The organism is Ruminococcus gauvreauii (assembly GCF_025151995.1).
GTDB classification, from domain to species: Bacteria; Bacillota; Clostridia; order Lachnospirales; family Lachnospiraceae; genus Ruminococcus_G; species Ruminococcus_G gauvreauii.
This window is the reverse complement of sequence record NZ_CP102290.1, coordinates 2,882,972-2,940,642: the sequence shown is the minus strand read 5'-3', so window position 1 is coordinate 2,940,642 and position 57,671 is coordinate 2,882,972. Positions and strand designations below refer to the sequence as shown.

The 57,671-nt window shown below is 49.4% G+C and carries 46 protein-coding genes and 2 tRNA genes (2 of these 48 running past the window's edge); 10 read left to right on the top strand and 38 right to left on the bottom strand.

Features of this window, described 5'->3' with window-relative positions; translation table 11 throughout:
* Positions 1-1,051 carry the 3' portion of a PucR family transcriptional regulator gene (locus NQ502_RS13980; protein ID WP_028528801.1) on the top strand. The gene continues 479 nt to the left of window position 1, outside the view, so only the last 1,051 of its 1,530 coding nucleotides appear in the window; its start codon lies beyond the left edge, outside the window; its stop codon occupies positions 1,049-1,051.
* A 448-nt stretch (positions 1,052-1,499) separates the two neighbouring features.
* Positions 1,500-2,402, top strand: a complete 903-nt coding sequence (locus NQ502_RS13975; RefSeq protein WP_028528800.1) for an AraC family transcriptional regulator — start codon at positions 1,500-1,502, stop codon at positions 2,400-2,402.
* Here NQ502_RS13975 and NQ502_RS13970 read toward each other — a convergent pair.
* The 11 genes from NQ502_RS13970 to NQ502_RS13925 form a co-directional block, all read right to left on the bottom strand.
* The gene (locus NQ502_RS13970; protein WP_028528799.1) at positions 2,390-3,472 is read right to left on the bottom strand and encodes a uroporphyrinogen decarboxylase family protein; all 1,083 of its coding nucleotides are present in this window, start codon (positions 3,470-3,472) and stop codon (positions 2,390-2,392) included. The genes NQ502_RS13975 and NQ502_RS13970 overlap by 13 nt on opposite strands.
* Positions 3,473-3,588: 116 nt before the next feature.
* Complete coding sequence (locus NQ502_RS13965) at positions 3,589-4,785, bottom strand: acetyl-CoA C-acetyltransferase (RefSeq protein ID WP_028528798.1); 1,197 nt, start codon at positions 4,783-4,785, stop codon at positions 3,589-3,591.
* 26 nt (positions 4,786-4,811) lie between these two features.
* Positions 4,812-5,048 (bottom strand): NifU family protein, encoded by a 237-nt coding sequence (locus NQ502_RS13960; protein WP_169579923.1) that lies wholly within the window; start codon positions 5,046-5,048, stop codon positions 4,812-4,814.
* Between the two features lie 36 nt (positions 5,049-5,084).
* Complete coding sequence (locus tag NQ502_RS13955) at positions 5,085-6,533, bottom strand: 4-hydroxyphenylacetate 3-hydroxylase family protein (RefSeq protein WP_044983287.1); 1,449 nt, start codon at positions 6,531-6,533, stop codon at positions 5,085-5,087.
* 118 nt (positions 6,534-6,651) lie between these two features.
* On the bottom strand, positions 6,652-7,377 hold the full coding sequence (locus NQ502_RS13950) for an AraC family transcriptional regulator (protein ID WP_187374520.1): 726 nt from the start codon (positions 7,375-7,377) through the stop codon (positions 6,652-6,654).
* A gap of 26 nt (positions 7,378-7,403) precedes the next feature.
* The gene (locus NQ502_RS13945) at positions 7,404-8,201 is read right to left on the bottom strand and encodes a glycyl-radical enzyme activating protein (protein WP_028528795.1); all 798 of its coding nucleotides are present in this window, start codon (positions 8,199-8,201) and stop codon (positions 7,404-7,406) included.
* The gene (locus NQ502_RS13940) at positions 8,201-10,237 is read right to left on the bottom strand and encodes a glycyl radical protein (protein ID WP_327240947.1); all 2,037 of its coding nucleotides are present in this window, start codon (positions 10,235-10,237) and stop codon (positions 8,201-8,203) included. The genes NQ502_RS13945 and NQ502_RS13940 overlap by 1 nt, the downstream gene beginning before the upstream one ends.
* Positions 10,204-10,590 carry a pyruvate formate lyase family protein gene (locus tag NQ502_RS19430; protein WP_327240945.1) on the bottom strand — a complete coding sequence of 129 codons (387 nt, stop codon included), beginning with the start codon at positions 10,588-10,590 and terminating at the stop codon, positions 10,204-10,206. Before NQ502_RS19430 ends, NQ502_RS13940 begins: the two co-directional genes overlap by 34 nt.
* A 109-nt stretch (positions 10,591-10,699) precedes the next feature.
* A complete protein-coding gene (locus NQ502_RS13935) occupies positions 10,700-11,923 on the bottom strand; it encodes an NAD/NADP-dependent octopine/nopaline dehydrogenase family protein (RefSeq protein ID WP_028528794.1) in 1,224 nt (407 codons plus the stop codon).
* Positions 11,924-12,361: 438 nt separating this feature from the next.
* Positions 12,362-13,198 carry a 3-hydroxyacyl-CoA dehydrogenase family protein gene (locus NQ502_RS13930; protein ID WP_028528793.1) on the bottom strand — a complete coding sequence of 279 codons (837 nt, stop codon included), beginning with the start codon at positions 13,196-13,198 and terminating at the stop codon, positions 12,362-12,364.
* 137 nt (positions 13,199-13,335) lie between these two features.
* Positions 13,336-14,694, bottom strand: coding sequence for an MATE family efflux transporter (locus tag NQ502_RS13925; RefSeq protein WP_044983285.1), 1,359 nt, complete (start codon positions 14,692-14,694; stop codon positions 13,336-13,338).
* Positions 14,695-15,042: 348 nt separating this feature from the next.
* Between NQ502_RS13925 and NQ502_RS13920 the strand changes: the two genes are divergently transcribed.
* The 3 genes from NQ502_RS13920 to NQ502_RS13910 all read left to right on the top strand — a co-directional run bounded on the left by NQ502_RS13920 (position 15,043) and on the right by NQ502_RS13910 (position 19,387).
* Positions 15,043-17,436 carry a glycyl radical protein gene (locus NQ502_RS13920; protein ID WP_028528791.1) on the top strand — a complete coding sequence of 798 codons (2,394 nt, stop codon included), beginning with the start codon at positions 15,043-15,045 and terminating at the stop codon, positions 17,434-17,436.
* Between the two features lie 183 nt (positions 17,437-17,619).
* On the top strand, positions 17,620-18,798 hold the full coding sequence (locus NQ502_RS13915; RefSeq protein ID WP_028528790.1) for an iron-containing alcohol dehydrogenase: 1,179 nt from the start codon (positions 17,620-17,622) through the stop codon (positions 18,796-18,798).
* Between the two features lie 4 nt (positions 18,799-18,802).
* On the top strand, positions 18,803-19,387 hold the full coding sequence (locus NQ502_RS13910) for an XRE family transcriptional regulator (protein WP_028528789.1): 585 nt from the start codon (positions 18,803-18,805) through the stop codon (positions 19,385-19,387).
* Positions 19,388-19,447: 60 nt separating this feature from the next.
* Here NQ502_RS13910 and NQ502_RS13905 read toward each other — a convergent pair whose 3' ends face one another.
* The 14 genes from NQ502_RS13905 to nifJ form a co-directional block, all read right to left on the bottom strand.
* Positions 19,448-20,029 carry a helix-turn-helix domain-containing protein gene (locus NQ502_RS13905; protein WP_028528788.1) on the bottom strand — a complete coding sequence of 194 codons (582 nt, stop codon included), beginning with the start codon at positions 20,027-20,029 and terminating at the stop codon, positions 19,448-19,450.
* 131 nt (positions 20,030-20,160) lie between these two features.
* On the bottom strand, positions 20,161-21,063 hold the full coding sequence (locus NQ502_RS13900) for a cupin domain-containing protein (protein WP_044983284.1): 903 nt from the start codon (positions 21,061-21,063) through the stop codon (positions 20,161-20,163).
* A gap of 21 nt (positions 21,064-21,084) precedes the next feature.
* Positions 21,085-21,993 (bottom strand): DMT family transporter, encoded by a 909-nt coding sequence (locus NQ502_RS13895; protein WP_044983283.1) that lies wholly within the window; start codon positions 21,991-21,993, stop codon positions 21,085-21,087.
* On the bottom strand, positions 21,980-23,407 hold the full coding sequence (locus tag NQ502_RS13890; protein WP_028528787.1) for a trimethylamine methyltransferase family protein: 1,428 nt from the start codon (positions 23,405-23,407) through the stop codon (positions 21,980-21,982). The genes NQ502_RS13895 and NQ502_RS13890 overlap by 14 nt, the downstream gene beginning before the upstream one ends.
* Before the next feature lie 103 nt (positions 23,408-23,510).
* Entirely contained in the window at positions 23,511-24,428 is a 918-nt protein-coding gene (locus NQ502_RS13885; RefSeq protein WP_044983282.1) for a glycyl-radical enzyme activating protein, read from the bottom strand.
* A 10-nt stretch (positions 24,429-24,438) separates the two neighbouring features.
* The gene (locus NQ502_RS13880) at positions 24,439-26,823 is read right to left on the bottom strand and encodes a glycyl radical protein (RefSeq protein ID WP_028528785.1); all 2,385 of its coding nucleotides are present in this window, start codon (positions 26,821-26,823) and stop codon (positions 24,439-24,441) included.
* A gap of 103 nt (positions 26,824-26,926) precedes the next feature.
* Entirely contained in the window at positions 26,927-27,166 is a 240-nt protein-coding gene (locus NQ502_RS13875) for a hypothetical protein (protein WP_028528784.1), read from the bottom strand.
* Positions 27,167-27,189: 23 nt separating this feature from the next.
* Entirely contained in the window at positions 27,190-27,903 is a 714-nt protein-coding gene (locus NQ502_RS13870; RefSeq protein WP_327240944.1) for an ABC transporter ATP-binding protein, read from the bottom strand.
* A 23-nt stretch (positions 27,904-27,926) separates the two neighbouring features.
* Positions 27,927-28,646 carry an ABC transporter ATP-binding protein gene (locus NQ502_RS13865; protein ID WP_044983281.1) on the bottom strand — a complete coding sequence of 240 codons (720 nt, stop codon included), beginning with the start codon at positions 28,644-28,646 and terminating at the stop codon, positions 27,927-27,929.
* 27 nt (positions 28,647-28,673) lie between these two features.
* A complete protein-coding gene (locus NQ502_RS13860; RefSeq protein ID WP_028528781.1) occupies positions 28,674-29,960 on the bottom strand; it encodes an ABC transporter substrate-binding protein in 1,287 nt (428 codons plus the stop codon).
* 53 nt (positions 29,961-30,013) lie between these two features.
* Positions 30,014-31,003 carry a branched-chain amino acid ABC transporter permease gene (locus NQ502_RS13855; RefSeq protein WP_028528780.1) on the bottom strand — a complete coding sequence of 330 codons (990 nt, stop codon included), beginning with the start codon at positions 31,001-31,003 and terminating at the stop codon, positions 30,014-30,016.
* Between the two features lie 23 nt (positions 31,004-31,026).
* Positions 31,027-31,896, bottom strand: a complete 870-nt coding sequence (locus NQ502_RS13850) for a branched-chain amino acid ABC transporter permease (protein ID WP_028528779.1) — start codon at positions 31,894-31,896, stop codon at positions 31,027-31,029.
* A 204-nt stretch (positions 31,897-32,100) separates the two neighbouring features.
* Positions 32,101-33,336 (bottom strand): NAD/NADP octopine/nopaline dehydrogenase family protein, encoded by a 1,236-nt coding sequence (locus NQ502_RS13845; protein ID WP_028528778.1) that lies wholly within the window; start codon positions 33,334-33,336, stop codon positions 32,101-32,103.
* A gap of 176 nt (positions 33,337-33,512) precedes the next feature.
* A complete protein-coding gene (gene nifJ / locus NQ502_RS13840; RefSeq protein WP_028528777.1) occupies positions 33,513-37,019 on the bottom strand; it encodes a pyruvate:ferredoxin (flavodoxin) oxidoreductase in 3,507 nt (1,168 codons plus the stop codon).
* Positions 37,020-37,283: 264 nt separating this feature from the next.
* On the opposite strand from nifJ, the gene NQ502_RS13835 reads away from it, so the two are divergent.
* Genes NQ502_RS13835 through NQ502_RS13825 form a run of 3 tightly spaced genes read left to right on the top strand, consistent with a single transcriptional unit; the run spans position 37,284 to position 39,197 of the window.
* Positions 37,284-37,934, top strand: coding sequence for a GntR family transcriptional regulator (locus NQ502_RS13835; RefSeq protein ID WP_028528776.1), 651 nt, complete (start codon positions 37,284-37,286; stop codon positions 37,932-37,934).
* 29 nt (positions 37,935-37,963) lie between these two features.
* Positions 37,964-38,572, top strand: a complete 609-nt coding sequence (locus NQ502_RS13830; RefSeq protein ID WP_049898162.1) for a TetR/AcrR family transcriptional regulator — start codon at positions 37,964-37,966, stop codon at positions 38,570-38,572.
* 40 nt (positions 38,573-38,612) lie between these two features.
* Positions 38,613-39,197 carry a TetR/AcrR family transcriptional regulator gene (locus NQ502_RS13825; RefSeq protein WP_028528775.1) on the top strand — a complete coding sequence of 195 codons (585 nt, stop codon included), beginning with the start codon at positions 38,613-38,615 and terminating at the stop codon, positions 39,195-39,197.
* A gap of 65 nt (positions 39,198-39,262) precedes the next feature.
* Here NQ502_RS13825 and NQ502_RS13820 read toward each other — a convergent pair whose 3' ends face one another.
* The 6 genes from NQ502_RS13820 to NQ502_RS13795 all read right to left on the bottom strand — a co-directional run bounded on the left by NQ502_RS13820 (position 39,263) and on the right by NQ502_RS13795 (position 49,850).
* Positions 39,263-42,706 (bottom strand): pyruvate carboxylase, encoded by a 3,444-nt coding sequence (locus NQ502_RS13820; protein WP_044983280.1) that lies wholly within the window; start codon positions 42,704-42,706, stop codon positions 39,263-39,265.
* A gap of 186 nt (positions 42,707-42,892) precedes the next feature.
* Positions 42,893-43,519: an FMN-dependent NADH-azoreductase gene (locus NQ502_RS13815; RefSeq protein WP_044983279.1), complete on the bottom strand. Its 627-nt coding sequence runs from the start codon at positions 43,517-43,519 to the stop codon at positions 42,893-42,895.
* Positions 43,520-43,590: 71 nt separating this feature from the next.
* Positions 43,591-44,520: a carbamate kinase gene (gene arcC / locus NQ502_RS13810; RefSeq protein ID WP_028528773.1), complete on the bottom strand. Its 930-nt coding sequence runs from the start codon at positions 44,518-44,520 to the stop codon at positions 43,591-43,593.
* Positions 44,521-44,606: 86 nt separating this feature from the next.
* Positions 44,607-45,530: an undecaprenyl-diphosphate phosphatase gene (locus tag NQ502_RS13805; protein WP_407691143.1), complete on the bottom strand. Its 924-nt coding sequence runs from the start codon at positions 45,528-45,530 to the stop codon at positions 44,607-44,609.
* 46 nt (positions 45,531-45,576) lie between these two features.
* The gene (gene carB, locus NQ502_RS13800; protein ID WP_028528771.1) at positions 45,577-48,777 is read right to left on the bottom strand and encodes a carbamoyl-phosphate synthase large subunit; all 3,201 of its coding nucleotides are present in this window, start codon (positions 48,775-48,777) and stop codon (positions 45,577-45,579) included.
* Positions 48,777-49,850 (bottom strand): carbamoyl phosphate synthase small subunit, encoded by a 1,074-nt coding sequence (locus NQ502_RS13795; protein ID WP_028528770.1) that lies wholly within the window; start codon positions 49,848-49,850, stop codon positions 48,777-48,779. Before NQ502_RS13795 ends, carB begins: the two co-directional genes overlap by 1 nt.
* 263 nt (positions 49,851-50,113) lie before the next feature.
* Here NQ502_RS13795 and NQ502_RS13790 point away from each other — a divergent pair.
* A tRNA-Leu gene (locus NQ502_RS13790) sits at positions 50,114-50,197 on the top strand.
* A gap of 354 nt (positions 50,198-50,551) precedes the next feature.
* Positions 50,552-50,635: transfer RNA gene (locus NQ502_RS13785), tRNA-Leu, on the top strand.
* A 125-nt stretch (positions 50,636-50,760) separates the two neighbouring features.
* Here NQ502_RS13785 and NQ502_RS13780 read toward each other — a convergent pair.
* The 7 genes from NQ502_RS13780 to NQ502_RS13750 form a co-directional block, all read right to left on the bottom strand.
* Positions 50,761-51,219 (bottom strand): signal peptidase II, encoded by a 459-nt coding sequence (locus tag NQ502_RS13780; protein WP_049898092.1) that lies wholly within the window; start codon positions 51,217-51,219, stop codon positions 50,761-50,763.
* Positions 51,220-51,243: 24 nt separating this feature from the next.
* Positions 51,244-51,741 (bottom strand): zinc ribbon domain-containing protein, encoded by a 498-nt coding sequence (locus NQ502_RS13775; protein WP_049898091.1) that lies wholly within the window; start codon positions 51,739-51,741, stop codon positions 51,244-51,246.
* 38 nt (positions 51,742-51,779) lie between these two features.
* Complete coding sequence (gene clpX, locus NQ502_RS13770; RefSeq protein WP_028528232.1) at positions 51,780-53,228, bottom strand: ATP-dependent Clp protease ATP-binding subunit ClpX; 1,449 nt, start codon at positions 53,226-53,228, stop codon at positions 51,780-51,782.
* Positions 53,229-53,376: 148 nt separating this feature from the next.
* Entirely contained in the window at positions 53,377-54,984 is a 1,608-nt protein-coding gene (locus tag NQ502_RS13765; protein WP_044983157.1) for a S1C family serine protease, read from the bottom strand.
* A gap of 107 nt (positions 54,985-55,091) precedes the next feature.
* Positions 55,092-56,018, bottom strand: a complete 927-nt coding sequence (locus NQ502_RS13760; protein WP_028528231.1) for a glycosyltransferase family 2 protein — start codon at positions 56,016-56,018, stop codon at positions 55,092-55,094.
* A gap of 74 nt (positions 56,019-56,092) precedes the next feature.
* Positions 56,093-57,241, bottom strand: a complete 1,149-nt coding sequence (locus NQ502_RS13755) for an LCP family protein (RefSeq protein ID WP_028528230.1) — start codon at positions 57,239-57,241, stop codon at positions 56,093-56,095.
* 24 nt (positions 57,242-57,265) lie between these two features.
* Positions 57,266-57,671, bottom strand: partial view of an undecaprenyl-phosphate glucose phosphotransferase gene (locus NQ502_RS13750; RefSeq protein ID WP_028528229.1) — the 3' portion only. 998 nt of this gene lie beyond the right edge of the window; only the last 406 of its 1,404 coding nucleotides appear in the window; its start codon lies off the right edge, out of view; it ends in the stop codon at positions 57,266-57,268.

Here is a 57,671-nt window from a genome sequence, read left to right as displayed (position 1 = left end):
AAACTGGAACTATCAGATCAAATACGGTTACATGCCGATGAATATCGTCCGGAAATTGATCGACACCGGGGAACTTGCTTATATGAATAAAACCCGGGAAGCATTTACCTATCCGACAGAAACCTTCAATCTTCCCTACACCTGCAAAAATATTTTTCACGGCTGCCAGCTGCTGGCACATCTGTTCATTGTCGGAGTCTATTCACCCCCCACCCGCACACATCTTGAAATCGCAGAAGTGCTGGGGCGGATGCTTTCTATCTATCTCGAAAAGAATCCCGGCAATGTTACGCTGTTCGGCACCTTCCACGAAGGTTTTTTACGTGATATATTAAACAGACGGTTATGCAACCGGGACTTAATACAGAATCAGCTTTCCTATTTTGACTGGAAAATTGACGATATTTTCGCGCTTCTGCTGATTGACTGTGCAGAAGATTCGCAATACAAAAAGCAGTTGATCATCAATCATCTAAGCCAGAACCCAAATCTGGACTGCAGTGTTTTCGAAGCGGAACATTATCTGGCTGCTATCTATCACGCTCCGGATACCACGGACATTCGCAGAGACTTATACAGCTTCGCCGATAAATTTCAGATTCGCGGAGCTCTCAGCAAAAGCTTTCATGACCTGACCAACCTGCATATTTATTTTGAGCAGGCCAAAAAAACCTTGACGATCGGACAAAAGCTGTCACCGGATAATCACATTTTCGTCAATGATGACTACGGTATTTACAGCATTATTTCGAGAATCGTAGAGGGGCATTCCATCTTCGAACTGTGTCACGAAGGCGTTCTTCGACTATATGAAACGGACCAGGAAAATGGTACAGACTATATCAACACGCTGTTCCAGTACCTGTCCAATGACCGCAATCTGCTGAGGACCTCAAAATCCCTGTTCATACATCGCAATACCCTGAGTTATCGTCTGGACAAAATCTCAGCTGTGGTCGATCTGGAATACGATAACCCGGAAAACCGTCATTATATTTTAATGTCCCTCTATATTCTGAGATACTGCATTCTAAACAGGAATGACCCGTGACGTTCTGCGTATTTTTTACTTCTTCTTAAGAATATTTCGATTTATTTTAGAATTTATCCATAGTTTTATCACAATTATGCTGTATAGTATGTATTAGATAGTTGATTAACCACTCACTATCTCCCCCCTCATTAAAAACAGAGACCCGCGAGAGCGGGTCTTTGTTTTTGTGTCATCAGATCTGTCTCCTCAGTTTTTATTTCGGCTTAAGATTTTTATGTTTTATTTTAGATTTTCTCCACACTTTCGACACACTTATCCTGTATACTACGTATCAGATAGTTGATTAACCACTCACTATCTCCCCCCTCATTAAAACAAAAGACCCGCATAAGCGGGTCTTTTGTTTTGTGTTTCTTTTGAAAATATAGATCTGATAATTCTTGAATTCCCGTATTTTTTCCCTTATGATAAAGTTACGATAACACTCATGTCTGTGGAGGATCCCATGAAAACAAATGAAAAAGGTGTCTATCCGGAGTCGGAGGTATTTTTTCTGACACCGTCCGAGACGGCACGCGAACTGTTATATTATATCACTCGCTGCGGCCATTACCTGTGCAGTTCACAGTATGAGTTCAGCGGCAGCACTTCTCTGGGCCGTCATCCGTCACGCCAGACGATGCTGATGATGTATGTGCAGAGCGGCTCAATGTCCCTCACCTTAAACGGTGTACCAATGCAGGCAGTTCAGAATCAGGTGATTCTGGTGGACTGCCTGCTGCCGCATGAGTACCATGCGCAGGAAAAAACCGAGTTTTACTGGATGCACATCGACGGAGTCAATTCCCGTGCATTCTGTGAGCGCATTCTCACCGAACACGGAAATGTCTTCAATGTCGTCCAGACAGGCGCATTCCACCATAAATTCCGGGAAATCATCAGCTCCTGTCAGCCTACAGTCGGCACCGGAGAAGTTTCCCGTTCCCTGATGGTATACCAGCTGCTCTGCACCGCTTACCACTCGAGCGCACAGCCCGAGGCTGCTTCCGACGCGGAAATGGCAGGGGAGGCCACTCCCATCGGCCGGGCACTCCGTTATATGAGCGAACACCTTTCCGAAGATCTGAATGTCACAGACATTGCCGCCCGCGCCGGCATGAGCAGCTCTCACTTTTCAAGGCAATTCCGTGAAGCGACCACGTACTCCCCTCACGAGTACCTCGTGATGAAACGCATAGACTATGCCCAGTGGCTGCTCTATGCAACCGATCTGCCCATCCGGGAGATCGCGGAACAGACCGGTTACAACAGCGAGACCAATTTCATCGTCTCCTTTAAAAAGAAGATGGGCATCTCACCGTCCCGTTTTCGAAAACTGACACAGCCGCATCAGCGTCAGAACGTATAGCGCTTTGCAATTTCAATCATTTTGTAGAGTTTCTGCGGTTCAACACGCGGAGGCAGACTGTCGCCGTTCGCCAGCACGAATCGTTTTTTGTGATCCCCCAGGCTCTCGATCGTCTCAACCGTTCTCTGTTCCAGTTCCTCCATCGTGCAGCGGATCAGGAAAGTGGGATCAAGTCCGCCAATGACTGCAAACTTGTCATCCCATGCATCATAACAGTCTCTGATCTGAATATCGCCCACCGGTGCAGGCGTCACGGATTCAAATGCCGCAACGCTCTCCCGCTCCATGATCGGCAGCAGATTTTTAATCTTTCCGCAGGAATGATGGATCAGTCTTTTTCCGTTCGCAGCCAGAATATCCGTAAACTCATTAAATTCCGGAAGCACATACTCTTCAAACCACGTCGGGGAGAGCAGTGTGGTCGAGGAGTCTTCCCACACGTTGAAGTAAGTCGTCGGGCAACCGGCTGCGACACGGCACGCCCGCATATTGGCAGCTTTCAGCGCCTGCATGAATTCTTCTACGATTTCCGGTTCCTCAGACAGGTCAATGATGGTACGCTGCAGATTATCTTCCAGCAGATATTCCAGCGAAGACCGAAACTCCGTCGCCTGCGGCACGACGATGCCGTGATCGCCGATCAGTTCCATCCGCTCTTCATACCAGCTGTAATCCGGTTCAAAATCCATATGTTCAAAGACATACTGCAAAACTTTATAATCTTCCAATTTCTTGACGAAGCTCGTCTTGCGCGCGGAGATCGATCCCCAGAGCATCGGGCCTGCAAATGACTCATATATGGTCCCGACAGGTGTGGTGTATGTACGGACTGTCTCACCGTTTTCATACACATCCGTGTATTCCACGCCCCCCGAGAGCACGATCTTATAAGGCAGCGGACCATCACGATCAATAATATCTGCTCCTAGTTCTTTCATGAACTCGATCGGGTCCGGCTTGCCTGGCAGACTGTTCGTATAATATGGATTGATCAGGAATGAACTTGCCAGGCGATCCGGCGTTTCCCCCTCCAATACACAGTTTAAGCGTTCTTTTGATGTCATTTCCATCGTTCATACCCCTTTCAAAATGTGAATCCTGCGTTGTTGATACCACGATTGTAGCATCTGCAAGATGCGTCCACAATTTGAAAAACGCTTAGAAAATTTATATTTTCTGCTTTCTATTACCGGCACATGGAATCTCTTTCGAACAATACCGCCTCTCCCATGCCGCCGCCGATACACAGGCTCGCAACACCAAAACGTTTATCGGATCTTCTCATTTCGTATAATAAAGTCGCGGCTATGCGGGCGCCTGATGCACCGATCGGATGTCCCAGAGCGATGGCTCCTCCGTTTACGTTGACCTTGTGGGCCGGGATCTTAAGATCTCTTAAGACACCGATCGACTGTGACGCGAACGCCTCATTTACTTCAAATAAATCAATGTCATCTATCTTCAGTTCCGATTTTTTCAGCAGTTTCTTTATCGTCGGTACAGGACCCAGACCCATGATCTTCGGATCTATTCCGCATGAGGCGCTGCAAGCCACCTTAGCCAGAGGTTTCAGCTGATTTTCCTTTACAAATTTTTCAGAAACCACCAGCATAATACAAGCGGCATCGTTGATCCCGGATGCATTGCCCGCCGTTACGGTACCGCCCGGTTTAAATGCAGGTCTCAGCCTGGCCAGCTGTTCAGCGGATGTATTCGGGCGTATATGCTCATCCTGTTGGAAGACAATATCATCTCCTTTTCTCTGCGGAATGCTGATCGGAACTATTTCCTCCCTGAATTTTCCGCTCTCTGATGCTGCTTTTGCTTTCATCTGGGAATCCAAAGCAAATGCATCCTGTTCTTCCCTGGTTATCTGATATTGTTCTGCAACATTTTCTGCTGTGACACCCATATGATAGTCGTTGAAAGCATCCCATAACCCTTCGTGAACCATACTGTCCACCGTGATGCCGTCTCCCATGCGCTGCCCTTCTCTCAGCCCTGGCAGCAGATACGGCGCGCCGGACATGCTTTCCATTCCGCCTGCGGCAATGCAGTCTGCCTCACCGGCTTTTATAAGTGCGGCCGAAAGGGCGATGGTGTTTAATCCCGATCCGCATACTTTATTGACCGTCAGAGCAGGAACTTCAATCGGCAGTCCCGCGCTGACAGTCACCTGCCTTGCCGGATTCTGTCCCTGCCCGGCCTGCAGTACGTTGCCAAGGATCACCTGGTCTATCTGATCCGGTGAAATCCCCGCTCTTTTTATTGCCTCCTTTAACACATGGGTTCCCAGCTCTACAGCTGTCACCCCTTTCAGTGTTCCTAAAAACGAACCAATCGCCGTACGGCATGCCCCGATTACATATACGTTATCTGTCATTTTATCAGTGTCCTCCTTATACTCCTTCAGTTCTTCAGCAGCTTTTTAGCAAATGACAGCAGATCATCGCTCACTGATGTGTCAAGAATCACGTCTTCCACAGACGGATACTCTTTTATAATCGCTGTCTTTATCGATTCCTTTACGGTCAGCTGCGCGGACGGACATCCGCTGCAGGCGCCAAGCAGCCTTACAATTACTTTGTTCTCTTCTACACCCTGAACTTTTATTACAGATCCGGCACATAATGATTGTTTGTCCAATAAACTTTGGATCTCCCGAATCATCCCATTCATCCTTCAGTCCTCAATCTTGGCAAGCTTTTTCGCAAGCTCTTTCTTTCTCTCGATATTTCCCTGTCTCGAAATCATAATCCGCTGTGCCTGCGGTGATCCAGCCCCGTGCATGGACTCTGTCCTGTATCCGACCGCCGCAGTCCCAAGCGTAATATTTTCTATGAGCCGCAGAACACGCATACGGTTTTCCGTTGGGATTTTCGCGTCACCTTTAAAATATTTTTCTATGTACGGACCAATCTTTTCGTTTCTGAAGTCCTGTTCAGAGGGCAGAGTTACCATCAGTCCTCCCGCTATGTCTTCCGCCAGGCGGGCAATCTCATAGGGAAGTCTTGTAATGTTCTGTTTACAGACATTTGCAAGCAGTGCGTTAACATAGTAATTTCCTGACTGTGTCCGCGCTCCTTCCGCCGAGCAGGCAATCCCGCATGCATAGAGTGTTTCGTTCAGGTGTGTCATCTCGATCAATTTGTCTTTGATATGCGATACCTTCGGAACTCCGTTATAGTCAGCCGCAAGTGCAGCCGCTCCTATCAACACGTCACCCACTCCCACCTTACATCCGCCGTAACTCTGCCTGTGATAGGAGGCAAAGCGCTCTACCAGCATTCCGGAAAATTCCGTTTCTCCGTTCATGAAGATCCTCTCATTCGGAACAAACACATTGTCAAAAATGATCAGAGCCTCATGCCCGCCATACTGACTGTTGCCAAGATCAATATCCGCGCCTTCCTCCATTTTTCTCGTATCGCATGACTGGCGTCCGTAGATCATGAAAACCCCTTCGGCGTCCACGGGTACCGCGAATGAAACCGCATAGTCTTTTTCTTCCGGCTTCATAGCCACGGTAGGCATGACCAGGATTTCATGTGAATTCACGATGCCTGTCTGATGTGCCTTGGCGCCTCTTACCACAATCCCATCCGCTCTTCTCTCGACCACTCTCAGATACAGATCCGGATCTTCCTGTGCGGACGGGGACAGTCCTCTGTTCCCCTTCGGATCCGTCATGGCGCCGTCGACCGTCCAGTCATTGTCCTGAACCGCTTTCCAGAAATTCACGAAATTTTCAAAATAGTGTGTACCCAGTTTCCGGTCAATCTCATAGGTGGTGCTGTACACTGCATTTCCGGCATCCATTCCTACACAACGCTGAAAACACGCGGCTGTTTTTTGTCCAAGCATCCTCTGCATCTTAACCTTTTTTACCAGATCCTCCGTGCTTTGGTGGATATGTGTGAAACGATTGATCTTACGCCCTGTCAGATTTGAGGTAGCGGTCATCAGGTCTTCATATTCGGGGTCACCGGCCAGCTCGTATGTCGCCGCCACAGAATTCATGGACGGTCTGATCACCGGATGATCAGCCGCAGACTCGATTCTTTCCCCGAACATGTAGACCACCATATTTAATTTTCTCAGACTCTCCACATACTCTTGTTTTGTCATCATAATCCTTTTTTCCTTTCTCCAACAAATAATCCGTGTAATCATTATATTATCTGCCGATTCGGAACATATTGCAGAAAGTCAGAAAAATAACACCGCTGACCGTGCGAAAGAATTCCTCTTATAAGGCTTTGGTCATCCTCTCTCCCCTGTTGAAAATCGTTTTTCTGTACATCTCCGGAGATACGCCGGTAATGCTCCGAAAAGCCCTGGTGAAAGATGAATTGCTGCTGTAGCCGATCATAACCGCAATCTCGGTCATGCCAAACTCCGTTTTTTCCAGTATTTCCTTCGCTTTGTCGATTCTGGTTCTGCGCAGATAGTAGCCAGGTGACACTCCGGTCTTCTGCTTGAACCAGTCATTATAGTATTTCACGTTATAGTTTTCGATACAGGCAAGCTGTTCCATGGTAATGTGGGCATCATAATGATTGCTGATATACCAGATGGACGGCGGCATGCACTCCTCCATCAGCTTACTGTAAAAATAGCGGTACAGGTGTTTCACCGATTCACTTTCCGGCTGTTCCCTCAGTTCCGCCTGAATCAGCTGAATCAGCTGAAGAATCTGTCCCTTCATGGATAACACGAAAGGCTCCGCGAGAAAATACCGGTGCCTTGTGATCTCCTGTCCATCCAGATTCAGCGCCAGCAATTCACCTTTGAAATCACATGTGTGCTCCATTCCCTCCGGAATAAAGCAGAGCTCCCTGGAACTCACCTGGCATTCCGTTTCTCCCGCCACCAGACGCAAACTGGCTTTTAAGGGAATCAGTACCTGCGGATATTCATGGACATGCCGTCCGTGACACTCCTGGAAATGATTAATTTGGATATCCTGTTTCATGCATATCACCCCTTACATTCATGAAGCTAAATTACCCGTTTTACATACAGACTCAGAATTTCTCTGCAGCGATCCAGTTCTTCCGGTGATGGCGGCTGAAGATCCGGCAGCAGGTACGGCCGTCCCAGTTTCCGATAAGTACCCGCGCCCAGACTATGACAGGGTAAAAGTTCGACAGCGTCCAGGTGTTTCAGCCGGCCGGCAAAAGCACCTGTTCTGTGGAGATTTTCCTCCGAATCATTGATTCCCGGTATCACGGGAACCCGTATGACCAATCGAAATCCTGCATTCGTCTCATTTGTCCGCTTCAGATTTTCCAGGATTTTTTTATTATCCACTCCACAGTATTTTTTGTGTTCCTCCGGGTTCATGATCTTCAGATCCACGTATGCTGCAGATACATGATGCAGCATCGAGTCAATGTCCCCCCAGTCTCCGTAAAAGGTCGTCTCAACCACAGTATCGATTCCTTCTCTTTCGGTCTGCTGCAGCAGGCATCTGGAAAAGTACGGCTGCGACAGAGGCTCTCCCCCCGAGAGCGTCATGCCGCCTCCTGAATGGAAGTAAAAGGAACTGTCCTTGCGCACCTCCTTCAGTACCTCCTCCACAGTCATCCGCCTGCCATATATCTTTCTCCTGGTTTCTTCTTCTTTCGTTCCCTCAATCTGCATATTCTGACTCTCCGGCGCGCTGCACCACCAGCAGCGAAGAGGACAGCCTTTCAGAAATACTACGGTGCGGAAACCATCACCGTCAAAGAAAGAACTTCTCTCAATCCTGAGTACTGTCCCTTCCGTTTCCTTTCCTTCATAAGTTTCAGGCATCAGCGACATCCACACCCCCAGTTATCAATCTCTGTCCTGCCGATGATCTCATCCTGTACCTCCTTTCCCAGCTCTACGAAAAATGCAGTATATCCGGCTACACGGATCAGCAGATCCCTGTGTTCTTCCGGATGAGCCTGCGCATCCAGCAGGGTCTCCTTATCCACTACATTGAACTGAGAATGGTAGATATCCAGCGTGCACTGGGTTTTCAGCATATTCATCAGGTTTCTGATACCTTCCTCACCCTTCAGAATCGCCGGTTCCAGCTTCATATTCAGCTGCGTCCCCTGTGTGAACCGTGCGTGCGGAATGTGGCTGACAGACTTCAGAAGTGCCGTGGGCCCATTTACGTCGGTACCGCCCGTAGCTCCGATTCCATCTGTCAAAGGTGTCCACGCATAGCGCCCTGACGGAAGGGCTCCTACCCATGCGCCAATCGGTGTATTGCCTGAGACAGGAAGCATTCCCGTAGTCATCTTTCCGAATTTAGTATCATACGTTTCAAACCGGTCCGTTATGTAAGTGAAGATCTCTCCCACACAGAAATCCGCTTTTTCATCGTCATTTCCATATTTCGGGGCATCCATACACATCTGATGGATATCCTCATAGCCTTCAAAATTCGCCTCAAGCGCCCTCAGCAGCTCATCCATCGCAAGCTTTTTCTCATCAAAAATCAGATATTTCACAGCAGCCACGGAATTGATAATATCCGCCTGCCCTACCGTGATGACGCCTCCGCCGCAGTTATATTTGGCGCCTCCCATGCTGTAATCCTTCATCGTCTCCACACAATTCGGATAACCCAGGGACAGTGCCGGAACCGGACGGTAGTTCATGCTCAGATAATCCAGAAGCTGATTTCCCGCCACGATCACATCGACAAAATAATCGATCTGGGCTTTTACCGCATTCAGGAAATCATCAAAAGTTCTAAAATCTCTGGGATCGCCGGTCTGAATCGATACCTGTTTGCCTGTCCTTCGGCTGACACCATTGTTGAGCACCATTTCAATGATACCGCCCATATTCACATCTGCCATATCCGTATACTGTTTCATTCTTCCGGAAAGGTTCGTCTCCACACAGCCGCACGGATTCCAGTCCCACGCCTCGCTTAAAGGCACCCCTTTATTTAACATCATCCGAATCCCGGCATCGTCATGATAGACAGCGGGCATGGACAGCCCCATCCGGATTCCCTCTGCCCCTTTGCGCAGGAATGAATCCGGGTTCTTTGCGATATTATACCGTATGGACATGTTTGGCTCTTTGAAGCGGACATCCATGGTTGCCTGAATCACCATATAAGACAGCGGATTCACGGCATCATTTCCGTATTGGTCAACCCCTCCTGCCGTTACCTGAACGGTGATGCAGTAACCCGCCGCAAACTGCGCCGTCACTTCATCCTGGAACAGAGACAGCTCAGCGATTTTGATCCACATACAGTCCAGAAGCTCCTGCGCACCATCCGGGTCAATGCGGCCGTCCTTCAGATCCGCTTCATAATAGGGCAGCAGGTACTGGTCGATACGCCCCAGATTATAAGACGAAGCATTCTGCTCCATATAGATGGCATATTCATAGGTGAGCATAGACTGTACAGCCTCATAGAATGTGCGTGCCGGATGCTCAGGCACTCTGCGGTTCACCTCCGCTATTTTAAGAAGTTCTGCTTTTCTCACCTCGTCCTTACATTCCCCCGCCATCTGCTCAGCCAGATCCGCGTGGCGGTTCGCCAGTGCAATGATCCCTTCTGCGGCAGTGATCTCAGCTTTCAGGAAATAAATTTTTTCCAGATCGCCCACACGAGATTCTGTAAGCTGCGCAAGCTTTTCCTCAGCTTCTCTCTTGAAGCCGCCCACACCTTTTGAGAGCAGTTCGGTCCAGCCGGGAGTCGTCTCACCATACCCGCGAACCGCCTTCCGGTCAATATAGATCATCCCGCTGTCTCTTAAGTCCCTGAGCTTCTCCGGCATCATAGCCTGCCAGCGGTCTAAAAGACATTTGTTCTTCCAATAATCAGACACTTTTCTTTGAAAATCCTCTTGCCTTCTTCGTCCAGATAAAAAGGATCGAATTTACGGGTGCTGATGGTATCAAGCTCCCGGTCCAGAATGGAACAGGAACTGTCTGCACAGAGGATACCGGCACGCGGTTTGAATGCAGCGCCGCCTACCAGCAGCTCATGGTCCAGTATATAGATATTCTTTTTCAGGCACTGATTCCTGAATCCCGCCGCCTTCTGCATGATCCAGGGCTGGCCTTCCGTCTCTTTAAACCCTTCGGTGAGATATTTTGCATTATAGACATCCATATCCACCCGTGTGTCCAGATATTGTTTCCTCAACGCCTCAATACGATTTATATATGCTTTCGCCATATCTTTTTTCTCCTTACATTTCACGTTACGATCCTGAATCGTTACAAATTTACAAAGAAGGGCATGTTTCGTTTGTCAGAAACATACCCTTTCTTGTCACGCGCTCAACTTACTTTTCCGTATAAACCCCTTCATTCAGATAGAGATGAAGCTGTTCATCATCCATATGATCGATGTCCAGATACTCCAGAGTATATTTGCTTCCCGCAATCAGGTCTCTCTTTATCATCACATTTGCCAGGTAAATCATGCTGTCAACCGTCGGTGTCGGAACATGATACTTCCTGCCCAGCTGCTGAATCAGATAGCATCCTACCGGAACGTCTTCTGTGATGTAACGATTCTCCAGATCAAACGGTCCGTCACCGTAGAAGTTCTCGTATTTCTCCTCAAACGGGACTGCAAAGTCCGGTCCCATGTACTCTTTGCCATACATGGTGGTACGTGAAAAGAAGTCCTCGTAGTTCACAGTGCAGATATCCACATTCATAGCCTTCGCCAGCGCCTTTTCTTCCTCCCAGAAGACTGCCTGTACTTCTGCGATTGCTGGACACAGTGCAAATCCATACAGAGAATAGTTCTTCATATCCTGCCCCAACACCGTATCAAAATTCTGCATGACCGCAGCACCCAGAATCGTTCCCGGAACGTGGATCACCGGATTAACATTGGAGAGATTAATGTCTATCACGGTGGTTCCTTTCACGAATCCATCCCCGGTGCGGATCGCATCCATCGCCGGTATGTACTGTGCGGATTCGATAAACGCATCGGTATCCGAGTGGGGCAGAGCTGCACCGCGGATGGTGGTGATGCGGTCCTCGACCTTGCATTCATTGGTCAGAACCCCGCCGCGTTTTATGATACGCACACCATAAGGGGCGGTATACCAGGCACCCACAATAATATTTTTCGTACAATTCATTTCACGCATCAGTTTGCGGAAGATGAAGGTACCGCAGTTATCCGGAAAGATATGGATTACCTGACCATCTTCAAGCAGCGGGATCAACTCACGGAAAATATTTTCATGAGCCATTGCCACTGTGGCAACAACGATAATACCTGCTCCTTTTACAGCTGCCGCCATATCGTCGGTAGCCAGTTCCACATGTCCGACACCGTACCTCTCAAAACCGTAGTAGCTGAACTGATGGCCGCCCAGTTTTATGCCGGTCTTTTCAATATTGCGAAAGTTAATCTTCGCAAAAGCCGGCTGATCCCAGATGCGGACTTTCTTTCCTGCCAGTGCGCAGTCGCCCGCCATGGTTTTGCCAACACCTCCGCCTCCGAGAATGGCAATTGGCATGTCTTTTAGATAACTCATATCCATTGTTTTATACCTCCTATGACACATATCAACAAGTTCTGGAGGACCTGATTCAGAGCTCTGTTTGGAATTCTTTGACTTTGTTTCAACGACTTTTGTACATTGACTTATTTTCATTGACTCCAAGTCATCCATTAATTGTATTATATTCCCAGTTTTTTTATTTGTAAAGTGTTTTTTTGTGCAAAAATAACCAAAAAAAAGCCAGAACAACCGTGCAGTATTTCCATGCCCGATTGTTCCGGCTTTTAAATTATTTATAAAAGATTCTCTTTTCCTGTCAGAGCAGGCAAGAACCTGCAATTTTTACTGCTGAATTGTACGAATGATGCAGGTCCTTGCCATAGAGGAAGTAAAATAGACTCACTAACAATAGAAATATGGTAAGTTGGTCAAAGCAGCAAAAAGCAAATATTGTATGTCAAAGCGCCATACGGCCATTTATACGTAACTGTAAAAACCGCTGCCGCTTTTCCTTCCCAGCTGACCTGCGCGCACCATTTTTTTCAGCAGCGGATGCGGCCGATATTTGGGGTCGCCCGTTTCATTTAAAAGTACTTCCATAATCGCCAGTACAACATCCAGCCCTATCAGGTCACCCAGCTCCAATGGTCCCATCGGAAGATTTGCCCCCGCTTTCATAGCCGTATCAATCTCTTTTACAGAAGACACTCCTTCCGCATAGAGCAAAATCCCTTCGTTTATCATGGGAATCAAAATCCGGTTTACCACAAAACCCGCAGATTCTTCCACCTGAACCGGTACTTTTTTGATGCTCTCGGCAATCTCTTTCACCCGTACAGTTAAAGATTTCGGCGTATTCATCGCCTCCACCACTTCGACCAGTTTCATCACCTCAGCGGGATTAAAAAAATGCATGCCGATAACCGGGCGGCCCAGCCCCTGTCCCATCTCTGTAATTGACAAAGCGGAGGTGTTTGTTGCGAATATGCAGTCTTCGGGACAGATCTTTTCCAATTCCCTGAACAGATTTTTTTTAGTCTCCATATCCTCCCGAACACTCTCAATCACAAGATCTGCCCGCTCGCATATTTCATTTGTTCCGGTTTTGATTTTTCCCAGAATCTCTTCTGCCTTCTCTTTTGTAATTTTTCCTTTACCCACGCGTTTTTCCAATGCCTGTGCAATTTTTTCTTTTCCGCTCCTTGCACTCTCTTCTTTTCTGCTGCATAAGCACACTTCGTAACCTTCAGCCTGAGCGAACGCAAGTACAATTCCCCGCCCCATTGTTCCAGTTCCAATTACTCCTACAATCATTCCTGCACCTCTCACTTATCAAATTAGTAGTTACAAATAAGATTTATCTCCATTATATTATCCGCCGGTTCATGCCATATGGCAGAAAGTCAGAAAAATGACACCGCTGTCCGGGCTATTTGAGTGCTGTTTTGCTCCTACAATTTTTTACTGTCCAGCAGGGCAGACGTCTTCCATCTGCCGAAACGATAGTAGAGCAGCATGGACAGACTGGAACAAATCCATGTAATCGGGAACACGAGTATGATCTTGTCAATGGTATCAAAGTATTTCAGCAAAAGATGGAGAACAATCAGCCTCACACCGCACATGTTGATCATCAGAATGACCATGGGAGGCGTACTGTGTCCGGATCCGCGGATGGCACCTGCAGTCACTTCCACGATTCCATACAGGAAGTACAGTCCGAACGTCGTGCAGCCGATTTTTGCGCTAAGCCTGATGATCTCCGGATCGTTGGAGAACAGACGAAATACCTGCTCCGGAAAGACCAAAATGGCGGTACTGATCGCGATCGTAATCCCGATCACCATGAAAATGGCCGTCCGTGTCCCTTTTTTCGTCCGTTCCATGTTCCCTGCCCCGAGGTTCTGTCCCACGAACGTAGTGTTGGCCTGGCCGATCGCCCACTGGGGCAGATACAGAAATCCTTCCGCTTTGGTGTAGGATGCATAGGCTGCCATGGAATTCACCCCCAGAATATTGATCTGGGTCTGTACCATCAGATTCGCAAATGTGATCATCATAGACCGGATCGCTTCCGGAATACCGATCTTAAAGATTGCTTTTGACATACCCGGTTTGATAGTCACCCTGCGCAGTTCCAGCCTGTAGTCCTTCGGCAGTCTGCAGACACAGCGAATGGTCAGCACCGCAGCCATGCTCTGCGAAAATATCGTTGCCAGGCCCGCCCCTGCAATCCCCATGTCAAATACACAGATAAAAAGAGCATCTGCCGCTACGTTTACAATTCCTCCCAGCAGCTGACAGAGCATAGGCGTCCTTGAATTGCCCAGAGCCCTTAAGACACCTGCGCTCATATTGTAGGCAACTATGGACAGAATGCTCAGCAGGTAGATTCTCAGATACGTAGCCGCAGGCACCCGGATATCCACTGGGATCTTAAGCAGAGAGAGCAAGTAAGGGCAGAGTATCCATCCCACTGCGGTAATAATTAAAGAGAGAAGCAGGGTCAGCCCGGCCGCCGTATGCACCGTTTCTTTGATCCTGTCTTTCTTCCCGGCGCCATAGAACTGGGCTGTCAGGACGCCGACACCCATTCCCATTCCATTGAAAAACCCGATAATGCAGTTGACGATCAACGTGGTAGATCCGATGGCCGCCGCCGCGGACTTCCCCAGAAAATTGCCTACAAAAATAAGATCCACAGTATTATATAACTGTTGGATCAAACTGCTTCCCAGCAAAGGCAGGGCAAATAAAAACAAACCTTTTGCAACCGCCCCTTCGGTCAGACTGCTCTTTCTTTCCGCCATATCTTTTATACTCCTGTTTTTCTACCGAATAATCTACCGACCCAACAGGAAATTTTTCTTATAATTAATTTATTTTCCTATGAGTCAACTATGTCTGTCAGGACACTGTAACTGTCTCGTCAGTCCACCCGTCATGCCCTCGTAAACGCGCGTAATTCCTTATATTTACTGAATTTTTCATATTTTTCCTTCAATCCTTTTCCAAAATTTCAAGTCTGAAAAACCCAAATTCATTGCATTTGCGCCAACATTATTGTATAATAAAATTATATTTTAGGCAACTTATTTTTGCATATTGTGAAACTTATACCGTTTTACAGTTTGAACACTTTTAGCAGGAGGTGCCCCATGGAAAAAGCTTATCTTTCAAGAATTGAATCTTTAAGAAAACAGTATCTTGACACACGGGTAGACATGGATGTCTACAACGCAAAATACCTCACCGAGGGTTTTAAGGAGAGTGAGGGTGAACCCTGGATCATTCAGAAGGCGATCGGGTTCCGGCATCAGTGCCTGAAAAAGAACATATTCATTCAGGACAATGAACTGCTGGTAGGCGGCGCCGCATTCAAGCCGCGTGCCGGTATCCTCTGTGCAGACAGCTCCTGTTCCATCCTGGACCGGGAGCTTGATACCATCAGCACCCGGAAATTCGATCCGTTCTTCTTAAGCGAAGATGGAAAAAAAGTCTTCACAGAAGAGGTTTCCGAGTATTGGAAAAACAAGTGTCTCCTGGACCGCTGGCACAAGCTCGCTCCTGAGGATATGTGTACCCTGCGGGATAACGGCATGATCTATATTGACCGAAAGGCGGTTCGCGGCTACGGTGAGACGACCCCCGACTGGCCTATGATACTCGCCAAGGGCGTGGGCGGTATCAGAAAAGAGGCGGAGGAAGCCCTGTCACGGCTGGATGACTCCCGTGCGGGGGACCTGGAGAAGATATTCTTCTACAAGTCGGAAATCATTGCGGCTGACGCGGTCATCGCACTGGCAAACCGCCACGCGGACCTGGCAGAACAGATGGCTGCAGAGTGCAAGGATGAGAAGCGTAAGGCTGAACTCCTGAAGATCGCCGAAGTAAATCGCCGCGTACCGGAACATCCGGCCCGCACTCTGTACGAGGCGCTTCAGTCGATGCTGTCCTACGAGTATGCCATCTATATGGAACAGAATGCTTCTTCCTACAATCTGGGACGGATTGATCAGTATATGTGGCCTTACTATAAGGCAGATCTGGACGCAGGCCGGATCACACCCGATGAAGCCCAGGAGCTCCTGGACTGTATGTGGATCAAGATCGCTGAGCTGTCTCTGTTCCAGGACGAAGTGACTGCACAGTTTGCGGCTGGCTACTGTATCACCGTACAGGTATGCGTCGGCGGAATCGATCAGTATGGCAATGATGCCACCAATGACCTGTCCTACATGGCGATCCAGGCCACCCAGGATGTCCGTTTCAAGGAGCCGAATCTGTCCATTCGCTACAACATCGCCAAGAACCCTGATTCTTTGCTGAGAAAAGGATGTGAAGCGATCCGCGAGGGCCTGTCCATGCCTGCCATCTATCATGACGATGCCGGAATCCGGATGGTGCTGAACAAGGGTGTGCCGCTGTCCGAGGCATGGGATTGGAATCCCTGCGGCTGCGTGGAGACCAACCTGTGCGGCCGCATGAAACAATACACCGATATGGCGGATGTGAATATGGGCGGTATCGTTGAAATGGCGCTGAACAACGGTGTATCGCGCATCACCGGCAAACAGTGTTCTGTGCAGACCGGAGACCCCCGGAATTTTAAAACTTTCGAGGAATTTTATGACGCCGTCAAGACTCATATCCGTTACTTTGTGGATGTTGTCGTATCCGGCAATCAGCTCCTGGATTACCTGAGCATGAACTATCGCACCGTCCCCGTCCTGTCACTGGGATATCACGACTGCATGCGCCAGGGCATTGATTATTCCGGCGGCGGCGCAAAATACAACTGCGGCGGCGGCGTCATCACGGTGGGCCAGGCAGACATTATCAATTCCATTGCAGCCGTCAAATATCTGGTGTATGACGAGAAAAAACTCACCATGGATGAACTTCTGAAGGCCCTCGACGCCAATTTTGAGGGTTATGAAGATATCCATCAGATGTGCATGGATGCCCCCAAGTACGGAAATGACGACGAGCGTGCAGACTTCTGCGTAGGCGAACTCTTTACTTACGTGACCGATACTTTCGAGACATATAATACGAAATTCGGCAAGATGACGACCGGCATGCTCCCCGTATCCGGAAACACTCCGATCGGTGCATGGGTCGGAGCACTGCCTTCCGGTCATTACGCAGGCGCACCTCTGACGGACGGAATCGGAGCCACAGGAGGAACGGATGTGAACGGTCCTACGGCACTCCTGAAGTCTGTCAGCCATATTCCGCACGCCCGCTTCACACAGGGGACGCAGCTGAACATGAAGATCGAACCGGCGATCCTGCAGGGAGAATCCGGGCTGCGCAATATGATGAATATGTTAAAGACCCAGTGTACGCTGGATATCTATCATTCCCAGTTCAACGTCGTGGACAGGGAAACACTGATTGACGCTCAGGCGCATCCGGAAGAACATCGCGACCTTCTGATCCGTGTTGCAGGTTACACCGCGTTCTTTGTCGAGCTCGGCAAAGAGGTACAGGATGAAATCATCGGGCGTACCGAGATTTCTTCCTTTGGCGGCTGCGGTTGCAGATGATCATTCACCGTGGGTTCGAAGACGGAATAGCAGGAGTGAAATCTACAAATTTTCATATTAGAAAATTTTCCTATATATTTTAGGATTTTACTTGTAAAACCGAGATTTTATGATATAATATAAGAAAAATATTCCTTTTAGGAAACTTCAACAAGAAAACTATATGAATGGGAGGAAACACAAATGGACAATTTTACTTTCTACAGCCCGACCTGGTTCCAGTTCGGAAAAGATGCTGAGTCACTGACCGGAGCATGTGTAAAGAAGTTCGGAGGTACAAAAGCGCTTCTGCACTATGGCGGCGGTTCCGTCGTACGTTCCGGACTGCTGGACAGAGTAAAAAAATCTCTGGACGCAGAGGGAATCTCATATGTTGAGCTGGGCGGCGCGAAACCAAACCCTTTAAGCGGTAAAGTTTACGAGGGCATCGAGCTGGCACGTAAGGAAAAAGTGGATTTCGTAATCGGCATAGGCGGCGGCAGCGCAATCGACTCTTCCAAAGCCATCGCATTCGGTACTCTTTATGACGGCGATTTCTGGGATTTCTATGACGGAACACAGGGGCAGGTTCAGGAATCTCTGCCGATCGGTGTCGTCCTGACGCTGGCAGCGACCGGAAGCGAAGCTTCCACGGACGCTGTCATCACAAACGAAAACGGTATGTACAAGCGCTGTGCGGACGGCGATGTGCTTCGCCCGAAATTCGCCATCATGAACCCGGAACTGACCTGTACGCTTCCGCCGTATCAGACCGCCAGCGGTGCATTTGATATCTTCTCCCACTGTATGGAACGTTACTTCAGCCATACACCGGAGGTTGAGTTTACCGACCGGCTGCTCGAATCCTGTATGCTGACCGTACTGAAGGAAGCAAAACGGGCAATGCTGGACCCGGGCAATTACGATGCACGCGCTAACCTGATGTGGTGCGGTACGATTGCTCACAACAATGTGACCGGAGTTGGCCGTGCTCAGGACTGGGGAACCCATCATATGGAGAATGAGCTGTCCACCCACTATGGCTGCTCACACGGAGCCGGTCTTGCAATTCTGACTCCATCCTGGATGAAATACGCACTGAAGACACAGGGAACTGAGCGTTTCGTGATGTTCGCAACCCGTATCTTCGGCTGTCAGATGGATTATGAACATCCGGAAGCAACAGCGCTGGAAGGTATCGAGCGTCTGCAGGTGTTCATTAAGGATGTGCTGAAACTGCCTACCACGATCAGTGAGATCGGCGGTAAAATGGAAGATGTTCCGGAACTTGCAAGAAGTATGTTCCACGGCGCTCCAAACCACGGAAATTTCGTGAAGCTGACTCCGGAAATCACAGAAGAGATCTATCGCGCTGCAATGTGATTAGATGGAAGATAAGCAGAAAAATCTCGGCACCCGCCTCAAATTCTGGCGTCAGAGCAGGGGGTTAAAGCTAAAAGATCTGGCTGCCCGTACAGGTCTGTCCATCGGCTTCCTGAGCAAGATTGAAAACGGTACGGGCAACCCTTCCGTAGATAACATCCAGAAAATCTGTTATGTGCTGGAAGTGACACCGAACGATCTGCTGACGCCGAAAAGCAGCGAGGAGCTGCTAATCAATGTTTACAAAAACAGTTCCTACGTCCTCAAAAGCACAGAGAGGTGCCTGCTCTATGATTTTTCCGGAAGCGTGCGCCTGGAATCCATCTTTGAAGGGAATCCCAATTTCAAAGTGAATGCCATGACACTGACGGGAGGCGCACAGGAACAGTACAGCGCCATGTACAGTTATGATGAGCTGGGAATCGTGGCAAGCGGCTCCATGTCCGTGACTTTCGAGGATGAAACGGAATATCTTCTGAATCCGGGGGATGCACTCATGCTCCGCGCCAATCAGCATCATACGGTGGCCTGCGTTTCCGAAAAGGACTGTGTCAGCTACTGGGTGGAAATCGTCAATCACAATAACTGAAAAGATCAAAAAGGACGTCTGAAGCCGGTTCATTGCCGGCGGTCAGACGTCCTTTAAACATTATTCTTTATTCTTAAACTCCAGCCAGTAGCTGATACAGGTATCATCCGTAGCACTGGACAGCGAATGTGTGGTCTGCGCGCGAATCAGGATCATGTCACCCTCCTGAAGGATAATTTCTTCGCTGTCGTTCAGAATGGTCTGAAGCGTACCTTTTGCAACAATGCCGATTTCGTCATGACTGTGAGCGGAACGAAAGCAGTTGCTGGTGTCCCCCTCCAGCGTTAATACATTCAGCGAGAAATGAGGATCTCCCTCAAAAAGGCTTTCAAATCGAACAAGGCCGGAAAAATCATAGAGCAGACAACGGTCAGACTGGCGAACGACGTAGGAGGAGTCCTTGTTGATATTGTTGAGATATTCATCCTCCGTTTTGGTGATCATCAGATCATTGACGGTGATTCCCAGCGCATAACATATTTTCTGGACATTATTAATGGAAGGATTTCCAAAGCCGTTCTCGATCTTACTCAGAAAGCCAACAGAGAGTCCTGTTTCTTCCGATAGTTCTTTTAACGTCATTTTTTTTGATTTCCGGTAAGATTTCAAACGGATACCGCGGCTGATTGGATCTGGGTTCATTCACACTACCTTTCCTTATCTTCTCATTTTTCCATAATCTATTATAACATTTCAAGGTAATATGTCAATATAGAGTGCAGAAAGCAGCTGCGGGAGAATACCCACAGCTGCTTTCAGAATGTTCCATCCGGTCAGACTTTGCTCAGCATCAGATTGGTGCGGTCAGCCGGAGCGACAATCGGAACATCCGCGATCTCTTCTCTGTTGTAGGAAGAACCCGCCACTTCCAGATTGCAGGCATACAGCGCCAGCAGCGTATCATTTCCGTCATTCACCATGCCGTGCATACAATTCTTCGGTGCATAAAAAAGTGAGCCCGGAGTCACCTGGAAGATTTCACTTCCTCCATACATCGTCCCATGGCCGGAAAGTATGTAGAATATTTCAGGCTGCTCATGGAAATGCGGCGTATAACGGCAGTTCGGTTTGGTAATGCATCGTCCCCACCAAAACTCTTTACACCCTTTTCCCTCGTCAAACGTAGACGTGAAGAACTGGCTGCGGGACCCCTGCGCGGCTTCCACCATGATGTACGGATCTGCATCGCCGGCTGCCGCCCACCTGGAACCGCCGGCCCCGCTTGGATTCATCAGATCCGTGGGGCAGTTCGGCTGATAGTAAGCCCGCGCCACCTCTTCTGCGACCGGTTCAGACTGGATATTTTCGCCGATCTCATTGTCTGTTGCAAAGCAGTAAAGAAAACGGACGCCTCTGTTGCCGGATGCTTCATATGCATGCGGTACCCCGATCGAAAAATAATTGGAAGCCTCTGCCTCCAGCTGAAAGCGCTGGCGGCCCAGACGCGCCCAGACTTCGCCCTCCAGAATATAATTGCAGTGTGCGAGGTTGTGCCGGTGAAGCGGAATATCACGCCCGGCCTCCAGTTCTGCCACGCCGAAATAGAACTCTGTCTTCCCCGCCGTTCTTTCACAGAGGAGTTCTTTGATCCTGAGACCGTCACCAACCTCCTTCCACTCCACATCATCCACATGTGTTACAAATGCCTTTTTATCAAGGCCGCCCAATTTACCCATATGGCTTTACCATCCTTTCTGTCATTTAAAAAGCGATTCGCCGTTTCCTGTTCTTTCACACGGCATAAATTTTCTGTACAGCCCTTCTCCCCAGACAGCGCCGCCCACGATCAATGCCGCTCCGAGAATCTGCACCGGCGTCATCGTTTCTTTCAGTATGACTGCCGCTAAAACAGCTGCCGAAGCAGGCTCCAGATAGCCGCAGAGCGATACGGTCTGGGCGGGAAGTCTCCCGATGGTGGAAAAAAAGAGCAGATTACTGAGTGCCGTGCTGACGATCCCCACCCACAGGATTGGAATCCAGTCTCCCATCTGAATCTGAAAATGGAATCCCCCGCGGACAGCAAAAAATAACAGTACGGCAATGGGCGCCACAACCAGCTGAAGCGCCGCATTGTCTATTCCCTTCGTCTCCCGGGAAAGTTTGTTGAAGATCACCATCGCCGCATTCATCACCATCGCACAAAGCGCCAGAAGCAGCCCTCTCACGCTCAGCCCATGGCTCACCGCCTGCCCGCTGATCAGAAATACCCCCGTCACCGCAAGCGCCAGTGCCAGAAGTTTCCGAAGCGTCAGCCGCTCCCGAAAGATCAGAGGCGACAGCACCACTACGATGATCGGCGCACAGAAATTGATGATGGTCGCCACACTGACACCGATCAGGGTAAATGCCTCATACAGGAGAAGCCAGTTCACCGCCATGGAGGTTCCTGACAGCGTGATAAAGAACACGTCGCGTTTATTTCTGTATTCGCTGATCCTGTGCCCTGTTCCGAAAAACAGAACTGCCACGAAAACACCTCCGATGACAGAGCGAAGCAGGACGATCTCGTAACTGTTCAGGTCAATAAAGCTTGCCACTACCCCCTGAGTACTTCCCATGAGAATTCCGACGATATAAAAAGCCAGACTGTTTTTATGCTTCTTCATCAAACAGAAGTTCCTCCGGCACATATCTCATGAGTACCTCCTTCTGTTCCGCTGTGATCTCCGGCCGCTGATACTCTTCCAGACGCCTGGTCCACATTTCCTTCGTTACGTCCGTGATCATCTTCCTGCCGCTCTCTTCCCAGGTACCGTGGGATACGTGGTTGGCAATGCTGGTCATCAGATAGTCTTCCCGGTAACAGCACAGACTGTCTTCCATATTATCATCAGACAGCGTCAGGAACTGACCGCCCGGCCCCGCTTCCAAGAAACAGTCGTAGAGAAGCGTCTCCTCACTGACCTCAAACCCACGGTTGACACGCTGCGCCATCCTCAGGACCTCTTCGTCGTAAATAAATTTATCGAAGCTGACCGAACTGTCTGACTCCAGGCTTCCGCAGGAATGTACCATCAGGTCTGCACCGCTTTGAATAGTCGCATACATGGTGGCATAGGATTCGATCCCCGCCTGCATGTCTACCTGCTTGGCGTCACAGGAGGAACCGCCGGTGCGAACCGGAAGGTTATAGTAACTTCCCATGGCTTTTGCCGCCGAGAAGATCAATACCTGCTCTGCACTTCCTATGGAAGGCGTACCGTAACGCAGATCACATCCGTGGCTCTGAATGCCATACATGACAGGGGTGCCCGGACGGATCATCTGAGCAGCAACTACGCCGGACAGCGTCTCCACATTGTTGGACAGCAGAAGGGAAGCAATGGATCCCGGCACTGTCATGCCGCTCATACTGGAAGGCGTGATAAAGACAGCCTGTCCGGCTTCGGCGTATTCGATCAGAGCTTCACACATCGCTGTGGAAAAATGGCTCGGTGAAGCCACACTGATCAGGCTGTTCAGCACCGGTTTGTCGTGAATCCCATAGAACTCCTGTGTCATCGAGATGGCATTTCTCGCACTCTGCCTGCCATCCACCATACCGATGGCAGGCTTTGCATCCATCATCAGGACTGTTGCCATCGCCCAGTCGGATGCATACGCTTCCGGAACGAAAGAGAAATCCAGCATATTGGGATTGGAGACGTCGAGCACCTTACTGGATGCATTCAGTTTGGCAAAGTCTGTGTATCGTTTTCGGTCAATCTTATGGTAATAGCCGTCTTCCAGCAGATAGATCGGGCCATAGGAGGGCGCGCAGATCGTCCGGCCGCCTCCCACCGTCAGGCTGGAACTTCTTCCGTGCCATTCAAATGCAGACGGGCAAGTCTTCAGCGCCTTCTGAACATCTGCTTCCGTCATGTAGACGATCTGCCCGTCGGTCCGGAAACCGTGGCTTTGAAACAGTTCCACCAGCTCCTCACAGGCAAACACAACCCCGTTCTCCGCCAGCATTTTCATGGAATATTCGTGAATCAGATCCAGTTCCTCCAGGTCTGCAAAATCATATTTTAATCTCATATTACCTTCTCCAGCCTCCAATCATTGATTTTATTTGTAACAGTTCAGGACGGCGCATCTTTTTGCACCTGTTTTCCCGCCGTCCTGAACTGTTACTTTCATTTTATACCTTCACCGCAAAGGGAAGTGATGTCCGGTCGATCATGCGGAGCTTTTTTTCCGCCGCCTCCGAGGACATGGGTTCCAGTTCCTGTAAACCGTAAGGGCGGCCCAGGTACTCATAGGTGGAGCTTCCCAGCCGGTGATACGGGAGAAACTCCAGCTCCCGGCAGGAAGGAAGTTTCCTGCAGAATTCCACCGTGCATCGAATATTCTCTTCGGTATCACTGATTTCCGGAATCAGAGGGACACGGACACACATCGGCTTATCGGGAAATTCTTCCGAAGCCCGCCGGATATTCTCAAGGATGGTTTCATTTCCCACCCCTGTCCAATTCTTATGTATTTCACTGTCCATCACCTTGACATCCACATGGACGCTGTCCAGATACTCGAATACCGTGCGTACATTGTCATAAGATCCGAACATGTCGAGCTCCGCCGTGGTATCGATACACTCTTCTCTGCAATTTCGAAGGATTTCAGCCGCAAACTCCGCCTGCATTAGCACATCTCCCCCGCTCAGTGTCACGCCGCCTCCCGAAAAGAAGTAAAACAGAGTTTCCTTCCGGATCTCCTCCATGACTTCCTGTACCGTCATGCTCTTTCCATACACACCCGTGGCCTCCGTCAGGCAGACCCCGGCGCAGCGGAAACACTGGATGCACCTGCCCCTGTCCCTGACCACGGCGCGCCGGTCCTCAGATACGGATAAGGCGTGCTGCGGACAGTTTGTGATACAGCGGCCGCAATGGATACATTTCGCCTGCTTGTAGTACAGCTCGGGTTTCACACTCTGTGATTCCGGTGTCGAGCACCACTGACAGCGCAGGGGACAGCCTTTCAGGAATACGACTGTCCGCAGACCGCTGCCGTCATTGGGCGATATTTTTTCGATTCTTAATACCGTTCCCTGGTTCATCTTTCGCCTCTCAGATATGTGTCTGCGTGGTTCTGGAAATGATATCACCCTGTGTTTCCGGTCCCAACTCCGTGAAATAAGCGGTGTATCCCGCCACACGGATGAGCAGGTCACTGTGATCCTCCGGATGTTCCTGTGCGTCCAGCAGCACCTTCGGGTCTACCACATTGAACTGAACATGGAAGATGCCCATTGCACAGAGACTCTTCAGATATCCCATCAGCGACTGTACAGATTTTTCTCCGCGGGCAAATGCCGGATCCAGCTTCTGGTTCAGCAGCGTTCCCTGGTTAAAACGCACATGAGGAATATTCGAGCAGCTTTTCAGTACCGCACTCATGCCGTTGGTATCGGTCCCCTGGTTGGGGCTGATGCCGTCTCCCAATGGCACATACGCCCTTCTTCCGGAAGGCAGGGCACCCACTTCCATACCAAACGGGGTATTGCCGGAAACCGGAAGGATGCCGCCGTTGTAATGGCCGTAAGGATGTTCAAAGCTCTCGATGTAATCCGCAATATAGTTAAACATGTCTCTTGCCATCTTATTCGCCGCTTCATCGTCATTTCCGTATTTCGTTGCGCGCATACACATCGCCTGCACGTCCTCATATCCCTCGAAGTTCGCCGCAAGCGCCTTGCACAGCGTATCCATATCGAGGCGCTTCGTGTCGTATACCAGTTCCTTCACCGCTAAAATACTGTTGATCAGATCCGCGACGCCGATGGCATCCAGACCGTCGCCCATGCTGTACTTCGCTCCGCCGGTCGCATAGTCGTTGGCAGTCTCGATACACTCTTTAAAGGTAAGGGAAGCCACCGGGCATTCCATCTCACGAACGATCTGTGTGCACACAAGATTTCCTTCCACGACTGCCTTCAGGACAAAACGAATCTGCTCTTTCACTGCATCCAGGAACTTGTCAAAGGTCTCAAAAGCTCTGGGGTCCCCGGTACGGGCTCCGGCATAGCAGCCGTATTTGCGGCTCTTCCCGTCATTTAACGCAAATTCCACGATAGAACCCAGATTATAATCCGCATAGGAAGTATAACACCGCTGTTTGCCGGCGAGACTCGTCTCCACGCAGCCGCACGGATTCCAGTTATACGCTTCTTTTAAAGGAACCCCTTTGTTCATCATCATCATGGTCCCCACGGTATCGTTGTGGAACGCCGGGAATCCCGTTCCCATCTGCATCAGTTCAACCACCTTTTTCAGGAACCGGTCAGGATTCTGTGCCAGGTTGTATTTGACGGACAGGGACGGCTGATACATCTGCACATCCATGGTCGCCTGCAGTACCAGATACGACAGGTCGTTGACCGCATCCATTCCATTCTCATCCACACCGCCGACGCATAGGTTCTGGAACATGGGATATCCTGCGGAATAGCGGGCAGTCGTCGCATCCTGCAGCAGACACTGCTCTGAAAACTTCACCCAGAGACAGTCCAGCAGCTCCTGCGCCTCATCTTCGGTGATCCGTCCGGCTTCCAGGTCCGCCTTATAATACGGCCACATATACTGGTCAAAGCAGCCCGGATTGTAACTCGGTGCGTTATGCTCCATAAAAATACAGATGTGCAGGAAATACATGGACTGCAGCGCTTCTCGGAATGTACGCGCCGGCTTCTCCGGTACTCTGTCACAGACTTCTGCGATATCCAGAAGCTCCTGCTTTCTCTTTGCATCCGTCTCTGTCTCAGCCATCTCCCTTGCCTTTTCGGCATGGCGTTTCCCCAGCTGACGCAGCCCGTCCGCGACCAGGGAAAGGGCTTTTAAGTAAGTCATCTTCTCAAAATCACCCTTCACGGAGAGATCAAGCGTATCACGCACGTCCTGAATCCGCTTCTCAATGCCTTCCACACCCTCACGGATGATCAGGGAATAGTCTGCGGTCAGTTCTCCCCAGCCCCGCACACACTTGCGGTCAATGTAGAGTACGCCGCAGTTGCGCAGTGTCCGCACCACATCCGGCATCTGCTTCTCCCACTTTTCATTGATGGAGCGGCCCTGCCAGTAGGGTTTTACAACATCCAGAAACAGCCTGCGGTCTTCGTCTTTCAGATGGAACGGATCATACTGGCGTTCATTTAAGGTGTCGATCTCCCGGTCGATAAACGACCAGCAGTCGTCGGGACACACCAGTCCCCCGCGCTGCTTGCTTCCCGCATTTCCCACGATCAGCTCGTCGTCCCAGATGGGAATCGTCTTCTCCATACACTGTTTCCGGAAGGCATATGCTTTCTGTACCACATGTGCCTCTCCCTCCGATTCCTGAAATCCTCTGGTCAGAATGACTGCATTCTCCATATCAATTTCCGGATAGGTGTTAAGCACCCGCTCCTTTAAACGGCTGATTCGTCCCATATAACTCTTAGTGCTCTGATTCTGCATAAATTTTTACATCCTTTCTTTCAAGATTGTGATAAACCCAAAACGAAGATATGGATCTGAGCTCGTCAGAATATCCATACCTCCGTTTTTATCTCAGCGCCCGTCAGTCAACGGCAGTGACTACAAAAGAGACAAGTTTTGCCATGTCCTCCGGTTTACTGGTGCGGATTTCCATCTCCGGAATCTTTCCGCCTGAGAAAACATTTGCATAGACAACGAGCTGGGACAGCTTTGATTTCAGATTCAAGCAGTCTCCCTCCGACGTGACCAGCTCAACCGTGCCTTCACACGTCTGAAGTGTATTAAAAAACCCGTCAATATCTTTGATGTTGTAAAATTTCATAAAATAGATATCCTTTCATAAAACTAGATGCCCAGATAAGCTTTCTGAATATGGTCACTGGCCAGAAGTTCATCACTCTTGCCGGAGAGCACCACGCGTCCGTCCTCCAGTACGTAGGCACGGTCTGCCACCTGTAAGGTCGTATTGACATTCTGTTCCACCAGCAATATGGAAACCCCGCTCTCTGTCAGCTGTTTTAAAGTCTCAAGAACCTGCAGCACAATATTAGGAGCCAGTCCGAGGGAAGGCTCATCGATGAGCATCGCCTTGGGCCCTGACATCAGTCCCCTGGCAATCGCCAGCATCTTGCGCTCACCTCCGCTTAACGTCCCCGCGTTCTGCTTTAACCTCTCCTTCAGCCTCGGGAACATCTGCAGAACTCTTTCGTAGTTCTCCTGAATTTTTGCCTTGTCCTTGATGGCATAGGCCCCCATTCTCAAGTTCTGATACACCGTCATCCCCGAGAACAATGCGCCGTCATCCGTGATATAGCTCAGACCGGTCTTCATGATCTCCTGTACAGACGAGTTCGTAATGTCATGTCCGTCAAATATAACTTTTCCTTTTGTAGGTGTGATTATGTTGGAAATCGCCCGAAGGGTCGTTGTCTTTCCGGCTCCGTTCGGGCCGACCAGAGCGACAAATTCACCCTCTTTCACTTCCAGCGAAACATCCCACAGAATGCTCAGCTTTCCATAACCGGCATCTACATGTTCTAATTTAAGCAATCGTCTCACCTCATCCCGTTAGGTTTCTATCATCAGTGAACCTCAGTCTTCCCTAAATAGGCACTGATTACTTTTTCATCTGACAGAACTTCCTGCGGAACTCCCTCTGCAATCTTTGTTCCGAATTCGAGCACAGCAACCCTGTCACAAATTCCCGTAATAAAACGCATCAAATGTTCGATACATATGATCGTCACACCGCTGTCCCGGATTTTACGAACCAGCTCGATAAAGTCCGGCAGCTCGGCGGGCGTCAATCCCGCCGCCACCTCGTCCAGCAGCAGGAGCTTGCAGTCTGTCGCCAGGGACCGCGCCAGCTCCAGCCGTTTCAGCTGAATCGTATTTAAGTTCTCAACCACCGTATCTTCCGGAAGAGGGAACTGCGCGAACTCCAGTAATTCCCGCGCCTTCTCCCTTGCATTCTTCGGCTTCCTGGCGCCAAACACACAGCCGACCATCACATTCTCCAGCGCCGTCATCTTCGGGAATCCACGCACATTCTGGAATGTACGGGAGATGCCGAGGTGACACAGCTTTTCCTGCGCAGACCCGGTGATCTCTTTTCCCTGAAACAAAACCTTACCGTTATCCGGAGCATAGAATCCTGCGATGCAGTTGAGAAATGTCGTCTTTCCGGCACCGTTTGGCCCGATGATACCGACAACTTCTCCTTCTTCCACCTGGAGTGAAACGTTGTTAACTGCAACCAATCCTCCAAAACGTTTTTCAACGTCAATTGTCTCTAGTAGCATAATAACCTCCTGCGTCTTACTGCATGATTATTTGGCATAGTCCGGTACAAACACATCCGCTTCCTTGTCAGCGCTCGGCCAGACTACAACTTCCTTGTCACCATCCAGCTGTATTACCTGGAAGTAGAAATGATCCTCATCCACGATCGGGTCGATTCCGTTTTCCTCATTGTATTCATAAGAACTGACAAGAACACTCTCGTCATATGTGATTCCGCCGGTCTGCAGAACTTCTTTGCCGAACTGATACATTGTCTCAGAATTCACCTTCTCATACTTCTTCTCGCATTCCTCGATACATTTGATCAGGAATTTCGCTCCGTCGTAGTTGATGCCGCCGGTTGTAGCTGCCGGAGTGTATCCGTACTTATCTTCGAATGCTTTTTGGAATTTCATCGCATTCTCATTGATCAGTTTGGAGCGGCACACCAGTGTACCGGTTGCAGCATCCCCAGCCAGCTCATACCAGTTAGACGCCTCTGTAAAACAATCTGAAGTCTGAAGGGCCGGCAGATTGGATTCTTTCGCCTGTTTAATGAAGGCTGCACCCGCTGCCGGATTGGTCAGCTGTACAAATGCAATATCTGCGCCCGACTCTTTCATCTTTGTGATGGAAGTGTAGAAATCCGTCACGTTGATCGCGGTATAATCTTCATACACCAACTCGCCGTTAAATTCCGGCATGGATGCTTTTACTGTCTCACCAAATACACGGCCAAAGTCGGTGTCATCAGCGAACACTGCATACTTCACTCTGGACGCATCCCACTGTCCCGCGTCGATCATCTCCTGCAGCAGAGAGAAATAGCCGATCGCCAGTGACTCAGATTTCGGCCAGATCTTGCTCAGCAGGTAGCCGTCTTCTTTTCCTTCTACCTTCTCATTGATAACGGAGGAGGAGGAGCTGGAGAAGTACCAGGGAACCTTATACTTGGAGACAACATCCACCATGGCTACTGCCACGGAGCTGTTCCAGCTGCTCAAGACCACTTCGTCGCCTCTCTTAACGATGCCTTCTTCCAGTGCCAGTGCTCCCTTATCGGCGTCTGAAGTGGCATCTACGAAATCAAGCTCTATCGTATAGCTGCCGACCTTATTTCCAACTTCCTCGAATGCCAGGGTAACGGTATCCTGGATCTCCTTTCCTGCCTTTGCCGACTCCCCGGTCAGCGGAATCGGAACGGCAATCTTCAGTACGTCATCATCTTTCCCCGCAGAAGCACCTCCGCCTCCGCCACAGCCGGTCAGCACTGTACCAAATGCACACATTGCAGCCGTAAATAATGCTATCGTTGCTTTTGTCCGTTTTCTCATACCTTTTTTCTCCTTTTCTTAATATAAGATTCCTTCATTATTATAAGATCCCTTTATTTCTTTTCATTTTTTCTGGCAAATCTTTTTCTGAAAAATGCTTTTACCGGTTTTTCGAATCCCGCGAGTCCGTTCGGCATGAAGATCATGATCAGGATCAGCACCAGACCATAGATGATGTACTTCAGCTCAACCAGTGAGTTCATCGACTCAAAGATCGGCATGGTGATAAATGCTGCAAGCAATGGTCCCCAGATGCTTCCCCGGCCTCCAAAGTATGCGATTACCAGGATCTGAATGGTCCCCTTTGTAGCCATCAGCGTCGGAGTCAGGATTCCGATATAATGAGCGTAGAATCCGCCGACAATACCTGCGATGAAGCAGGAAATACAGAAGTTGATCAGCCTGTACTTCAGGGGGCTGACACCGGTGGTACGGGCCGTCTGCATATCCTGTCCGAGAGCAGTGAATGCAAGCCCGAGATTTGATTTTACGATGACTCTCAATACGATATACGTGATCACACAGATCGTAAATATCACATAGAAATACGGTGTGGCCCACGGCGTATCAAACAGTGGTTTTACCTGAAGTCCAAGCGCTCCGCGCGTCAGGCCTGTCATTGCATTTGCGGCATTCATCAGAATCAGCCCGACAAACCATGCGAGCAGTGCCGCAAACATTCCGTCCATACGCAGCGTCAGCAGACCGATCAGCAGACCAGCGAACGTGGCGATCAGCCCGGCACAGATCATTCCGATCCAGGGCGACACGCCAAGCCGCTCAAAAAGAAGTGCTGATGTATACCCGCCGAGTCCCATCAGGGCTGCGTAGCCCCAGTTGGCTACTCCGATATAACCTGCTGACAGGTCAAACCCCATCGCCAGTGTTCCATACATCACACACATCAACAGAAGCCGGATGTTATATTCATTCCCTGCAAACATAGGAGACAGAGCCAGAACAATGAATGCCAGCAGGCTGACAGGGCTTAATCCTACTTTGCCCAGTATCGCAGAAAATTTAGATGTCTTATTCTCTTTCATGGCAAATCCCTCAATCCCCTCTCTTATACTTTCACTCTCTTACCAAACAGTCCGGTCGGCTTAATCAGCAGAATCACTACGATAACAGAAAGTGATACGGCATCTGCCCAAGCGGCACCCACATAATACGTTGCAAACACTTCAATAAACGATACGATGAATGCACCCACAATCGTCGCCTCCAGATTGCCAAGCCCTACCAGTATGACTACAAACCACGCGGAATACAGTGGTTTCAATCCCATCGTAGGATATGCCGGCGTGATGGAGATCAGCGCTGCTCCCGCAATCGCCGCCAGCATGCTGCTGAGCGCGAATGTCAGTGTATGGATCGAATTGATCTGAACGCCCATCAGCATGGCGCCCTCCTCGTTCTCCGAAACGGCCGTGATCGCATTTCCCGTCCTGGTCTTTTTCAAAAATGCCCAGAAGATAATAACCACTGCGATTGCAATCACAAACGAAATCACGCGGTCTGTCGGAATGTTGATTCCGGCTATGTTAAGGGAACCCTGCCAGATCTTTTCAACTCCCCAGAATTCCGCGGTGAAGATCATCTGTGCAACATTCTGTATCACGAAACTGATGCCTGCTGTTACGAGAAACGTGTTCAGACTCCAATCGGATTTCGAACGCTTTCTCAGCGGGTTGAACGTCAGACGCTCAATAATCGCACCAAACACAAACCCCATCACTGCCGCAAGGGCGATGACAACAACACCTGGAAGTTTCAGCATGGAAAGCCCGATATACGAGCAATACGCACCAATCAAATAGAACTCTCCATGAGCAAAGTTCGGTATCTTCATGACGCCATAAACCAGCGACAATCCCATGGCAATCAGGATATACATGCCTCCCTTCAGAAAGGCGCTGATAAATAATTCAATCATCTTTATCCTCCTACTCTTTCTTATAAGGTAACAAATTTACAACTGCAGATCTCTCTCTTGTATTTTTTTTAATACAATATTTTTTTGTAAAACAGTAGGCATATTCCAATCATTCCATTTGAAATATGCCTACTGTTCCTAAACGGCCTTCCCAAATTGAAAGTCACATATATTTAACCACGAGAGAGAAACTTACGCCTCATATCACTGTTTCGGAGTAAACTCTCCGTCATACAGATATTTCTGCAGCTGCTCATCTGTCATATGATCAATATCCAGATAATCCAGAGTATATTTGCTTCCTGCAATCAGGTCGCGTTTGATCATCACATTTGCCAGATAGATCATGCAGTCAACCGTCGGTGTCGGAACATTGTACTTCCTGCCCAGCTGCTGAATCAGATAGCATCCTACCGGAACGTCTTCTGTGATGTAACGGTTCTCCAGATCAAAAGGACCATCACCGTAGAAGTTCTCATATTTCTCCTCAAACGGTACTGCAAAGTCCGGTCCCATGTACTCTTTGCCGTACATGGTGGTACGAGAAAAGAAGTCTTCATAGTTAACGGTACAAATGTCTACTTTCATGGCTTTAGCCAGTGCCTTTTCTTCCTCCCAGAAGACTGCCTGTACTTCTGCGATAGCAGGACACAGGGCAAATCCATACAGAGAGTAGTTCTTCTTATCCTGTCCCAATACCGTATCAAAGTTCTGCATGACCGCAGCGCCGAGAACAGTTCCCGGTACATGGATCACCGGATTGACGTTGGACAGGTTAATGTCTACCACGGTAGTGCCTTTTACGAAGCCGTCGCCGGTGCGGATGGCATCCAGCGCCGGTATGTACTGTGCGGACTCGATAAACGCATCGGTATCCGAGTGAGGCAGGGCCGCACCGCGGATGGTGGTGATACGGTCCTCGATCTTACATTCGTTCGTCACAACACCGCCGCGTCTGACGATGCGGACGCCGTAAGGAGCCGTATACCAGGCACCCACGATCACTTTTTTCGTACAGTTCAGTTCGCGCATGATCTTTCTGCACACGAAGGTACCGCAGTTATCCGGAAGGATATGGATCACCTGACCGTCTTCCAGAAGCGGCACAAGCTGACGGAAGACAGCCTCATGTGCCATTGCAACCGTGGCTACGATGATGATGCCGGCGCCTTTGACCGCTTCCGCCATGTCGGTGGTCACCATATCCACATGCCCTACACCGCGTCTCTCAAATCCGTAATAGCTGAACTGGTTACCCGTAAGTTTAATTCCCGTTCTCGTCAGGTTTTTCAGATTATGCTTAAAATTCTCCTGTTCCCAAAGTCTCACTGTGGATCCGGCCAGTGCACAATCCCCCGCCATCGTCTTTCCTACCGCACCACAGCCTAAGATAGCAATCGGCATGTCCTTTAAATAGCTCATATCTGCTGACACTTTCATTTCCTCCTTCTTGCCCGATTTTCATTGGGTCTTATTCATTGATTGTCATTCAATGTGTTGATTTAATTGTAACAGTAATCGCTCTTTGTGTAAATATAGTAAATACCATAATATTTTTGTCAGTATTTTGTGCAATTTGCCTCCAAGGGATTTTCCCGAAGGAAAATCCCTTGGTATTATTGCTGTGTCAGCCTCATGTAGGACTCATAACGCTCTCTCGCATCTGCCTCCGCCTTGGCATACAGTTCTTCCGCTTTCTCCGGGAATGCGATCTTCAGGGACGCATACCGGTTCTCTCCCATCAGGAAATCGCGGAAACTGCCCTTAGGCTCTTTGGAATCCATCTGGAAGGGATTCCTGCCCTCCTTCTTCAGATCCGGATTGTAACGGTACAAATGCCAGTATCCCGCATCAACGGCATTCTTCTCTTCTGTTATGCTCATGCCCATGGCAGCCTTCATATGGTGCTCGATGCACGGACAGTAGCAGATCACCAGGGATGGTCCGTCGTATGCTTCCGCCTCACGGATCGCTTTCAGCGTCTGTGCAGGATCTGAGCCCAGTGCCACCTGTGCCACATAGACATAGCCGTAGCTCATCGCCATCATGCCCAGATCCTTCTTCTTGGTCTCTTTTCCGCCTGCTGCAAACTTGGCAATGGCGCTGGCAGCCGTAGACTTGGAAGCCTGTCCGCCGGTGTTGGAATATACCTCCGTATCCAGTACCAGCAGGTTGATATCGCGTCCGCTTGCAAGCACATGATCCAGACCGCCGTAACCGATATCATAAGCCCAGCCGTCGCCGCCGAACGCCCATACGCTCTTCTTGGTGAGGAATTCCCTGTTGTCCCGGATAAAGGCAGCTTCTGCATTCTCCACGCCTTCGATCGCTTCCAGAAGAGCGTCGCTGACCTCTCGTGTCACCTCAGGATCCTTTCCTCTTTCAAGGTAAGCTGTACATGCCTCCTGCGCGATACCGCTCTCTTTCAGCTTCTCTACCTTGTCAACCAGCTGTTTTTTAATGGTATCCTGTCCCAGCAGATATCCATATGCATATTCCGCATTGTCTTCAAAGAGTGACATCGCCCAGCTGGGCCCGTATCCCCGCTTATCGGTGCAGTACGGTGATGCCGGAGTGGATCCACCGTACGCGGAAGAACATCCGGATGCATTTGTAATATACATTCTTTCACCGAACAGCTGCGTCACCAGCTTGATGTACGGCGTCTCGCCGCATCCGGCACAGGCGCCCGAGAATTCAAAGTATGGTTTTGCAAACTGTATATTTTTAACACTCTTATTGTTGATGGCATCTTTCTTGATTTCTACCTCATCCACACCATAGTTCCAGTTGGCAGCCTCTTTGATCTGACTCTCCAGAGGTTTCATCGACAGCGCCTTTTCTTTTGACGGACATACATTCACGCAGCTTCCGCATCCGGTACAGTCGTAAGGGGATACCTGCATACGGTATTCATATTTCTCAAGACCTTTTCCTTTGGTCTGTACCGTCTCAAATCCAGCCGGCGCCGCCGCCTTCTCTTCTTCGGTAACCAGAACCGGACGGATGGCGGCGTGAGGGCAGACCAGCGCACACTGGTTACACTGAATACATTTCGCGGCATCCCATTCGGGAACGTCCACCGCCGCACCCCGCTTCTCATATTTCGTCGTACCGGACGGCCAGGTTCCATCCTCCAGTCCGTACTTGGTCATCTGGCTGACTTTCAGAACGTCACCCTGCTGACGGTTCATCACATCGACAACTTCCGTGATGAATTCCGGAACATCGCGCTTATCCGGTGCATCTTCCGCTGCCGCCCAGCTGTCCGGAATCTGAATCTCTTTGAGTTCATTGATCCCGTAGTCAATGGCGTTGTTGTTCATATCTACAATCTCCTGGCCTTTTTTCTTAAAGTAGGACTTGTAGTTGGCGTTTTTCATCTCTTCCACTGCCTGTTCCAGAGGAATTACCTCTGCCAGTTTGAAGAAGGATGCCTGCAGAATGGTATTGGTCCGGTTTCTGAGACCAATCTCTCTGGCAATGCGGATGGCATCAATGGTATAAAGTCTGGCATGTTTTTCCGCCAGTGCACGTTTCATGGATGCAGGCAGGTGTCTCTCCAGTTCATCCTGATCCCAGCTGCAGTTCAGCAGGAAAATACCGCCTTCTTTCAGATTGGCAACCATATCGTACTTATTCACATAGGATGGATTGGAGCACTGTACAAAATCCGCCGCCTGGATCAGGTAAGGAGCCCGGATGGGATCTTTGCCGAATCTCAGATGAGACTGTGTCAGTCCCCCTGATTTCTTGGAGTCATATACAAAGTATGCCTGGCAGTACAGGTCCGTGGCATTACCGATGATCTTGATGGAGTTCTTATTGGCTCCGACGGTACCGTCTGAACCTAATCCCCAGAATTCCGCATTGGTTACGCCTTCCGGTGTCGTATTGATCTCCTCGCTCACAGGGAGTGAGGTATAGGTGACATCATCCACAATGCCGATGGTGAAGTTATCCTTCGGATGTTCTTCCTTCAGATTTTCAAACACACTTACCAGCTGTGCCGGTGTGGTGTCCTTGGAGCTCAGGCCATAGCGTCCGGCTACGATCTCCATGCCAGACGCCTTTCCCTTATAGGCAGCACAGATATCCTGGTACAGCGGCTCTCCCATGGCGCCCGGCTCTTTGGTGCGGTCCAGCACCGCCATCTTCTTCGCCGTCTCAGGAACTGCCTTCAGGAAATACTCTGCCGGGAAGGGGCGGTACAGATGTACGTTCAGCATTCCGACCTTCTCTCCCTTAGCCACCAGGTAATCGATGGTTTCCTTTGCGGTCTCTGCTGCTGATCCCATGAGTACGATCACCCGCTCTGCATCCGCTGCCCCGTAGTAGTTCACCAGATGATAGTCCCGGCCGGTCAACTTATTGATCTCTCCCATGTAATGTTCTACGGAATCAAGGATCTTGTCGTATTTTACATTTAAAGCCTCACGGCACTGGAAAAAAATATCCGGATTTACCGTGGTTCCTCTGGTGGCAGGATGCTCCGGATTCAAAGAGTTTGCACGGAACGCGCGTACTGCATCCATATCCAGCAGCGGTCTGAGGTCTTCATAATCAAGTGCATCGATCTTCTGAATCTCGTGTGACGTACGGAACCCATCGAAGAAATGCAGGATCGGCATTCTGCCGTGAATAGCCGCCAGATGTGCTACCGCCCCCAGGTCCATGACTTCCTGCGGAGAAGAGGATGCAAGCATGCCAAACCCTGTGCTCCTGACTCCCATGACGTCAGAGTGGTCACCGAATATAGAAAGTGCATGAGCCGAAAGAGTCCTGGCCGATACATGAAAGACTCCCGGAAGCATCTCACCCGCAATCTTATACATATTCGGAATCATCAGAAGCAGTCCCTGCGAAGCCGTATAAGTGGTCGTCAGAGCACCCGCCTGCAGCGCTCCGTGAACGGTACCCGCAGCGCCCCCTTCCGACTGCATTTCCACTACTTCTACCGGCTGACCAAACAAGTTCTTTTTGCCGTTTGCCGCCCACTCATCCACATGTTCCGCCATTGGGGATGAAGGGGTGATCGGGAAAATCCCAGCAACCTCCGTAAACGCATATGAGATATATGCAGCTGCTTCGTTTCCGTCCATGATTGCCTTCTTACTGGACATTTTTAATACCTCCTTAATTCTTTTGTCATTTCACATTCCATGCTATTTGCAATAATTGCATGCAATTACTATAGTTACATCCAATATATTGTTTTCCATGCAAAAAGTCAATGAACAATACAGAAGAAATTTACTCGTTTTTTTTGTGTAAATTGTTCTAAAAAATCATTTGCAAAATGCACTTTATTAGGGTATAATAACTATAATTGGATAAAAATAGCAGGTTTTTCCATATCAAAAAGAAATGAAAAAGGAGCATGATCCATGCGTTCTCAAAGTAGCATTGCTTATGAAACATTAAAAGAACAGATCTTTCATATGGAGTTACTGCCGGGCGAGAAAATATCCGAGCTACAGATCTCCTCACAGTTAAACATCAGCCGTACACCCGTTCACGACGCGATCAGACGTCTGGCATCAGAAGCGCTGGTCACCATTAAGTCCAACCGAAGCGCCGTCGTCGCGGAGTTTACGGACAAGGAAATCCGGGACATCGGTTCCATCCGCCTCGTACAGGACATCCTTTCCGCAGAACTGGCATCCTATTATGGCAGCGCAGCAAATTTCGAAGAACTGAAACGCCTGGCTGCCGCATGTGAACAAGCTGCCGAGCAGGGAAATATCTACGAGCGGATCCGTGCAGACGGCGATTTTCATCTGAAGATTGCCGAAATTTCCGGAAACACCATTCTATACCAACACCAGAAAGCGATTTATCAACAGATTCATCTGATACAGATTTCCAAATACACCAGCATCGAAGACAGTTTGCAGCAGATTCACCACCATCTGCCCATCATAGAAGCCATCTGCAACAGCGAGCTTTCCAAACTGCGGCAACTAGTTTGTATGCACATTCAAGACTTTTATCAGATCGACCCATACCTTTTAAAGTGCTACGGAACAGATGAATAATCAGAAATTCTTAGGATCGAGGGTCACATATGCAAAATAACAATCCAACCAGACTAACCAGACGCCAGCAGCAGGCACTGGAAACCAAAGACAGGATCTTCCAGGCCGCCATGGAGGTTATCAACGAAAAGGGCTTCGGCAATACCACAATCGAGGACATTACCTCCCGGGCCGGTGTGGCCAGCGGCAGTTTTTATACGTATTTCAAGTCGAAAGAAACCATCGTACTGGATACCATCCAGCGCTCGGATGCGATCTATGAATGGGCGTATCAGCAGACAGTGCAGGAAACCTTCTTACCTACGATCATGCATTTCATCCGCCTGTCCTATGCGGAATATGAAAAGCGCGGCAAGGGTATCATCAAAGCGATTATCTCCAACTATTTTTCTTTCCCCGAATATGATTTTTACCAGCAGAACCGTTCGCTGTTCCGCTGTCTCCTGCGCATCGTGGAGAAGGGGATCGACAGCGGAGAAGTCAGCGGCAGCCGAACTGCCACCGAGTGTGTGTCGCAGCTGCTCTCTGCCATGGCGGGAGTGGAAGTCATCTGGTGTTTCGACACCGGCGGACAGAGCCTGGCCGACTTGATGGTGGAGACGATCCGTACCATGGCGCTCGGCATGATGGTACAATAAAGCCGGCACCCGAATAATTGAGAAGGATGAAATAAGCAATATGACGAAAAGAAAACAGATGGCTTTAAAAACCAGGGAAAAGATCTATGAATCCGCCTTAAAGGTCATCAATGAAAAAGGATACAACAACGTCAATATCGAAGATATTACGACCGAGGCAAACGTGGCAAAAGGAAGTTTTTATACATATTTTGATTCAAAAGCAGACATTATTTTTTATAATATTAAAATGGCGGATGAACAGTACGAACGTATCTATCAGCAGGTGGAAAAGGAATGCTTTTCGGATATGCTGATGGACTTTATCCGCACAGCCTATACAAAACACGAGAACAACGGAAAGGGGATTATAAAGGCGATGATCTCCAATTTTTTTTCGTTTCCTGATTATAGTTTTATCAGCAAAGACCGTACACTCCTTCGTATACTGAAGAAAATCGTGGAGAAAGGCAAGCAGGAGAACCAGCTCCGCGATGACATACCCAGCGATCACTATGTAGAAGAGTTAATCGTGGCTCTTCTCGGAGCGGAGACACTGTGGTGCTTCGACGAAACCGGCAGGAGTCTGGTAGATATCGTTGACAATGCAGTACGGCTGACCATGAAAGGCATCTCAAAAACCTGAGCAGCGGGACAGGGCCCGGCAGATACGCAAATCTGCCGGGTCCTTATAGTTATCCGAATCTGATTTTATTCTCCCAGCCTTATAAGCATCTGCCCCGCCTTCACCTGTTCTCCTTCCGAAGCGTAGATTCGCTCTACCAGCCCGGAAGCTGCAGCCAGGATATTGCTTTCCATCTTCATAGCTTCAATCAGCGCCACGGGCTGCCCTTCGGTTACACTTTCCCCTTCTTTTACAAATACTTTCACGATATTTCCCGGGATATGGGCGCCAACCTCTTTCGGATTCTCCGGGTCTGCATACAGCACTGCATTATGCGCATGTTCCGCCACATCCAGATCCTTGATTCGGATACTGCGGCGATTTCCATTCACTTCAAAGACAGCCTCGCGATATCCCTCGTCATCCGCAGGTCTTACCTCGCACAGTTTCACCACCAGGAAACTGCCCTCACCCAGTTTTACCTCACAGGTCTCCCCCTCCTCCAGCCCATGAAAGAAGATATCCGAACCCATATAACGGAAATTGCCGTCCTGGCGCTGGCTTTTTACGTAATCCTCAAATACCTTCGGATAGAGCGCATAGCTGATCACTTCCCTGTCCGTGCCCTGAAGCCCCAGTTCCGACTTCAGATACTGCCGGATACCGTCAAGATCCTCGGGCGGCAGCAGCTCCCCAGGCCGAACCGTAATCGGCGTCTTCCCCTTCAGTACGATCTTTTGGAGCTCTTTTGGAAATCCTCCCTCAGGCTGCCCCATCATACCCTCAAAATATGATGTAATGGAATCCGGAAAATCCATACCGGCTCCTTTTTCACAGATATTTTCCGGCGTAAGATCATTCTGCACCATAAAGATAGCCAGGTCTCCCACTGCTTTAGAGGTTGGCGTCACCTTTACGATATCCCCCAGCATCTCATTGACCTGCTTATACATTTCCTTTACCTCTTCAAAACGGTGCCCCAGTCCAAAACTCTCCACCTGAGGCTTCAGATTAGAGTACTGTCCGCCGGGAATCTCGTATTTATATATCTCGGCGGTGGAGGTCACAAGTTCTGATTCAAATCCGGCATACACCGGCCTTACATCCTGCCAGTAATCTGAAATTTTCTGAAGTCCATCAATGTTCAGGCCTGTACTTCTCCGACTGTTTTCCAGGGCTGCTGCCACCGAATTCAAAGCCGGCTGGGAGGTCAGCCCGCTCATGGAATTGACCGCAGCGTCCGCGATGTCTACTCCCGCCTGAGCTGCCATCAGAACCGTGGCCACTCCGTTTCCGGAAGTATCATGGGTATGTAAATGAATCGGGATTCCAATCTCCTGTTTCAGAGCACCGATCAGTTTTGCAGCCGCCATGGGTTTTAACAGGCCCGACATATCCTTGATTCCCAGAATGTGGGTGCCGCGTTTTCCCAGTTCTTTTGCCATCCTCACATAATAAGACAGGTTGTATTTCGTCCTGGATTCATCCAGAATATCACCGGTATAACAGATGCAGGTCTCAGCCAGTTTCCCCTGATTCAGTGTCTCATCCAGAGCCACCTCCATGCCCGGAATCCAGTTGAGTGAGTCAAAGATGCGGAACAGATCAATGCCCGCTTCGGCCGACTGCCGCACAAAGTTCCGGATCACATTATCCGGATAGTTTTTATATCCCACGCCGTTAGCACCCCGGATCAGCATCTGAAACAGCAGGTTTGGGATCTTCCCGCGCAGTGTGTCCAGTCTTTCCCACGGAGATTCCCCAAGAAAACGAAAAGACGTATCAAAGGTAGCGCCGCCCCACATCTCCAGTGAGAAGAGATCTTTCCCATAGACGGAAACTGCCGGCGCTATTTTTTCCATGTCCACAGTCCGAACCCGGGTAGCCATCAGTGACTGCTGCGCATCGCGCATGGTGGTGTCCGTAATCAAAAGCCTCTTCTGATTCAGGATCCAGTCGCAGAACTTCCGATCCCCCAACTGCTCAAAAAGCTGCCTGGTCCCCTGAAGTCCTGCCAGTTCTTTATCCTGAAATCTCGGAAATACAGGTACATTGAAATACGGTTTTTTCCCCTTGCTCTCATTGACGTACTTATTTCCCAGAAATGCCAGTACTTTCTGCTCCCGGTCCTGGGTCTTCTTGATATCCAGCAGTTCCGGATTCCTGGCGATAAAACCCGTGTCACACGTCCCCGCCGCAAATGCCGGATGATTCAGCACATTCAGCAGAAACGGAATATTTGTCTCCACACCTTTAATCTGTGTCTCCTGTAACGCACGCATGGCTTTTCGCCTCACGTCCTCGAATTTTCTGCCATAGGCAATGACTTTCAGCAGCAGACTGTCATAGAAGGGGGTGATCTGGGCCCCCTGGAAGCTGTTTCCTCCATCAATTCGGATCCCGATTCCTCCGGGACTCCGGTAAGTCTCGATCACTCCAGTGTCGGGCATGAAATCATTGGCCGGATTCTCCGTGGTGATCCGGCACTGTATGGAATAGCCCAGACAGCCGATACTCTCCTGTCCTGATATTCCTATCTTGTCAGAATCCAGCGTATATCCCTGAGCGATAAACAGCTGTGCCTGAACAATGTCGATACCCGTTACCATCTCTGACACCGTATGTTCTACCTGGATTCTGGGGTTCATTTCAATGAAGTAATGATCTCCCTTCTGGTCCACCAGGAATTCCACCGTCCCCGCGCTCTGGTATGAGACTGCCCTGGCGATCTTCAGCGTATCCTCACATATCGCCTGCCGCTGCGCCTCCGTCAGACACAGAGAGGGCGTAAACTCAATCACCTTCTGATGCCGCCTCTGGATAGAACAGTCCCTCTCGTACAGATGCACAATATTGCCCTCTTTGTCCCCCAGAATCTGCACCTCAATGTGTTTGGGGTTTTCCAGATATTTTTCAATAAAAATATCATCAATGCCAAACGCCTTTTCCGCCTCACTGCGGGCGCTGCGGAACTGGGGCAGAAGCTCTTCCTCTGAATTTACGATCCGCATCCCCCTGCCGCCGCCTCCGGCGGCTGCTTTCAGCATCACAGGAAATCCACAGATTCTGGCTGCCTCGAGCGCCTCCTCCTCCGTATCGATCACCTTTTCAACGCCGGGAATCGTAGGTACCCCCACAGACTGCGCCACCAGCTTGGACTTCACTTTATCTCCCATTTTCTCCATCATGTCCGCTGTCGGTCCGATAAACTCAATCCCCGCATCAGCGCATGCCCTCGCAAAATCAGCATTTTCCGCCAGAAAACCGTACCCCGGGTGGATGGCATCCACACCCTTCGCTCTGGCCAGGGCAATGATCTCATCGATGCCCAGATAAGCCCCCACCGGAGTCTTCCCCTTGCCAACCCGGTATGCCTCATCCGCCTTGCTTCGAAATAAGGTATTCTTATCCTCTTCAGAATAGACAGCCACCGTCCGGATCCCCAGTTCATGACACGCCCGGAAGATACGGATGGCAATCTCCCCCCGGTTGGCAACCAGTACACGCTTGAATTTTTTAATCTCCTTCATTTTTGCTTCCCTCCCGACATCATTTTATTTCATTGATCACGTCTTTCTAACACCTCACATTATATTATAGCGCTATCTGCTCCCCAAATTTATCATATCGCCTTCTCCTTTTATCTGAAAATCAGGTTGATGTTTCACAGACAAAATAAAAGACCCGCTTTCGCGAGTCTTTTATTTTGTCTGTTTCTATTCTCCCTGAACTTCAGCAGGCAGCGGCCAGCCTGCCGCCAGCTCCCCCGCCCGTCTTACGGCGTCCGCGACGATAGCATCGGTTTTCGTAAAATATTCATCCAGTCCGTCCGCAGCAAGGCAGGTTACCTCATCGATCCCATACATCCCGCACACCGCCCGGAGATACCGCTCACCCATCTCACACGCTTTCATGGGACCGTCTGCAAAATCAGCACCCCTGCTCGTGATGAATAAAAGCCTGTCAGCCTTACATAGTCCTTCGCTTCCATGGTCTGTGTACCGAAATGTGATGCCTGCCACTGAGATGTTCTCTATATATGAGCGCAGCACAGCCGGAAAACTGAACTCCCACATCGGCGCTGCGATCACGATTGCATCCGCCTGTGCAAATTCATGCGCCAGATCAAACATCGGATGCGCGTACTCTTTCTTCCCGATGAGCTCATTTCTCTTCCCGAAGCTTTCTCTCGTCATATAAGGCGGGTTTATGTCCATGAGATTTTTCTCTGTGATAATCATCTGGGGATTGCGGGATTTTAATTCTTCCAAAAATGCCTGTGCAATTTTCAGTGTCCTGGACTGTCCCTCTCTCATACAGCTGTTGATAAATAATACATTCATATCCTTATCCCTTTCGTTGAAAAATCCACGGGTTCCCGCATGAGGAATCCATGGATTTCATGTGTGATCTGTCAGCGGATGATTGTCCCCGTTTTGCCGAGGTATCCTTCCCTTGCTTTATCGATGGAGGTGATGACTGCTCTTCTGCCTTCCTTTTTTCCTACGAACTCTGCCGATGCTTCTACTTTGGGAAGCATGGTGTTCGGTTCAAACTGACCCTGTCCCATATATTCTTTTGCTTCCGCAACAGAAATCTCGCCCAGAAGTTCTTCCTGCTCCGTGTTAAAACTGAGCGAAACCTTCTCCACACTCGTTAAAATCAGCAGTTCATCCGCGTCCAGAGCTTCCGCCATCTTTCCGCTCGCGTAATCCTTTTCGATCACCGCGCTTGCTCCCCGCAGCTGTGTCCCCTGCTGCAGTACCGGGATGCCGCCCCCGCCTGCTGCGATCACGATCTGACCCGCCGCCAGGAGGGCTTTGATCGAATCAATCTCTATAACCTCCTGCGGTCTTGGCGCTGCAACAATACGGCGGTATCCCTGCTCCTCCTTCACCACATAATTTCCTTTTTCTTCTTCCTCCTCGGCCTCCGCCTCCGTCATATAACGTCCTATGACTTTGACCGGCTTATGGAATGCATCGTCATACGGATCCACTGTCACCTGAGTCAGAACCGTGCAGACCGGCTTGTAGATTCCGCGGTTCAGCAGCTCTTCGCGTATGGAATTCTGAAGGTCATAACCGATGTATCCCTGGCTCATCGCCGAGCACACCGACATCGGTGCATGCGTGTAATTCGGATGCGACTTGCCAAATTCATTCATTGCCGTATGGATCATTCCTACCTGTGGTGCATTGCTGTGGGAAATCACGATATCAGCCCCGGCTTCCACCAGGTCGGCAATGACTTTTGCCGTTCTCCTTGTCGCTTCTTTCTGCTCCGGAAGCGTGGCGCCGAGAGCTCTGTGCCCGAGTGCCACCACAATCTTTTTCTTACCCATTTGAAAACCTCCCATCAATTATCATGTTGGGGTCAAAAGGTTTTTGCCCCCATGATACCCACGACCTTTTGACCCTGGTATCAAAATTATGCAAACAATGTTTTGCCTGCAAAGTATCCCAAAATCAAAATACCAAGTACGATCCGGTACCATCCGAATACTTTAAAATCATGTTTCCTGATATAACTCATCAGGAACTTAATACAGAAAATCGAAACCACAAATGCGACCAGCATCCCGACAAGCAGATAGATAATCTCCGGTCCAGTGAAACTGAAACCGAATTTCACCACTTTGAGCAGGCTCGCGCCGAACATCACCGGAACCGCAAGGAAGAACGTATACTCGGCAGCCAGTTTTCTGGAAGTTCCCAGCAGGATACCGCCGATGATCGTCGCTCCGGAACGCGACGTCCCCGGAACGATGGAGAGTACCTGGAACACACCGATCAGCAGCGCTGTCGTCCAGGTGATCTCGCTGATCCTGCGCATCTTAGGCCTGCGCCGTTTGTTATAATTCTCGATGATGATAAACAGGATACCATAAACGATCAACATGACAGCTACCACAACGTAATTATTCAGCTTTTCTTCGATAAAGTCGTTAAATGGAATCGCAATGATCATCGCGGGCAGGCAGGATACTGCGATCTTCAGCCACATAATGATCTTATTCATCGACACGTGGTTATCAGCAAACTGCTGAAGAGAACCGACCAGCCTGTTCTCACTGTAATTCTGCCAGAAACTCTCCGACACTTCCGCCGGTTTTCTGTGAAACGGCCACAGCTTGTTCCAGTAGATCAGCACAACCGCCAGGATCGCACCCAGCTGGATGACGACCAGAAACATCTGCAGGAATTCAGCGCTGACATTCAGTTTGATGAATTCGTCTACCAGTATCATATGGCCCGTACTGCTCACCGGCAGCCATTCCGTAATCCCTTCCACAATTCCCAGGAAGATAACTTTTAACAATTCTATAAAACTCACAACTACTCCAATCTGCATTTTTGCCTTTTATCAATTGTATGTGTATCCCGCTGCAACTAGTATCCTATTCAATGGTTGCAATATCGATCAGGGTCAGTCTGTTCTTATCCGTATTTTCCAGGCTTGTGACGAGCGCTGTCGCTGTATCCAGTGAAGTCAGGACATTCACCCCTGTTTCAATCGCATTCCTTCGGATGATAAACCCGTCTTTTGCCTTTTCGACTCCCTGAGTCGGCGTATCGATGACAAGATCAATCTTATGGCCGAGAATCAGATCCATCAGGTTCGGCGACGGCTGTTCAATTTTGTTGGTTCTGATCGCCTCCACACCATTTTCATTCAGGACTTTGGCGGTGCTTCTGGTCGCATAGATGCGATAGCCGATCTCCTGAAATCTTTTCGCGATATCGATCACATCTTCTTTATCCTCGTCTTTCACGGTGATGATCATGTTCTTATGCTTCGGAAGATTGATTCCCGCACCCAGGAACGCCTTGTACAGCGCCTCATTGAATGTCTTAGCGATTCCAAGGCACTCGCCCGTCGATTTCATTTCCGGCCCGAGACTGATATCCGCACCGCGGATCTTCTCGAATGAGAATACCGGCATTTTGATGGCAATATGCTCCGCCTCCGGCTGAAGTCCCGGTGCATAACCGAGATCCTTTAATTTATGTCCCAGGATCACCTTCGTGGCCAGCGGTACGATCGGGATGCCCGTCACCTTGCTGATATACGGTACCGTACGGCTGGAACGCGGATTCACTTCGATCACATACACTTCTTCCTCGCACACGATAAACTGAATATTGATCATGCCGACCACGTGGAGCGATCTTGCCAGCCTTCTCGTATACTCCTCGATCGTCTCCTTCGCCTTGTCACTGATGCTCTGTGCCGGATAAACTGAGATACTGTCACCGGAATGTATTCCTGCACGCTCAATATGCTCCATGATACCCGGGATCACAATGTCCTCGCCGTCACATACGGCGTCTACTTCTATTTCTTTTCCAACCAGATATTTATCGACAAGGATCGGATGCTCCTGAGCGATCCGGTTGATGATCCCGATAAACTCATCGATATCGTTGTCGCTGATCGCGATCTGCATTCCCTGTCCGCCGAGTACGTATGATGGTCTCACGAGCACCGGATAGCCGAGCTCATTCGCCGCCTTCTTCGCCTCTTCCGCTGTAAACACCGTATGTCCCTGCGGCCTCGGAATCCGGCATTCCTCCAGGATTTTGTCAAAGAGCTCCCTGTCCTCTGCCGCGTCTACATTTTCTGCGGAAGTTCCGAGGATCTTAACTCCCATTTTGATCAGTGCTTCTGTCAGCTTGATCGCTGTCTGCCCGCCGAACTGAACGACTGCTCCGTCCGGTTTCTCGATATCCACGATGTTCTCCACGTCTTCCGGTGTCAGCGGCTCAAAATACAGCTTGTCGGCGATGTCAAAGTCCGTACTCACGGTTTCCGGGTTGTTGTTGACGATGATCGTCTCGTATCCCTCTTTTGCAAATGCCCAGGTACAGTGTACGGAGCAGAAATCAAATTCAATACCCTGTCCGATTCGGATCGGCCCAGATCCCAATACGAGGACTTTCTTCTTTCCTTCCGTACAGACAGCCTCATTTTCACCGCCGTGCACCGAATAATAATACGGCGTAGCCGCCGCGAATTCAGCCGCACACGTGTCAACCATCTTAAAGACCGCCACAATATCATTTGCTTTTCGCATCGCCTTGATGTCATCCGCCGTTTTTCCCGTTAGTTTCGCAATTACATGATCCGGAAATTCCAGCCGCTTTGCCTCTGTCAGCAGGTCCGGCGTAAGCTTGTGCGTCTTCAGTTCCATCTCCATCTCAACCAGGATGGAAAGCTTATCGATAAACCAGCGGTCTATCTTCGTGATGTCATGGATGAGTTCCGGTTCCATCGAACGCCTGATGGCCTCCGCGATCCTCCAGATCCTCATATCATCCACGATCTCCAGTTCTTCCAGAAGCATATCGTCTGTGAGATCTGTGAAATCATAGGACATCAGGCTGTCCACGTGCTGTTCCAGCGACCTGATCGCTTTCATCAGGGCGCCCTCGAAGTTGCTGCAGATACTCATGACCTCGCCCGTCGCCTTCATCTGGGTCGTCAGTGTCCGCTTCGCGCTGATAAATTTGTCAAACGGCAGCCGCGGCATCTTCACGACACAGTAATCCAGCATCGGCTCAAAACTCGCATACGTCTTTCCGGTGATCGCATTGGGAATTTCATCCAGTGTATAACCCAGTGCGATTTTCGCAGCAACCTTCGCGATCGGATATCCCGTCGCCTTGGATGCCAGGGCAGAGGACCGGCTCACCCGCGGGTTCACCTCGATCACACAGTATTCAAAGCTTTCCGGATGCAGTGCATACTGAACATTGCATCCTCCGGTGATATTCAGCTCACTGATGATGTTCAGCGCCGAGGTACGGAGCATCTGATATTCCTTGTCCCCCAGCGTCTGTGACGGCGCCACAACGATACTGTCACCGGTGTGTACCCCCACAGGATCGATATTCTCCATGTTACAGACCGTAATGCAGTTTCCGCTTCCGTCACGCATCACTTCATACTCTATTTCCTTCCAGCCGGCGATACAGCGCTCCACCAGAACCTGCCCCACGCGTGACAGGCGAAGACCGTTCTGGAGGATTTCAACCAGTTCTTCTTCATTGCGGGCAATTCCGCCGCCGCTGCCTCCCAGCGTATATGCCGGGCGTAAAACGATCGGATAGCCGATGGTATTGGTGAATGCGATTCCATCCTCCACCGTCTCCACTACCTGTGAGGCTGCGATGGGTTCATTGATTTTTTCCATCGTCATTTTAAACTCCAGACGATCCTCTGCCTTTTTGATCGTCTGAGCCGTCGTGCCGATCAGCCGGACGCCGTTTTCCTCCAGAAATCCGTTTTCATCCAGCGCCATCGCCAGATTAAGTCCGGCCTGGCCTCCCAGTGTCGGAAGGATACTGTCCGGTTTTTCTTTCATGATCAGCTGTTCCACAACCTCCACAGTCAGTGGCTCGATATATACCTTATCGGCAATGTCCTTATCCGTCATGATGGTAGCGGGATTGGAATTCAGAAGCACCACCTCGATCCCTTCTTCTTTCAGGGAACGGCAGGCCTGTGTGCCCGCATAATCAAATTCCGCAGCCTGGCCGATAATGATCGGACCCGAGCCAAGTACTAATACTTTCTTGATATCTGGATTCTTCGGCATTACTTTGTACCTCCCATCATTTCCATAAACCGGTCAAACAGGTAACCGGAATCCTGCGGTCCCGGACAGGCTTCCGGGTGAAACTGAACCGTAAAGATATTCTTTCCGATATAAGAAAGCCCTTCGTTTGTACCGTCGTTGACGTTGATAAATGCCGGAACAGCAATAGCAGGATCCAGTCTGTCAGTGTCTACCACGTAGCCGTGATTCTGTGAAGAGATATAGACACGGCCCGTTTTCAAGTCTTTCACCGGATGATTTCCGCCCCGGTGTCCATATTTCATCTTATGGGTGTCCGCGCCCGCGGCAAGCGCCATCAGCTGATGTCCCAGACAGATCGCAAAGATGGGGACGTCAGAATGATATAATTTTTTTATCTCGGTAATAATGGATGTGCATTCTTTGGGGTCGCCAGGACCATTAGAGAGCATGATGCCGTCCGGATTTCCGGAAAGTATCTCCTCCGCTGTCGTAAGCGCCGGATAGACCGTCACCTGACAGCCTCGCTGATTCAGGGATTTTGCAATATTGTTTTTCGCACCGAGATCAAGAAGTGCGACCTTTTTACCTTTTCCCTTTAACACAGATTTTTCAGAACAGGTTACTTTTTCCACAACCCTGCCGGTTGTGTACTCTTTTAATTTAGGAATGATTTTTTCTATTTCGTAATTTTCGTTCGTCGTGATCATGCCGTTCATGGTCCCTTTTTCCCTCAGGATCTTGGTCAGGGCACGCGTATCAATTCCGGCGATTCCGGGAATATCAAACTTTTTCAGGAAATTCTGAATCGTGTCTTCGCTCCTGAAGTTGCTCGGCATTCTTGATAATTCTCTCACGATATATCCATCCGGCCAGGGACGCAGCGATTCGCTGTCTTCGTAGCAGATGCCATAATTCCCGATCAGCGGATAGGTCATACAGACAGCCTGGCCCGCATAGGATGGGTCTGTCAGCACCTCTAAATACCCGGTCATTGACGTATTAAATACAATCTCACTGATCACTTCTTTCCTGGAACCGATACTGGTTCCCGAAAATACATGTCCGTCTTCTAAAATCAGAAAAGCTTTCATCATTCCACCGTATTCCTTTCTTTAAAAAACACGGAAATCCGTGCATATGTGCAAAAAAAAAGAGTTTACGCGCTCTTTTATATCTAAAAGAGTTTACCATATTATATCACGCATTTCAACCTTTTTCATCAGGTTTGCACCGCATTATGGCACCGTTCCCCGCGTATTAACAGGAATTTTCTTGAAATTAGGGATTGACATTTGCTCCCAAACCAGATACAATATACCTTGCGAGTCGGGAAGACACGCATCATAAGAGTTATGCAGGAGTGGCGGAATTGGCAGACGCGCAGGCTTCAGGTGCCTGTGGCAGCAATGTCGTGTGGGTTCAAGTCCCATCTCCTGCATCTTTTTTATTTGATCCCCTGTGCACGTTCAGATACACAGGGATTTTTTTATTTCTCATTTGAGTGTTACTATTCACAGCCCCCCACATGCGCATTCGTCGCCTCTTTGAGGCTCCAGTCTCGCTCCTTACAGAGCTAAGACTGCTTATGTGGGTGGAGTTCCTGCTTCGCAGGCTTGATATGGATGTACAGTCATCCTCTTACATGCAAGCATGACGAGTCCGTCTATATATCCATATCAGCTGTGAATAGTAACTATTGTGTCAAAAAACTATAAAATAGGGATTGACATTTCTGCCCAAACCAGATACAATATATCTTGCGAGTCGGGAAGACACGCATCATAAAAGTTATGCAGGAGTGGCGGAATTGGCAGACGCGCAGGCTTCAGGTGCCTGTGGCAGCAATGTCGTGTGGGTTCAAGTCCCATCTCCTGCATCTTTTTTATTTTTATCAATTAACCGTATCAAATAAGACGCCCCGGAAGCACTTGATTTTAATCAACTGCCCCAAGGCATTTTTTATTTTATCCAATTTCGCCCGGACCATACATTGCCCGTCTGCTATTTCTTTTTCCTGATCTTCCCTGCACAGACCAGAAGTCCGCCCAAAAAGATAAACATATCCGAGAGATTAAACACAAGATTACTGAACTTTTGCCATTTCACATTAAAGCTGAAATAATCCGTCACATATCCCTTCTGCTTTCTGTCCGCAAGGTTGTTAAGTCCTCCTCCGATCAACAACGCATAGCCGACTTTCGTTATCCGGCTGCCCCCGTTTTTCAGCTCGCGGACAAACTGTATGATCAGTCCTCCGATCACCGCCGCCGTTCCGCACAATGCAGCCTTGGGCTGTTTCCCGAGAAATCCGAACGCAACTCCGGGATTGTGCAGTCTGCGAAGCAGGATCCTGTCTCCTGCAACTTCCCGGACGGTGTCCTCCTTCAGATTTGCCTCAGCCTTTTTTTTCACATACCAGTCGAGCAGAAAAACAAGAGCCGCAATTCCAACAAATACCATTGTTACATTCCTTTCTGTGCCTCTTTATTCCGTCTTCTCGCCGAATATCGTTTCTTCCTGCTCTGTTACCTCTTCCTCTGGACCTGATTCCGGTTCACCCTCAGCTTTTTCTTCTGAAGTTTCAGGCTCAGTGATATCGTCTTCGTATGGCTCCTCGTCGGCGATCTTAGAGCCGCATTTCATACAGTACGCAGCCCCTTCCATGACCTCCGCCTGACACACCGGACAGATCTTATATCCACGCTTTGCAGCCAGTTCCGCTTTTAGTTCCGCGATGCTCATCTGAATCTGAGAAATTTCCTCACAGATCAATGCGGCCTCATCGTCAACAGCTTCTCCCACCGCATATCTCTGAAATATCAGTTCTCCCAGATCCTTATATTCCTTTTCTGCAGAGCGCTCTGCAGAATGAATCTGTGCCTTCAGTCTCTGGCTTTCAATAAAAGCCTCCGTTTTCCTGCTGACGTTCTCAGCAGCACTGCTGATTGTTTTCCCCAAATCTTCAAGATTGATTTCCGGCATGGCAGTTTCTCCTTTCACTTTCTGATGTTTGTTTACTTTTACTGATGCTCCTCCAGCAGAGCCGTCTCCTGTCCTCGCAGCAGGATTTTGGGTCCGCCTGTGTGTTCGATATACTCCCGTGTAATGATGACTTCTCCGATATTATCATCCTTGGGGATTTCATACATGATATCCAGCATGTATTCCTCAATGATCGCCCGCAGCGCTCTGGCTCCCGTGTCTTTCAGCAGCGCCCTCTCCGCAATCGCATGCAGCGCACCATCATTAAATTCAAGTTTCACTTCGTCCATCGCCAACAGCTTTTTGTACTGTTTAAGGATGGCATTCTTAGGCTCTTTCAGGATTGATACAAGCATATCCTCTGTCAGTTCCTGCAGGGTAAAAACGATCGGAAGACGTCCCAGGAATTCCGGAACCATACCAAACTTTCTCAGGTCTTCCAGTGTTACCTTGGACAGAATATCAGGCTCTTTATCGTACTTATCCTTCAGGTCAGACCGAAATCCGATGGATGCCTGTTTGTTCAGGCGTTCTTTGATCACTTCCTCCAGGTCCGGAAATGCTCCGCCGCAGATAAACAGGATATTTCTGGTGTTGACTGTGGTGAGCGGGACCATCGCATTCTTGCTGTTCGCTCCCACCGGCACCTCAATGTCTGCTCCCTCCAGCAGCTTCAGCATACCCTGCTGTACAGCCTCACCGCTGACGTCTCTCTGATTGGTATTCTTCTTTTTCGCTATTTTGTCTATCTCATCCACGAAGATGATGCCGTGTTCGGCACGCTCCACGTCGTTATCCGCCGCCGCCAGCAGTTTGGATACCACACTCTCAATGTCATCCCCGATATAGCCTGCCTCTGTCAGCGAAGTAGCATCTGTGATCGCCAGCGGCACATCCAGCAGTTTTGCAAGGGTCTGAACCATATATGTTTTACCGCTTCCGGTCGGACCGATCATCAGCATATTGGATTTTTCTATCTCGACACCATCGTTGTAGTCTGAGAGAACTCTTTTATAATGATTATAAACCGCAACGGACATCACCTTCTTTGCCTGCTCCTGCCCAATCACATACTCATCGAGCTGAGCTTTGATCCTGTGGGGAGCCGGAATGTCTTTCATGGTAAATTTTTGTACGGGCTCCTCCTCTTTCTGCTTTTTCTTTTTCAGCCGCTGCTTCTCCGGCACCCGGTTCTGAATGGAGGAAAGATCTACCATGCTGATATTCGGCATGTTCTGCATCAGTTCGCTGTAATTCGTGGTGCCGTTGTTCATGGAATCAAAACTTTTCTGCATACAATCGGTACAGATATTAATATTGCTGGGGAGTTCTATCATCTTCCCCGCCTTACTCTCCGGCCGCCTGCACAGAAAGCAGACTTTCTCATATTCGTCTTTTTTGGGGCTGTCGCCCGAAGAATCATCCGTGTCTGCCTTTCCGGTATTCTTGTCGCTATTTTCTATGATTTCTTTATTATCATCTGTCACTCTTCTGAATCCTCACTTTCATGGTCTTATTATAGCTTAAATACTGCCGTCTCACAAGTTAAGTTTTTCTTAAACGGCACGAAAGAAATCCCGTCGAAAACATCCAGAAGATGTTTCCGGCGGGAATTTCCACACAGTATCATCCGCCCTACTGGAAATTCTGAGGCAGCGCCGGCTGTCCTGAAGACTGTGCGGCATCATCCGGCCGCTTATCCAGCGTTATGTTCAGCGTCACTTCCTTGTATTCACCGCTGTCAGCCCGCTGCACAACCACTTCCACCGTCTCGCCTGCTTCATAGTATTCCAGCGCACTCACCAGCTCATTGTAGGTGCTCACCGTTGATCCGTCAAATTTTGTAATGATATCACCTTTTAACATGCCTGCTTTCTCAGCCGCTGTTCCTGCTGTCACGTCGTAGACAAAAACTCCCGTCGGCATGTTATACATCTGAGAAGTCTCTGCCGATACATTTTTACAGCTGATACCCAGATAAGCAGATTTAGCTTCGTCCACCTTAGACCTGGTCTCACGGTTCATCAGCTCATCCAGGATCGGTTCCGCTGTGGACACGGGAATCGCATATCCCATTCCTTCCACCGCATTGGACGCAAATTTTACTGAATTGATTCCGATCAGTTCTCCGTTCATGTTCAGCAGTGCTCCCCCGCTGTTACCGGGGTTGATTGCCGCATCCGTCTGAATCAGATTTGCAGTTACGTTTTCTACAGTCACTTCGCGGTCCAGAGCACTCACATATCCAGAAGTCACAGACTGTCCGTATCCGAGTGCATTGCCGATGGCCACCACCTGTTCACCTACAGCCAGGTCATCAGAATTGCCGATCGTAGCCACCTTGATCTGTGACAGAGTGTCCTCAGAGAGTTTGCTGATATCCACCGCAACCACCGCAAGGTCATTGTTGGCATCCGTACCCTTGATCTGTGCTTCCACCGACGAATTGTCGATAAAGCTTACCGTGATCGTATTCGCGCCCGAGATAACATGATTATTGGTAGCGATCAGAAGTTCACTGTCATTCTGTCCTACAATGATTCCCGAACCGCTGCTTTCACTTTCATATGCCTGTGTTCCGCCAAAGAAATCCTGAACTTCCTGCACACTCTTATTGCTGATGGAGACCAGGGACGGCATGGAATTGCGCGCCACATCTGCTACCGTATTGCCTGCGGCATTGGTGTTCTGTGCTTCAGCTTTGACACTGTCGCCGGATGTGGTCGTCTCAGTAGATGGAATCGTCGGCTGAATCTGAACCTGTTCTTTGCCGCCTCCGAGCGAGGTGATTCCGAGTATCGTAAAACCTGCAATCAATCCGAATACAAGTGCCAGCGCAGCACACAGGCCAAACTTTTTCAGCGTCGGGTTTACCGGCTTCTTCACTTTCTTCGGAGGCTCTGTCTGCATATTCGAAAAGTGATAGGAGTCATACTGTGCCGAACGTTTCTCTCCTGCACCCTGCTGATCACCCCATGTACTTCGCGTCTGTCCCGTACTCTGGTCACTCCACGTATTGCGGGAGTCCCATTCCCGTTTGTCTTCTGTCCCTGACTGCTGCTGCAGTTTTGGATTTACCCAGCTGTAAGTCGTATTGCTCTGCTCTGCGGTCCCTGTATCCGCCGAATGATCCTGCGCCTGCATATTCCGATTATCACCTGAAATTGGAGCCTCTGATTCTGTATGATCATTTAACGGAACAGAATCAAATCCGTTGCCATCTTTATTCCATTCGTCACTCATCGTTCTTACCTCACTTTTTTTGACTTCCGTCGTCATCTTATAAACACAGTGTACTTTTAATTTGTGTTCAATCTGTGATAAAAGCTTTAACAAAGGGTGAAAGCGTATTATCCTTTTGTGTTCCGGCTCCAGTAATCTCTGTTCATCGTCAGCTTCATCACCATTCCCTTCGGAAGGCGCTCATACCTCCTGCCGAGCCGGAAACCCAGATATTTACACCCGCTCTGCCAGATGAGCTTCGGTATCAGGTACGGCCTTTTTCGAAGCAGATATCCGGCTGTCTGCTTCACCATACGGATTCCCTCCCCCTCAGACGGTACGTCCGCAAATATTTCCGGATGCTGCGCCTGTGATACTGCGAGGTCAAAATTGCGCCTCAGCTGCTGTATTCCGCTGTAGTTATGTGAATGCACCACCCGCGCATCCGCGGTATATGCAACTGCATACCCATGCCCGATCAGCCCTGCCGCAAAGATCATATCCTCGTTAAATATGGTATGCCGAACAAACCCTCCCAATTCCAGATATGTCTTTCTGTCATAGGCGGCGCACACATTGGAACAGAAATACGTCTTGATTCCGAGCGCCGGCAGATCCTCTTTCCGCTTGATACGGCTCTGTTCGGGATAATTGAATTCCCTCGTATAGCACTCGATTACGCCGCAGTCCCGCGCCGGAAGCTGCCTCGCATAGGCCGCCTTTACCGCCGTATCGTCAAAAGATTCCACCAGGCTGCCCACCAGGCTTCTGTCCTTCGGCATTGCATCCTGAGTCATGCAGATTACGATATCGGCGCTCGACTTTTGTATCGCCCGATGCCGGGTGCCTCCATGGTCGAACCCTGCTTTTTCAAGATGTTCCACAACAATCTTATCCGACAGCATCCCGATCTGTTCATCCCAGTCTTCTTCTCCCGTATTCATGATAAAAATGTGATCAACCGGGTATTCCTGTACCAGCAGTCTTTTTACAAGTTCCCTGAATTCTTTTCCAGGATGGTACGTCGGTATTATCACATCAACTGACTTCGGCATTTTTACCTCTCCTTATAAAAACGGCCGCTGCACAACATAAATCGCTCTACGCATGTGCAACAGCCGTCCTGTATTTAATATGAATCCGCCGGAAGCGCGCCATCCTCGGAACTGGACGGAATATCTTCCTCTCCGTATCCGCTGATATCAATGATATGGTCACTGTACTCTTTTACCGTCGCCGACGGTGCGTATGCATCCTCCGGATACAGGAACTCATGCAGCTTCACCACATTCGTCTCGAGTGTCACCGGCAGTACGCAGTCATACCCTTCATCTTTACCCATCGCATCACCGATTATATTTGAGATCGTCTCTCCCTCGAGATGGTCAAACGGGAACCCTACCTGATCCTCTATATCATAGCCGATCATTGCCATCCCCATCTTCAGGATCTCCTGTTTGGAAAGGCTGCTCGAGATCATCGGACATACCGTATCAACGATCTTGTTCAGCGTCGACCAGCTGGAATTCTTCGCCTTCTCCACCATCTTGTAAATTACCAGTCTCTGACGGGCCGCACGCCTGAAGTCATTGCCCGCCGTATAGCGGATTCTCGCATAAGACACAGACTGTACTCCGTTCAGGTGATGTACACCATCAACCTTATCGATCGGATCATAACCTTTCCCGGTCAGTTTTGAAGTTTCCTGGCAATAGTTGTTCATATGCTCCACTTCGTCCGCGGTCATCTCAATGTCCAGACCGCCGAGCAGATCGATGGCCTCCACAAGTGCAGTGAAATCCACCGTCACGTAACCGGTAAGATTCAGGTCCAGATTCTTATTCATCATCGTCATAAGCTGCTGCGGCCCGCCATTCGCATATGCCGCATTTGCCTTTTTATAGTTATCATCTCCAATATTCAGATACGTATCACGGTATACGGAGACCAGCTTCACTTTCTTAGTATCATTGTTGATGCTGGCGATGATCATGGTATCGCTGTTGCCCTGTTCCAGAGAACCGACACCGCTCGCGTCCAGCCCGACCAGTGCGATCGTCTGATAACCCTGGAGTACCTCATTGTCCACGACGCCTTCGTTGACCCCTACTTCACCCATATCAACGTCACCGCTCTGAATCTTATTCAGCTTGTTATTCACCTGTGCATAGACGAAGATGCCTCCCACCAGAATCAGCAGTATAAGAATCTCAAAGATAAACAATACTCTTCTTCTGCGTTTGCGTTTCATCATCTTGCTGTTTACTTTCTTTGCCATAATAAACCTCTTATAATTCTTTCTTTAGTATGCATTTTTATTGATAAACCCCTTAAACACGGTTAAAAATAAGATTTTTATATCAAGTCCAAGCGTCCAGTTTTCAATATAATACAAATCATACTCGATACGTTTCCGGATAGAAGTATCTCCCCTGTAACCATTTACCTGAGCCCAGCCTGTCAGTCCGGGTCTGACCTGATGTTTCACCATATAGCGCGGTATTTCTTCCCGGAACTTCTCCACAAAGAACGGGCGTTCCGGTCTTGGCCCTACCAGACTCATATCGCCTTTAAATATGTTAAACAGCTGCGGCAGTTCATCCAGGCTTGTCCTGCGCATGAATTTGCCGATTCCCGTAACCCGGGGATCGTTCTTGACCGTCCACGCCTTTTTTTCATCCGCCTCCGGCTGCACCTCCATGGAACGG

What these genes read in the sequence shown, in the direction of transcription:
- NQ502_RS13885 (WP_044983282.1), bottom strand. Translation starts at nt 24,428, where the DNA reads ATGAACCAGGGAACGGTATTAAGAATCGAAAAAATATCGCCCAATGAC.
- NQ502_RS13955 (WP_044983287.1), bottom strand. Translation starts at nt 6,533, where the DNA reads ATGATGACAAAACAAGAGTATGTGGAGAGTCTGAGAAAATTAAATATG.
- NQ502_RS13935 (WP_028528794.1), bottom strand. Translation starts at nt 11,923, where the DNA reads ATGGATATGAGTTATCTAAAAGACATGCCAATTGCCATTCTCGGAGGC.
- NQ502_RS13890 (WP_028528787.1), bottom strand. Translation starts at nt 23,407, where the DNA reads ATGAGATTAAAATATGATTTTGCAGACCTGGAGGAACTGGATCTGATT.
- NQ502_RS13835 (WP_028528776.1), top strand. Translation starts at nt 37,284, where the DNA reads ATGCGTTCTCAAAGTAGCATTGCTTATGAAACATTAAAAGAACAGATC.
- NQ502_RS13965 (WP_028528798.1), bottom strand. Translation starts at nt 4,785, where the DNA reads ATGACAGATAACGTATATGTAATCGGGGCATGCCGTACGGCGATTGGT.
- NQ502_RS13820 (WP_044983280.1), bottom strand. Translation starts at nt 42,706, where the DNA reads ATGAAGGAGATTAAAAAATTCAAGCGTGTACTGGTTGCCAACCGGGGG.
- NQ502_RS13950 (WP_187374520.1), bottom strand. Translation starts at nt 7,377, where the DNA reads ATGAAACAGGATATCCAAATTAATCATTTCCAGGAGTGTCACGGACGG.
- NQ502_RS13930 (WP_028528793.1), bottom strand. Translation starts at nt 13,198, where the DNA reads ATGATTGTAGGAGTAATTGGAACTGGAACAATGGGGCGGGGAATTGTA.
- NQ502_RS13905 (WP_028528788.1), bottom strand. Translation starts at nt 20,029, where the DNA reads ATGAACCCAGATCCAATCAGCCGCGGTATCCGTTTGAAATCTTACCGG.
- NQ502_RS13755 (WP_028528230.1), bottom strand. Translation starts at nt 57,241, where the DNA reads ATGGCAAAGAAAGTAAACAGCAAGATGATGAAACGCAAACGCAGAAGA.
- carB (WP_028528771.1), bottom strand. Translation starts at nt 48,777, where the DNA reads ATGCCGAAGAATCCAGATATCAAGAAAGTATTAGTACTTGGCTCGGGT.
- NQ502_RS13805 (WP_407691143.1), bottom strand. Translation starts at nt 45,530, where the DNA reads ATGCAGATTGGAGTAGTTGTGAGTTTTATAGAATTGTTAAAAGTTATC.
- NQ502_RS13850 (WP_028528779.1), bottom strand. Translation starts at nt 31,896, where the DNA reads ATGATTGAATTATTTATCAGCGCCTTTCTGAAGGGAGGCATGTATATC.
- NQ502_RS13830 (WP_049898162.1), top strand. Translation starts at nt 37,964, where the DNA reads ATGCAAAATAACAATCCAACCAGACTAACCAGACGCCAGCAGCAGGCA.
- NQ502_RS13845 (WP_028528778.1), bottom strand. Translation starts at nt 33,336, where the DNA reads ATGAAAGTGTCAGCAGATATGAGCTATTTAAAGGACATGCCGATTGCT.
- NQ502_RS13860 (WP_028528781.1), bottom strand. Translation starts at nt 29,960, where the DNA reads ATGAGAAAACGGACAAAAGCAACGATAGCATTATTTACGGCTGCAATG.
- NQ502_RS13945 (WP_028528795.1), bottom strand. Translation starts at nt 8,201, where the DNA reads ATGCCTGAAACTTATGAAGGAAAGGAAACGGAAGGGACAGTACTCAGG.
- NQ502_RS13900 (WP_044983284.1), bottom strand. Translation starts at nt 21,063, where the DNA reads ATGGGTAAATTGGGCGGCCTTGATAAAAAGGCATTTGTAACACATGTG.
- NQ502_RS13910 (WP_028528789.1), top strand. Translation starts at nt 18,803, where the DNA reads ATGGAAGATAAGCAGAAAAATCTCGGCACCCGCCTCAAATTCTGGCGT.
- NQ502_RS13775 (WP_049898091.1), bottom strand. Translation starts at nt 51,741, where the DNA reads ATGCCGGAAATCAATCTTGAAGATTTGGGGAAAACAATCAGCAGTGCT.
- NQ502_RS13815 (WP_044983279.1), bottom strand. Translation starts at nt 43,519, where the DNA reads ATGAATGTATTATTTATCAACAGCTGTATGAGAGAGGGACAGTCCAGG.
- NQ502_RS13765 (WP_044983157.1), bottom strand. Translation starts at nt 54,984, where the DNA reads ATGAGTGACGAATGGAATAAAGATGGCAACGGATTTGATTCTGTTCCG.
- NQ502_RS13925 (WP_044983285.1), bottom strand. Translation starts at nt 14,694, where the DNA reads ATGGCGGAAAGAAAGAGCAGTCTGACCGAAGGGGCGGTTGCAAAAGGT.
- NQ502_RS13865 (WP_044983281.1), bottom strand. Translation starts at nt 28,646, where the DNA reads ATGCTACTAGAGACAATTGACGTTGAAAAACGTTTTGGAGGATTGGTT.
- NQ502_RS13920 (WP_028528791.1), top strand. Translation starts at nt 15,043, where the DNA reads ATGGAAAAAGCTTATCTTTCAAGAATTGAATCTTTAAGAAAACAGTAT.
- NQ502_RS13875 (WP_028528784.1), bottom strand. Translation starts at nt 27,166, where the DNA reads ATGAAATTTTACAACATCAAAGATATTGACGGGTTTTTTAATACACTT.
- NQ502_RS13970 (WP_028528799.1), bottom strand. Translation starts at nt 3,472, where the DNA reads ATGGAAATGACATCAAAAGAACGCTTAAACTGTGTATTGGAGGGGGAA.
- NQ502_RS13880 (WP_028528785.1), bottom strand. Translation starts at nt 26,823, where the DNA reads ATGCAGAATCAGAGCACTAAGAGTTATATGGGACGAATCAGCCGTTTA.
- NQ502_RS13780 (WP_049898092.1), bottom strand. Translation starts at nt 51,219, where the DNA reads ATGGTATTTGTTGGAATTGCGGCTCTTGTTTTTCTGCTCGACTGGTAT.
- NQ502_RS13795 (WP_028528770.1), bottom strand. Translation starts at nt 49,850, where the DNA reads ATGAAAGCTTTTCTGATTTTAGAAGACGGACATGTATTTTCGGGAACC.
- NQ502_RS19430 (WP_327240945.1), bottom strand. Translation starts at nt 10,590, where the DNA reads ATGGCGAAAGCATATATAAATCGTATTGAGGCGTTGAGGAAACAATAT.
- NQ502_RS13915 (WP_028528790.1), top strand. Translation starts at nt 17,620, where the DNA reads ATGGACAATTTTACTTTCTACAGCCCGACCTGGTTCCAGTTCGGAAAA.
- NQ502_RS13975 (WP_028528800.1), top strand. Translation starts at nt 1,500, where the DNA reads ATGAAAACAAATGAAAAAGGTGTCTATCCGGAGTCGGAGGTATTTTTT.
- NQ502_RS13825 (WP_028528775.1), top strand. Translation starts at nt 38,613, where the DNA reads ATGACGAAAAGAAAACAGATGGCTTTAAAAACCAGGGAAAAGATCTAT.
- NQ502_RS13895 (WP_044983283.1), bottom strand. Translation starts at nt 21,993, where the DNA reads ATGAAGAAGCATAAAAACAGTCTGGCTTTTTATATCGTCGGAATTCTC.
- nifJ (WP_028528777.1), bottom strand. Translation starts at nt 37,019, where the DNA reads ATGTCCAGTAAGAAGGCAATCATGGACGGAAACGAAGCAGCTGCATAT.
- NQ502_RS13855 (WP_028528780.1), bottom strand. Translation starts at nt 31,003, where the DNA reads ATGAAAGAGAATAAGACATCTAAATTTTCTGCGATACTGGGCAAAGTA.
- arcC (WP_028528773.1), bottom strand. Translation starts at nt 44,520, where the DNA reads ATGGGTAAGAAAAAGATTGTGGTGGCACTCGGGCACAGAGCTCTCGGC.
- NQ502_RS13760 (WP_028528231.1), bottom strand. Translation starts at nt 56,018, where the DNA reads ATGCCGAAGTCAGTTGATGTGATAATACCGACGTACCATCCTGGAAAA.